The sequence below is a fragment of the Micromonospora sp. L31 genome, assembly GCF_052068075.1.
Taxonomy (GTDB): Bacteria; Actinomycetota; Actinomycetes; order Mycobacteriales; family Micromonosporaceae; genus Micromonospora; species Micromonospora purpureochromogenes.
Genome location: NZ_JBQHDC010000012.1, coordinates 110,461 through 156,328, shown reverse-complemented (window position 1 = coordinate 156,328; position 45,868 = coordinate 110,461). Strand labels below are relative to the sequence as shown.

39 protein-coding genes (1 of these 39 cut by a window edge) are annotated in these 45,868 nt (G+C 72.1%); 20 read left to right on the top strand and 19 right to left on the bottom strand.

The genetic code is table 11. The annotated features are described in order from the left end of the window. Positions 1-97 precede the first annotated feature (97 nt). Positions 98-1,840, bottom strand: coding sequence for a murein biosynthesis integral membrane protein MurJ (gene murJ, locus ACTMS9_RS26620; protein WP_441166277.1), 1,743 nt, complete (start codon positions 1,838-1,840; stop codon positions 98-100). 129 nt (positions 1,841-1,969) lie between these two features. On the opposite strand from murJ, the gene ACTMS9_RS26615 reads away from it, so the two are divergent. Beyond that, complete coding sequence (locus ACTMS9_RS26615) at positions 1,970-3,424, top strand: CCA tRNA nucleotidyltransferase (RefSeq protein ID WP_441166276.1); 1,455 nt, start codon at positions 1,970-1,972, stop codon at positions 3,422-3,424. A 43-nt stretch (positions 3,425-3,467) separates the two neighbouring features. Here the strand turns inward: ACTMS9_RS26615 and ACTMS9_RS26610 are convergent, their stop codons facing one another. Then, positions 3,468-4,997 carry a flotillin family protein gene (locus ACTMS9_RS26610; RefSeq protein ID WP_441143705.1) on the bottom strand — a complete coding sequence of 510 codons (1,530 nt, stop codon included), beginning with the start codon at positions 4,995-4,997 and terminating at the stop codon, positions 3,468-3,470. Positions 4,998-5,038: 41 nt separating this feature from the next. Beyond that, positions 5,039-5,581 carry a hypothetical protein gene (locus ACTMS9_RS26605; RefSeq protein ID WP_280838858.1) on the bottom strand — a complete coding sequence of 181 codons (543 nt, stop codon included), beginning with the start codon at positions 5,579-5,581 and terminating at the stop codon, positions 5,039-5,041. Between the two features lie 142 nt (positions 5,582-5,723). Here ACTMS9_RS26605 and ACTMS9_RS26600 point away from each other — a divergent pair, with 142 nt between their 5' ends. From ACTMS9_RS26600 to ACTMS9_RS26590, 3 genes are all read left to right on the top strand, one after another. Further along, positions 5,724-6,203 (top strand): methylated-DNA--[protein]-cysteine S-methyltransferase, encoded by a 480-nt coding sequence (locus ACTMS9_RS26600; RefSeq protein ID WP_441166275.1) that lies wholly within the window; start codon positions 5,724-5,726, stop codon positions 6,201-6,203. A gap of 125 nt (positions 6,204-6,328) precedes the next feature. After that, the gene (locus tag ACTMS9_RS26595) at positions 6,329-7,249 is read left to right on the top strand and encodes a hypothetical protein (protein ID WP_441166274.1); all 921 of its coding nucleotides are present in this window, start codon (positions 6,329-6,331) and stop codon (positions 7,247-7,249) included. A gap of 120 nt (positions 7,250-7,369) precedes the next feature. Further along, entirely contained in the window at positions 7,370-8,284 is a 915-nt protein-coding gene (locus ACTMS9_RS26590; RefSeq protein WP_441166273.1) for a hypothetical protein, read from the top strand. Between the two features lie 82 nt (positions 8,285-8,366). Here the strand turns inward: ACTMS9_RS26590 and ACTMS9_RS26585 are convergent, their stop codons facing one another. Together ACTMS9_RS26585 and ACTMS9_RS26580 are read right to left on the bottom strand one after the other, a co-directional pair. Beyond that, positions 8,367-9,446 carry an inositol-3-phosphate synthase gene (locus tag ACTMS9_RS26585; RefSeq protein WP_334569959.1) on the bottom strand — a complete coding sequence of 360 codons (1,080 nt, stop codon included), beginning with the start codon at positions 9,444-9,446 and terminating at the stop codon, positions 8,367-8,369. Positions 9,447-9,469: 23 nt separating this feature from the next. Beyond that, positions 9,470-10,108 carry a PadR family transcriptional regulator gene (locus ACTMS9_RS26580; protein WP_441143715.1) on the bottom strand — a complete coding sequence of 213 codons (639 nt, stop codon included), beginning with the start codon at positions 10,106-10,108 and terminating at the stop codon, positions 9,470-9,472. Positions 10,109-10,282: 174 nt separating this feature from the next. Here ACTMS9_RS26580 and ACTMS9_RS26575 point away from each other — a divergent pair, with 174 nt between their 5' ends. The 3 genes from ACTMS9_RS26575 (at position 10,283) to ACTMS9_RS26565 (ending at position 15,363) form a co-directional block, all read left to right on the top strand. Then, the gene (locus tag ACTMS9_RS26575) at positions 10,283-10,741 is read left to right on the top strand and encodes a DUF5318 domain-containing protein (protein WP_441143717.1); all 459 of its coding nucleotides are present in this window, start codon (positions 10,283-10,285) and stop codon (positions 10,739-10,741) included. Positions 10,742-10,938: 197 nt separating this feature from the next. Then, positions 10,939-13,710 carry a transglycosylase domain-containing protein gene (locus tag ACTMS9_RS26570; RefSeq protein WP_441166272.1) on the top strand — a complete coding sequence of 924 codons (2,772 nt, stop codon included), beginning with the start codon at positions 10,939-10,941 and terminating at the stop codon, positions 13,708-13,710. A 144-nt stretch (positions 13,711-13,854) separates the two neighbouring features. Then, a complete protein-coding gene (locus tag ACTMS9_RS26565) occupies positions 13,855-15,363 on the top strand; it encodes a glycosyltransferase family 87 protein (protein WP_441166271.1) in 1,509 nt (502 codons plus the stop codon). 125 nt (positions 15,364-15,488) lie between these two features. Here the strand turns inward: ACTMS9_RS26565 and ACTMS9_RS26560 are convergent, their stop codons facing one another. Together ACTMS9_RS26560 and ACTMS9_RS26555 are read right to left on the bottom strand one after the other, a co-directional pair. After that, positions 15,489-17,786 (bottom strand): hypothetical protein, encoded by a 2,298-nt coding sequence (locus ACTMS9_RS26560; RefSeq protein WP_441143723.1) that lies wholly within the window; start codon positions 17,784-17,786, stop codon positions 15,489-15,491. Between the two features lie 5 nt (positions 17,787-17,791). Continuing rightward, complete coding sequence (locus tag ACTMS9_RS26555) at positions 17,792-18,574, bottom strand: deoxyribonuclease IV (RefSeq protein WP_441143725.1); 783 nt, start codon at positions 18,572-18,574, stop codon at positions 17,792-17,794. A 640-nt stretch (positions 18,575-19,214) separates the two neighbouring features. Between ACTMS9_RS26555 and rpsF the strand changes: the two genes are divergently transcribed. The 4 genes from rpsF to rplI all read left to right on the top strand — a co-directional run bounded on the left by rpsF (position 19,215) and on the right by rplI (position 20,861). Further along, a complete protein-coding gene (rpsF, locus tag ACTMS9_RS26550) occupies positions 19,215-19,505 on the top strand; it encodes a 30S ribosomal protein S6 (protein ID WP_210773971.1) in 291 nt (96 codons plus the stop codon). A gap of 80 nt (positions 19,506-19,585) precedes the next feature. After that, positions 19,586-20,119 (top strand): single-stranded DNA-binding protein, encoded by a 534-nt coding sequence (locus ACTMS9_RS26545; RefSeq protein ID WP_441143727.1) that lies wholly within the window; start codon positions 19,586-19,588, stop codon positions 20,117-20,119. 41 nt (positions 20,120-20,160) lie between these two features. After that, on the top strand, positions 20,161-20,400 hold the full coding sequence (gene rpsR / locus ACTMS9_RS26540; RefSeq protein ID WP_007073789.1) for a 30S ribosomal protein S18: 240 nt from the start codon (positions 20,161-20,163) through the stop codon (positions 20,398-20,400). 14 nt (positions 20,401-20,414) lie between these two features. Further along, on the top strand, positions 20,415-20,861 hold the full coding sequence (rplI, locus tag ACTMS9_RS26535; RefSeq protein ID WP_179802406.1) for a 50S ribosomal protein L9: 447 nt from the start codon (positions 20,415-20,417) through the stop codon (positions 20,859-20,861). A 74-nt stretch (positions 20,862-20,935) separates the two neighbouring features. On the opposite strand, the gene ACTMS9_RS26530 is transcribed toward rplI, so the two are convergent. Next, positions 20,936-22,474, bottom strand: coding sequence for a hypothetical protein (locus ACTMS9_RS26530; RefSeq protein WP_441166270.1), 1,539 nt, complete (start codon positions 22,472-22,474; stop codon positions 20,936-20,938). Between the two features lie 395 nt (positions 22,475-22,869). On the opposite strand from ACTMS9_RS26530, the gene dnaB reads away from it, so the two are divergent. After that, positions 22,870-25,689 (top strand): replicative DNA helicase, encoded by a 2,820-nt coding sequence (dnaB, locus tag ACTMS9_RS26525; RefSeq protein WP_441143736.1) that lies wholly within the window; start codon positions 22,870-22,872, stop codon positions 25,687-25,689. A 107-nt stretch (positions 25,690-25,796) separates the two neighbouring features. On the opposite strand, the gene ACTMS9_RS26520 is transcribed toward dnaB, so the two are convergent. The 5 genes from ACTMS9_RS26520 to ACTMS9_RS26500 all read right to left on the bottom strand — a co-directional run bounded on the left by ACTMS9_RS26520 (position 25,797) and on the right by ACTMS9_RS26500 (position 31,450). Then, on the bottom strand, positions 25,797-26,480 hold the full coding sequence (locus ACTMS9_RS26520) for a maleylpyruvate isomerase N-terminal domain-containing protein (protein ID WP_441143738.1): 684 nt from the start codon (positions 26,478-26,480) through the stop codon (positions 25,797-25,799). A 76-nt stretch (positions 26,481-26,556) separates the two neighbouring features. Further along, positions 26,557-26,964 (bottom strand): zf-TFIIB domain-containing protein, encoded by a 408-nt coding sequence (locus ACTMS9_RS26515; protein ID WP_441143740.1) that lies wholly within the window; start codon positions 26,962-26,964, stop codon positions 26,557-26,559. Positions 26,965-26,993: 29 nt separating this feature from the next. Beyond that, entirely contained in the window at positions 26,994-27,629 is a 636-nt protein-coding gene (locus ACTMS9_RS26510) for a phosphoribosyltransferase (protein ID WP_154941091.1), read from the bottom strand. 9 nt (positions 27,630-27,638) lie between these two features. Continuing rightward, positions 27,639-28,934, bottom strand: coding sequence for a glycosyltransferase 87 family protein (locus tag ACTMS9_RS26505; RefSeq protein ID WP_441166269.1), 1,296 nt, complete (start codon positions 28,932-28,934; stop codon positions 27,639-27,641). Then, the gene (locus ACTMS9_RS26500; protein ID WP_441143744.1) at positions 28,931-31,450 is read right to left on the bottom strand and encodes a putative bifunctional diguanylate cyclase/phosphodiesterase; all 2,520 of its coding nucleotides are present in this window, start codon (positions 31,448-31,450) and stop codon (positions 28,931-28,933) included. The genes ACTMS9_RS26505 and ACTMS9_RS26500 overlap by 4 nt, the downstream gene beginning before the upstream one ends. Positions 31,451-31,973: 523 nt before the next feature. Between ACTMS9_RS26500 and ACTMS9_RS26495 the strand changes: the two genes are divergently transcribed. The 5 genes from ACTMS9_RS26495 to ACTMS9_RS26475 all read left to right on the top strand — a co-directional run bounded on the left by ACTMS9_RS26495 (position 31,974) and on the right by ACTMS9_RS26475 (position 37,963). Beyond that, positions 31,974-34,988: a BTAD domain-containing putative transcriptional regulator gene (locus ACTMS9_RS26495; RefSeq protein WP_441166268.1), complete on the top strand. Its 3,015-nt coding sequence runs from the start codon at positions 31,974-31,976 to the stop codon at positions 34,986-34,988. Between the two features lie 239 nt (positions 34,989-35,227). After that, positions 35,228-35,719, top strand: a complete 492-nt coding sequence (moaC, locus tag ACTMS9_RS26490; RefSeq protein WP_154941095.1) for a cyclic pyranopterin monophosphate synthase MoaC — start codon at positions 35,228-35,230, stop codon at positions 35,717-35,719. Continuing rightward, positions 35,716-36,186, top strand: a complete 471-nt coding sequence (locus tag ACTMS9_RS26485) for a MogA/MoaB family molybdenum cofactor biosynthesis protein (RefSeq protein ID WP_280839102.1) — start codon at positions 35,716-35,718, stop codon at positions 36,184-36,186. Before moaC ends, ACTMS9_RS26485 begins: the two co-directional genes overlap by 4 nt. Before the next feature lie 89 nt (positions 36,187-36,275). Then, positions 36,276-37,535 carry a molybdopterin molybdotransferase MoeA gene (locus ACTMS9_RS26480; protein WP_441143749.1) on the top strand — a complete coding sequence of 420 codons (1,260 nt, stop codon included), beginning with the start codon at positions 36,276-36,278 and terminating at the stop codon, positions 37,533-37,535. Beyond that, on the top strand, positions 37,532-37,963 hold the full coding sequence (locus ACTMS9_RS26475) for a molybdenum cofactor biosynthesis protein MoaE (RefSeq protein WP_088964329.1): 432 nt from the start codon (positions 37,532-37,534) through the stop codon (positions 37,961-37,963). The genes ACTMS9_RS26480 and ACTMS9_RS26475 overlap by 4 nt, the downstream gene beginning before the upstream one ends. A gap of 34 nt (positions 37,964-37,997) precedes the next feature. Here ACTMS9_RS26475 and ACTMS9_RS26470 read toward each other — a convergent pair whose 3' ends face one another. Together ACTMS9_RS26470 and ACTMS9_RS26465 are read right to left on the bottom strand one after the other, a co-directional pair. Then, the gene (locus ACTMS9_RS26470; RefSeq protein ID WP_441143751.1) at positions 37,998-39,440 is read right to left on the bottom strand and encodes a glycosyltransferase 87 family protein; all 1,443 of its coding nucleotides are present in this window, start codon (positions 39,438-39,440) and stop codon (positions 37,998-38,000) included. A gap of 204 nt (positions 39,441-39,644) precedes the next feature. Next, positions 39,645-40,190 carry a DoxX family protein gene (locus ACTMS9_RS26465; RefSeq protein WP_280839098.1) on the bottom strand — a complete coding sequence of 182 codons (546 nt, stop codon included), beginning with the start codon at positions 40,188-40,190 and terminating at the stop codon, positions 39,645-39,647. Between the two features lie 135 nt (positions 40,191-40,325). On the opposite strand from ACTMS9_RS26465, the gene ACTMS9_RS26460 reads away from it, so the two are divergent. After that, entirely contained in the window at positions 40,326-40,871 is a 546-nt protein-coding gene (locus ACTMS9_RS26460) for a GNAT family N-acetyltransferase (protein ID WP_441143754.1), read from the top strand. A 74-nt stretch (positions 40,872-40,945) separates the two neighbouring features. Here ACTMS9_RS26460 and ACTMS9_RS26455 read toward each other — a convergent pair whose 3' ends face one another. From ACTMS9_RS26455 to ACTMS9_RS26445, 3 genes are all read right to left on the bottom strand, one after another. After that, on the bottom strand, positions 40,946-42,187 hold the full coding sequence (locus ACTMS9_RS26455; RefSeq protein WP_154941106.1) for an ATP-binding protein: 1,242 nt from the start codon (positions 42,185-42,187) through the stop codon (positions 40,946-40,948). A gap of 131 nt (positions 42,188-42,318) precedes the next feature. Next, on the bottom strand, positions 42,319-42,729 hold the full coding sequence (locus ACTMS9_RS26450) for an LppU/SCO3897 family protein (protein WP_441166280.1): 411 nt from the start codon (positions 42,727-42,729) through the stop codon (positions 42,319-42,321). A 235-nt stretch (positions 42,730-42,964) separates the two neighbouring features. Continuing rightward, a complete protein-coding gene (locus tag ACTMS9_RS26445; RefSeq protein ID WP_441166267.1) occupies positions 42,965-43,651 on the bottom strand; it encodes an LppU/SCO3897 family protein in 687 nt (228 codons plus the stop codon). Positions 43,652-43,735: 84 nt separating this feature from the next. On the opposite strand from ACTMS9_RS26445, the gene ACTMS9_RS26440 reads away from it, so the two are divergent. Continuing rightward, positions 43,736-44,719, top strand: coding sequence for an EamA family transporter (locus ACTMS9_RS26440; RefSeq protein WP_441166266.1), 984 nt, complete (start codon positions 43,736-43,738; stop codon positions 44,717-44,719). Positions 44,720-44,730: 11 nt separating this feature from the next. Continuing rightward, positions 44,731-45,360, top strand: coding sequence for a prepilin peptidase (locus ACTMS9_RS26435; RefSeq protein ID WP_441143762.1), 630 nt, complete (start codon positions 44,731-44,733; stop codon positions 45,358-45,360). Between the two features lie 33 nt (positions 45,361-45,393). On the opposite strand, the gene ACTMS9_RS26430 is transcribed toward ACTMS9_RS26435, so the two are convergent. Continuing rightward, on the bottom strand, positions 45,394-45,868 hold the end of the coding sequence (locus tag ACTMS9_RS26430; RefSeq protein WP_441166265.1) for a UvrD-helicase domain-containing protein. The gene runs 2,723 nt beyond the window's last position; only the last 475 of its 3,198 coding nucleotides appear in the window; its start codon lies beyond the right edge, outside the window; the stop codon is at positions 45,394-45,396.

Below are 45,868 nucleotides of genomic sequence, written 5' to 3'. Positions count from 1 at the left end.
AAACGCGGGGTTATCCACAGCCACGTCCCCAGGCTGGTCATCCTCGTTCACCCTCCGCACCGGGCGGCCGGCGGCCGGCCGCCGACCGGTCGCCGGCTCAGCGGCCGAGCCGGCGGCGGACCATCCCGACGACCTCGGTGATCTCGCCGATCCGCAGCACCATGGCCAGCCCGAGGTAGGTCGCGCCGATCACCGCGCCGCCGATCACCAGCTGGACCGCCGCCGCGAGCCAGCCCAGGTCGGCCGGGTCGCCGGGGAGCAGGTTGACCACCAGCAGGCCGACCAGCGCCGCACCGAGCGAAGCGACGATCACCTTGCCCATGGTGCGCATGATCCCGCCGAGCCCGATCCGGCCGACCCGCGGCCGCAGCAGCATCGCCGAGATGACCGCCGCCGCGACGTACGAGATCGCGTTGCCGAGCATCATGCCCGCCGCCGCGAAGGCGGGCGAGAAGACGACGAAGAGGCCCACCTGGAGCAGCACCCGCAGCGCCACCACCGGGATGTTGACCAGCGCCGGGGTGCGGGTGTCCGGCAGCGCGTAGAAGGCGAAGGTGAAGAGCTGGCTGACCGCGAAGGGCACGAGGCCCACGGCCGCGACCAGCAGCACGGTGGACGTGGCACGGGCGTTCTCGGCGTCGAAGGCGCCGTACTGGAAGACCACCCGGGAGATCGGGCCGGCCAGGACCGCGTAGCAGACCGCGATCGGGGCGAGCACTGCCGTCACCATCCGGGTGCCCCGGGACAGGTCGGCGGTGACGTCGCGGAAGCGCCCGTCCGCGGCGGCGGCGCTCATCCGCGGCATCAGCGCCGTGATGATCGAGACGGCGATGATGCCGTGCGCCATCATCAGCAGCAGGAAGACGTTGTTGTAGATCAGGATGCCGGCGCTGTCCTCGCCCGCCGCCCGGGTGAGCAGGTTGACCACCACGAAGAGGCCGAGCTGGTTGACCGCGACGTAGCAGAACATCCAGGCGCCGAGCTGGGCCAGCTCACGCAGCCCCAGCTCGCGGAAGTCGAACCGCCACTTCCACCGGAAGCCGACCTTGCGCAGCGCCGGCAGCAGCCCGGCGGCCTGCACCGCCACGCCGAGCAGGGTGCCGCCGCCGACCAGCAGGATCTGGCCCACGCCCAGGTCTCCGGGCTTCAGCGCCTCGGCCCCGTAGACCAGGATGTAGAGGCCGAAGACGCCGATGACCACCAGATTGTTGAGGATCGGCGCCCACATCGGGGCGGCGAAGTGGCCCCGGGTGTTCAGCACCGCGGCGACCAGCGCGCTGACGCCGGTGAAGAACAGCATCGGCAGCATCAGGTACGACAGGTTGGTGACGAGTTCCGTGTAGTCCCGGTCCTTGCCGCTGGCGTAGATGGCGGTCAGCACCGACGCCGACGTCACCGCGATCAGCGCGGCGGCGGCCAGCGTGATCACCGCCAGGCTGAGCAGCCGCTGCGCGTACGCCTCGCCCCGGTCGGCGTCGGTCTTGCTGCGGCGGACCAGCACCGGGATCAGCACGCTGGTGAGCACGCCGCCGAGCAGGAACTCGTACACCTGGTTCGGCAGGAACTGGGCGGTGGTGTACGCGTTGCCGACCAGGTTGCCCAGCGCGGCGCCGATCATCAGGTTGCGGATGAAGCCCGTACCCCGACTGATCAGGCTGCCGACCGCCATCACCGCGCTGTTCGCCGCGGCGCTGGCTTCCCCCACCTGCTCCGGCGGCGGCGCGGTGGCCTCCACCGCCGGCTGGTTCAGCGGCTCGGCGGAGATGAAGGTCGCCTCGTCGGTCGGCGGGATCGCACCGTCCGGCGTGGCGTTCGCGCTGCGGTAGAGCCCGCCGCTCATCTCCTGCCTCCAAGGGGGTACGTCGGAGCCGGACGACCGGCCCGCACGCCCAAGACCTTAGTCAACGCCGCCCTCATACCCGCGCCCGGCGGATCAGATCCCGCCCCGGCCCGATAGGCTGGCGATCCCATGTCCGAAGCTGCCTCCGCACCCCACGCCGCCGACCGCCGCGAGCTCACCGCCGCGCAGCGCAACGCCGTCGCCGAACTGCTCCGCGTGTCCCCGGTCGCCGACGAGCTCGGTCGCCGCTTCGCGCGCGCCGGGCACGAGCTGCACCTGGTGGGCGGTTCCGTCCGCGACGCCCTGCTCGGCCGGCTCGGTGAGGACCTGGACTTCTGCACCGACGCCCATCCCGACCAGACGCTGCGGATCATCAAGGGCTGGGCCGAGTCGATCTGGGAGACCGGCCGCGAGTTCGGCACCATCGGGCTTCAGCGCGACGGGCTCCGGCTGGAAATCACCACCTTCCGCGCCGAGGCGTACGACCAGGTCAGCCGCAACCCGATCGTCGAGTACGGGACCAACCTCAGCGACGACCTGAAGCGGCGGGACTTCACCATCAACGCGATGGCGGTCAGCGTCCCGGACCACCGGTTCACCGACCCGCACGGCGGCTTGGACGACCTCGCGGCCAAGGTGATCCGTACCCCGGGCACGCCCCGGGAGTCCTTCGGCGACGACCCGCTGCGGATGCTGCGGGCGGCCCGCTTCGCCGCGCAGCTGTGCTTCGCCGTGCACCCCGACGTGCACGAGGCGATGACCCGGATGGCCGCCGACCTGGACCGGATCACCGCCGAGCGGATCCGGGACGAGTTCAGCAAGCTGCTCTGCGGCGCCGACCCGATCACCGGGCTGCGGCTGTTGGTCGACACCGGGCTGGCCGAGCGCTTCCTGCCCGAGCTGACCGGGCTCAAGCTGGAGATCGACGAGCACGCCCAGCACAAGGACGTCTACGAGCACACCCTCACCGTGGTCAGCAACGCGGTCTCGTACGAGACCGACGGCTGCGATTTCGTGCTCCGGATGGCCGCGCTCATGCACGACGTGGGCAAGCCGGCCACCAAGTCGGTCGGGCCGGACGGCCGGGTCAGCTTCCACCACCACGAGGTGGTCGGCGCCCGGCTGACCAAGGCCCGGATGAAGGCGCTGCGCTACCCCAAGGACGTCACCGCGCAGGTGGTCGCCCTGGTCGCCCTGCACCTGCGGTTCTACGGGTACGGCCGGGGCGAGTGGACCGACTCGGCGGTGCGCCGGTACGTCACCGACGCCGGTGACCTGCTGCCCCGCCTGCACAAGTTGACCCGCTCGGACTGCACCACCCGCAACCGCCGCAAGGCGGCCCAGCTCGCGGCGGACTACGACGCGCTGGAGGAGCGGATCGCCCGGATCGCCGCCGAGGAGGACCTCGCCCGGGTCCGCCCCGACCTCGACGGCAACGCGATCATGGAGCTGCTCGGCGTACCGCCGGGGCCGGTGGTCGGGCGGGCCTGGCAGTACCTCAAGGAGCTGCGCCTGGAGCGCGGCCCGCTGGAGCGCGACGAGGCCGAGGCGGAGCTGCTGCGCTGGGCCCGCGACCAGAGCTGACGCCGAGGGCGCCGTCCGGGTGGACGGCGCCCTCGTCAGCTGGTCAGCGGGTCTCGACCGCGCTGCCGTCGACCGCGGCCTTGCCGTTGCCCGCCGACGTCGAACCGCCGGCGGACGCCGAGCCGAGCCGGGCGAGCAGGCCGGGCAGGTCGATGCCGGTGAGGTCGGAGCCGAGCTGGAGGCCCTGCGCCACGTTGCCGGCCACCGACTTCGTCAGCGACGACGCGCCGTCGGTGGAGATGACGGTCATCTTGTCGATCGCGCCAATCGGCGCGCTGGCCGCCTCGACCACCTGCGGCAGCACCTTGACCAGCAGGTCCAGCACGGCCGCCTCGCCGTACGCGGCGAACGCCTCCGCCTTGCGGGCCATCGCGTCGGCCTCGGCCTGCCCCCTGGCCAGGATGGCCGCGGCCTCCGCCTGGCCCTCCCGCTCGACCGCCTCGGCGATCGCCGAACGCCGGCGCTGCTCCGCCTCACCCTCCTTGGCACCCTCGATCGCGTTCGCCTCGGCGAGCGCGGCCCGGCGGGCCCGCTCGCCCTCACCGGTCAGCCGGGACTGCTCGGCGGCGGCCTGGGCGGCGGCGATGACGGCCTGCCGCTGCGCGTCGGCGTTGAGCACCGCCGCGTTGCGGGCCGCCTCGGCCTCCTGCTCCACCTTGTAGCGGGCCGCGTCGGCCGGCTTGCGCACCTCGGTGTCGAGCTGGCGCTGCTTCAGCTCGGCGTTGCGCTCGGCCACCTTCTGCTGCTCGGAGAGGATTGCCTGGTCCCGCTCGGCCTGGGCCAGCGGGCCGGCCGCCGCGGACCGGGCCTTGGCCGCGTCGATCTCGGCCTGGATCGCGGCCTGCTTGAGCGACAGGTTCCGGTTGGCCTCGGCAATCGCCTCCTCGGCGAGTAGCCGCTCCTGCTCGGCCTGCTGCCGGGCGCGCGCCTCGGCGATGGCCGCGTCCTTGAGCACCCGGGCGGCCTCCGGCCGGCCCAGGTCCTGCAGGTAGGAACCCTCGGCGAGGATGTCCTGAAGCTGGAAGGTGTCCAGCACCAGACCCTGGTTGGTCATCGAGTGCTCGGCCTCCTCGGCCACCGCGCTGGCGAACGCCGCCCGGTCCCGGATGACCTCCTCGACGGTGAGCCGGCCGACGATCGAGCGCAGCGCGCCGGCCAGCACCTCGCGGGTGAAGTTGTCGATCTCGTCCTGCTGGTGCAGGAAGCGCTGGGCGGCGGCGCGGATGGCGTCCTCGGTGCCGCCGACCTTGACGATCGCCACACCGTGCAGGTCGGTGCGGATGCCCTGCTTGCTCACCGCGCCCCGGATGCCCACGTCGATGCGGCGGCTGGACAGGTCGAGCGACTGGAGCTTCTGCACCACCGGCAGCACAAAGACCGAGGCGCCGAGGACGACCTTCTGGCCGGACATGTCGGTGGAGCGGCCACCGTCGGCGGTCTGCGTGGTCCGGCCCTTGCGGCCGGTGACGATGAACGCCTCGTTGGGGCCGGCGACCTTGATCCGGGAGAGCACGAAGAGCACCAGGACGAGCGCCAGCAGGACCGCGCCGCCGACGGCGATGACAAGGGGCATGGGCAGTTCCGTCTCTGCGAAGGGGGGTGAGGAGGGGGTGGTCAGTAGGTCTCGACGTGGACGCTGGTTTCGCTCAGCGCCTGCACCACGAAGATCTGCGCGCCTACCGGGATCGGGTGGTCGGCACGGGCGTTGAGCTTCACCGGCTGGCCGGCGACGCGTACCCGGACCTCGCCGTAACCGACGGCGGGCACCGGGGTGACCACCAGGCCGAGCGCGCCGACCAGGTCGTCCCGGGTCGGGGTGGGGTCGGTCCGCATGTCCCGCGCCGCCCGGCTCAGCCGGGCCGCGAGCCAGGCGGTGGGCACGGCGGCGAGCGCGCCACCGGCCGCCGCCGCCGCGACCATCCCCGGGGTACGTCCGCCGACCAGCTCGTTGACGATCGCGGCGCCGAAGCCGAACGCGCCGAGGAAACCGGCGACCGCCTCGACCGAGACCGGGCCGTCGACATCGGCGTGACCGAAGTGGAGCAACTCGGCGCCGAGCAGGGAGAGTGCCAGCACGGCGACACCCGCCCCACCGATGATCAGAAAGATGAAGGTCCCCGTGGCCACGACCTGCACGGTATCGACGTCGTGCAACATTCCCGCCTGATTATTGCGGGGCCACGGAGACGTCCCGGTCGACCAGTTCCGGGGGCCGACGGCGGCTTCGTCTGCTCTCCCCAGAGTTGTCGCGACGAAGGCTGGTCGCCCGGCCGTCGTACCGGCGGGGAAGAATGGCGGCATGCGCTGGACCGTGCTCGACTCGCCGATCGGGGAGTTCTCCGTGGCCACCGACGACGAGGCGGTGTGCGGCGCGCACTTCGGCCGGGTGGAGTCGGCGGTCGACGAGCCCGGTGACGAGCTGGCCCGGCGGGCGGTGACGGAGCTGCGGGCGTACTTCGCCGGGGAGCTGACCGACTTCGGAGTGCCGGTGGCGGCGCGGCGCGGCTCCGAGTTCGAGCGGGCGGTCTGGCGGGAGATGACCCGCATCCCGTACGGGGAGACGCTCACCTACGGCGAGGTGGCCCGGCTGGTCGGCGACCCCGGCGCCGCCCGGGCGGTCGGGGTGGCCTGCAACCGCAACCCGGTCCCGGTGCTCGTGCCGTGCCACCGGATCGTCGGCGCGGGCGGCAAGCTGGTCGGCTTCGGTGGTGGGTTGCCGCGCAAGGTGCGGCTGTTGGAGCTGGAGGCCGGGGTCGCCCTGCGCCGCGCCTGGTCCTGAGCCTGAAAGATTGCGGCGCCCGACTGCAACCTGATCGTCCGATCAGGCGTTCCCCCGGCATAAGGCATCTCGATCACCGGTACGACCGAGGCGTCATCCACCACCACCACACGGGGGACACAGTCGTGAACAAGGACCAGGACAGCGCCATCGGCCGCCGCCATCTGCTGCGTCGGGCGGGCACTGTCGCCGCCGGCCTCGCCGGCACCGCCGCGGTGGGCGCGGCCGCCGCCGGCCCGGCCCAGGCCGCCCCGGGTCAACCGGTGCTCCAGGGGCGGGTCAACGAGGCGGGCACGCCCACCACCGTGCGCGGCGGCTCGGCCACCTCCGCCACCCTCCGCCTGGAGAACCCCACCATCACCGACATGGAGGGGGTCCAGGTCGCCAGCCCGGCCCTGCGGCTGACCCCGAACGGGGAGAGCATCAACCAGAAGTCCGAGATGGGCTCGATCGCGATGGATCGTTCCGGGACGATCTGGGCGGTCACCGGCGAGGGCCTGCCGCCCGAGGAGGGCAACTTCGTCGAGTACATCCGGACGGAGACGAACACCAACCAGCTGGTGCCGGTCGTGCCGCAGCGGGTGATCGACACCCGGACCGCCGCCGGTCGGGCCCGCATCGTGAACCCGGCCGGCAACCTGGACAGCTCGGGCCGGCTGCTGCGCGGCCGCACGATCCAGGTCAACCTGGATGAATTCGTCTACTCCGGTCAGGCCGTGTACGGCAACGTGACCGTCACCGGCGCGCTCGCCGCCGGGTTCCTGCAGCTTTACCCGCACTCGGCTCAGCGTCCGCCGGCGTTCTCGACGATCAACTTTCAGGCCGGCCAGACGCTGTCGAACTTCTTCCTGACCGGGATCAGCCCGGTGATCGACTACATCTCCGTGCACGCGCAGCAGACCACCCACGTGATCCTCGACGTGGTGGCGTTCGTCGTCGCGGCCGGCCGGGTCAACCCGGCGATCCTGCCCACCGACGACCAACTGGCGGCGGAGGACGGGCGGACGCAGCTGGCCCGGCGGACCAAGCCGTCCTGGGCCAAGTAGCCACCCCCGTACGCGACGAGGGCCGGGTCCGCGTGGACCCGGCCCTCGGCTGTTGTCAACGAGAGTCCGATTTGGAAGGATCGCCTGGCCATTCCTTCCTACCGATACGGGGATCTCGGTATGTCAGAAGCGCAGCACGAGCAGGACAGCATCGGCCGTCGGGGGCTGCTCCGCCGGGCCAGCACGGTCGCCGCCGGGGTGGCCGGCGTGGGCGTGGTGGGTGCCGCCGGCGCCACCCCGGCCCAGGCCGCCGCCGGGGACCCGGTGCTCCAGGGTGCGACCAACGTGGTCGACGCCGCCACCACCCTGCGGAACACCGGTGCCAGGGCGACCCTTCGGCTGCAGAACGTCCGGACCTACGACAGTGGCCCCGGCGGTGAGGTGTGGGCCGAACCGGCCCTGCAACTCATGCCGAGCGGGACCACCCTCTCCAACCTCGCCGAGGCCGGCTCGATCGGCATGGACGTCGAGGGCAACATCTGGATCGTCACCAGGTCCGGGAACGGCAGCAACGATCGGCACGTCGTCCACACCACCGCCAACAGCAACCGGATCGTGCCGCTCGTGCCGCAACGGGTGCTCGACACCCGGTACGCCAGCTCCCGCGGGCTGGTCCGCGAAACCGGATACCTCGACGCCAGCGGCCGGTTGCTGGCCGGTCGGTCGATCAGCCTCCGGTTGACCGATCACCTGTACTGCGCGGACGCGGTCTTCGGGACGCTGACCGTGGTGCAGCCGACGCTCGGCGGCTTCGCTCAGGTCTATCCATTCGGAACCACCCGGCCGACCGACTTCTCGTCGATCAACTTCGCCCCGAACCAGATCGTCTCCAACGCGTTCGTCTGCGGAATCGGTAGCGACCCGGAGGCGCGCAATGCCAGCGATCTGATCAGCATCTACACCAACCGGACCACGCACGTCATCCTCGACATCACCGCGGCTGTCGTCGGCGCGGGCCGGGTCAACCCCCGCTCCGCCCTGCCGGTCCGCGCGAATCGCATCGACGTCGGCGGCAAGGCGGCGTGGGAGAGCTGACGGTCGGCGGGTAGTGCGTTCGGAACACACCGAGGGCCGGGTCCGTTCGGACCCGGCCCTCGCCGTGTTGCTGGTCAGCGCGTCAGCGCTCGACCTCGCCCTTGATGAAGGACTCGACGGCGGCGTGCGCGTCGTGGTCGGCGTACTGCACCGGCGGGGACTTCATGAAGTACGACGAGGCGGACAGGATCGGGCCGCCGATCTTGCGGTCCAGGGCGATCTTCGCGGCGCGAACGGCGTCGATGATCACACCGGCGGAGTTCGGCGAGTCCCACACCTCGAGCTTGAGCTCGGCGTTGAGCGGCGTGTCACCGAAGGAGCGGCCCTCCAGGCGGATGTAGGCCCACTTACGGTCGTCGAGCCACGGCACGTGGTCCGACGGGCCGATGTGCACGTCGCTCTTGCTCATCTCGTGCGGGATCTGGGAGGTCACCGACTGGGTCTTCGAGATCTTCTTCGAGACCAGGCGGTTGCGCTCCAGCATGTTCATGAAGTCCATGTTCCCGCCGAAGTTGAGCTGGTACGTGCGCAGCAGCTCCACCCCGCGGTCCTCGAAGAGCTTCGCCAGCGCGCGGTGCACGATGGTGGCGCCGACCTGGCTCTTGATGTCGTCACCGACGATCGGCAGGCCCGCGTCCTCGAACTTCTTGGCCCACTCGGGGTCGGAGGCGATGAAGACCGGCAGGGCGTTGACGAACGCGCAACCGGCGTCGATCGCGGCCTGGGCGTAGAACTTGTCGGCCTGCTCCGAGCCCACCGGCAGGTAGGAGACGACCACGTCGACCTGCGCGTCCCGCAGCGCCTTGGCCACGTCGACCGGCTCGGCGTCGGACTCCTCGACGATCTCGCGGTAGTACTGGCCCAGGCCGTCGAAGGTCGGGCCGCGCTGCACGGTGACGCCGGTCGGCGGCACGTCGCACAGCTTGATGGTGTTGTTCTCGCTGGCCACAATCGCCTCGGCGAGGTCCATGCCCACCTTCTTGGCGTCCACGTCGAACGCCGCGACAAACTCCACGTCCGAGACGTGGTAGTCGCCGAAGGTGACGTGCATGAGACCCGGGACGCGGTCGTTCGGGTCGGCGTTCCGGTAGTACTCCACGCCCTGTACGAGGGACGAGGCGCAGTTACCCACACCGACGATGGCGACGCGGACGGAGCCCATAGCGTCTGCCTCCTTCTTCTTCATCACGGCCGCTCTTTCCTGGACTCTCCAGGCGGGGGCGGGCTGTTGTTGTCTCGTCGGCCGCCGGCCGTCCCGGGTTTCGGGACCGTCGGGGCACGGCCGGAGCGCTCGTTGGCGATGAGCTCCTCCAGCCAGCGGACCTCGCGCTCACAGGCGTCGAGCCCATGGCGTTGCAGTTCCAGGGTGTACGCGTCGAGGCGCTCGGCCGCCCGGCCCAGCACGTCACGAAGACCCTCGCGACGCTCCTCGATCGTGCGTCGGCGACCCTCCAGAATCCGGAGTCGGGTCGCCTGGTCGGTCCGGGCGAAGAACGCGAAGTGCACACCGAAGCCCGTGTCGTCGTAGGTCTCGGGCCCGGCCTGCGCGATCAGCTGGGCGAAGCGTTCCTTGCCCTCCGCGGTGATTTTGTAGACCACCCGACCTCGTCGGCTGGTCAGCGCGGGAACCTCCTCGGCGGACGCGGGTGTCTCGGCGGCCTCGGTGATCCAGCCCGCCGCCTGCAGCCGGCGCAGGGTCGGGTAGAGCGAGCCGTAGCTGATCGCCGCCCGGATGGCACCCAGCTTGGCGGTGAGCTCCTTGCGGAGCTCGTAGCCGTGCATCGGTGACTCCTGCAGGAGGCCGAGGATGGCGAGCTCGAGCACGGGCCATCCTTCCTACCCCGGGTGCAGGGACGTTAACCGCCTCGATGTATCGGACCGATACATCGCACGTTAGTACCTCACCAGCGATCAGGGCAAACCCCCGCTCCGGGATGTTTCTGTCACTCATCGTGACGGCGGTCGCCTCACCCGGCCGGACCGCGTACCCTTCACCGCATGCGTACGGCACGCCAGGTGGTGGACTACTCGCTCCAGAAGCGGGCGGTCCTGCGTGAGCTCCTCGCGGGCCGGGTCGGCACGTACGACGTCTGCGACGCCTCGCCGTACCTGAAGAACGCCGCCCGGTTCCACGGCGAGCCCACCGAGGAGCGCTGCCCGATCTGCCGGAGCGAGAACCTCACCCACGTCCACTACATTTACGGGGACGAACTCAAGCACTCCGCCGGCCAGGCGCGCACGTTGGCCGAGTTGCCCGCGCTGGCGATGACGCTGCGTGAGTTCCAGGTCTTCGTGGTGGAGGTGTGCCTCGGCTGTGACTGGAACCATCTCGTCGAGCAGTTCCTGCTCGGCCGGGACGGGCTGGCCGAGGGCGGGTCGGAGTCGGGTGCGGTGGGCGGCGTGACCGCCCCCGGGGCCATGTCGGCCCAGGAGCGAAGGCGAGAGGCGCAACGGTGAAGCTGGCTGGACCGGTCGCTACCGGTGCCGTCGACGACGGTCCCCCCGCCCGGCAGCTACCTGGCCCGATAGGTCCGAATAGTACGTATAAGACGGTCCCGCTCCGGTCCCACCAAGAGCGGGCGTCACGTGTGTCAACTCACGGCAACCCGGTGGTGGCGCCCCCGCGCCCCACCGCGACCGGCAGGGTGTGAGGAATGAACTCGTACGGCGATCCCAGTTCCCCGCGTGCGCGGGCCCAGGTACCGGGCTCGAACGGTGACCCCGGCGTGGCTCCGGCCGGCCGGGCCTCGCTCGGCGGCGCGCCCGCCGGTCGGGCCTCGGCGTCGGTGCCACCCCGCGCGACGGGAGCGTCCGGCGCGGCCTCGGTGGGCCGCGCGGGCGCGGGACGGGCCTCCGTGCCGGTCTCCCCGGCGCCCGGCGGGCGACCCGGCGCCGGACGCGCGTCCGTCCCGGTCTCCCCGGCGCCCGGCTCGGCCGGCCGCGCGTCGGTGGGCGTGGGCTCCGCCGGGCGGGCCAGCGTCGGAGCGGCGGCGGTCGGCGGTCGGGCGGCGGTGGCCCGCGCGGGCGTGGCGCCCGTCTCCGGCGGTGGCCCCGGCGGCCCGGGTGGTCCCCACGGCCCGGGACGCGGCGGCAGCGGCGGCGGACGCGGGCCCAGCGACCCGGACGCGGTGGCCCGGGCGAAGAAGCGCCGACGGATCAACATGCTGATCGCGGGCTTCGCGGTCTTCATCATGCTGGCCGGCATCGGCGTGATCGGGTTCACCTACTACTCGACCAGCGTGGTGCTGCCCAACCAGATCAACCTGCCGCTGGCCACCACGATCTACGCCAGCGACAACAAGACCCCCATCGCCAAGGTGGGCGAGCAGAACCGCACCTTCGTCTCGATCGGCCAGATCCCGCCGCACGTGCGGGACGCGGTCGCGGCGGCCGAGGACAAGAACTTCTACCGCCACTCCGGTGTGGACTACAAGGGCATCGCCCGGGCCGCCTGGAACAACCTCAGCGGCGGTGACAAGCAGGGCGCGTCGACGATCACCCAGCAGTACGCCCGCAACGCCTACGAGAACCTCCAGGACGACTCGTACGCCCGGAAGGTGAAGGAGGCGATCGTCGCCTCCAAGCTCAATGATCAGTTCACCAAGGAACAGATCATGGAGCACTACCTGAACACCATCTACTTCGGCCGCAACGCGTACGGCATCGAGGCGGCGGCGCAGGCCTACTTCGGCAAGTCCGTGTCGAGGGTCGACGTGGCCGAGGCCGCGGTGCTGGCGGCGCTGATCAAGCAGCCGGAGCCCACCGCGACCCACAAGGGGTACGACCCGGCCGTCAACCTGCCGGACGCCAAGGCTCGCTGGGACTACGTCATCGCCAACATGGTCAGCGAGGGCTGGGTCGACTCGCCGAACCACCCGCCGCGCCCCACCGCGTATCCCAGCAAGACGCTCCAGACGCCGAAGGAGTCGAGGGCCGGCCAGAAGTTCGGGGTCAACAACCCGATCGGCAACGTCGTCAACTACCTCGTGCCGGAGATGCGGGAGAAGAAGCTCTGCACCGACAACGAGGCCGAGGCGACGGATCGCAAGCCGCTCTGCTCGCTCATGCTGAAGCAGGGCGGGTACCGGATCCGGACCACCATCGACATGAAGGTGCAGAGGGCGATCATCGGCGCGGCCCAGCGCAGCACCAAGGGCTCGGAGCTGGAAGGCACCAAGAAGAACCTGATGGCGGCCGCGGTGTCGATCGACCCGCGCAACGGCCGGGTGCTCGGCTACTACGGCGGTGACGACGGCACGGGCACCGACTACGCCGGCAAGAACACCGACGCGAACGGCAACGTCACCGGTGGCCACTCGCCGGGGTCGAGCTTCAAGATCTACACCTTGGCCGCGGCGATCGACGCGGGCAAGGCCATCGACTCGCGCTGGAAGGGCAAGGCCTTCACCCCCGACGGCGTGAAGTTCCGGGTCAGCAACGCCGGCACCGACAACCCCAGCTGCGGTGACTCCTGCACCCTGCGGGAATCGACCTTGAAGTCGCTGAACGTGCCCTTCTACCACGTCAGCCTCGACATCGGGGCGGACAAGATCGTCGACATGGCCAAGCGGGCCGGCGTCAGCATGATGTGGCAGACCAACACCAGCCCGCCGAAGGGTCACGACCTCACCAAGGCGGACGCCAAGGAGCTGGCGCCCGACCCCTTCTACCACGTGGTCGCCTACGGTCAGTACCCGATCACCGTGCTCGACCACGCCAACGGCATCGCCACCTTCGCCAACAAGGGCGTCTACAACAAGGCCCACTTCCTGCTCTCCGCCGAGAAGCAGAACAAGGGCACCGGCAAGTGGGAGAAGCTCGGGGGCGAGCAGCTCAAGCCCCAGAAGCGGATCAACCCCGACGTGGTCGCCGACGTCACCAACGTGCTGGAGGACTACCCGGCCAAGGTCAACCACGTGCTGGACGGTGGCCGGAAGGCGACCGCCAAGACCGGTACGTGGGAGCTGAAGGAGGGCACCGACGAGAACGGTGACGCCTGGATGGTCGGCTACACCCCGCAGCTCGCCACCGCCGTCTGGGTGGGCAACAAGGGCAAGCGGGAAGCCATCAAGATGAAGGACGGCCGCAACATCAGCGGCTCCCTCATGCCCGGTGACATCTGGGAGCGGGTGATGGACGACTCGCTCAAGGGCGAGGAGAAGCTGGACTTCCCGCCGGCGGCGAACTTCGGCGACAAGGAAGCGGGCAACGGCACCCCGCCCCCGCCGCCGCCCCCCGTACCCGGGCAGCAGCCGCAGGACTGCGGTCCGCTCGGCCTGTTCTGCCCGCAGAACCCCAACGGCGGCGGCAACCAGAACCCGAACGATCCACGCGGACCGGGCGGCGACGGCGACGGCGACAACGACGGCAACGACGGCGGTGGCGGTGGCGGCATCCTGCCGACCCTGTCACCCCGCCGGGAGTAACCACCCGTGACACCGCCGACGGCGGCCGGACCTCAGGGTCCGGCCGCCGTCGCCGTTCGGCGGCGCGGCCGCGCGTCGATTTTCTTCAACGTCGCGCCACGGGAGGAGGACGAAGCCCCGGGGTGTACGGCAGGATGCCTCTTCATGAGCACCCAGTCGACGGCCGGCCTCGACGACGCCGGGACCAGCGACCACCCGTCCCGGTCGGACGGTTTCGTCCGTGGCGTCTCCGAGGTGATCGGCGGCCCGCTCGGCGACCACGCGGTCGCGCTGGACCGGCCCGCCGGTCGGGAACGACGCTTCTGGACCGCCACCCGGATCGTCCTCGCGCTGGCCTGCCTCACCCTGGCGCTGCACTGGGTGCAGAAGTCGCCCTGCCAGGACGGCGCCTGGCAGAACAACGTGCAGTACACCCGGCTCTGCTACACCGACGTGCTCGCCCTCTACTACGCCGAGGGGCTCAACGAGGGCAAGGTGCCCTACCGGGACCACCCGGTCGAGTACCCGGTGCTCACCGGCTACTTCATGGGCGCGCTCGGCCTGCCGGTGCACAGCCTCGGCGCCGACGATCCGCAGCTCAACCAGGGCCAGTGGTTCTACAACCTGAACGCGCTGACGCTCAGCGCGCTCGCGGTCGCCACCGTCGCGGTGATCCTCGCCCTGCGCCGCCGACGACCCTGGGACGCCGCGCTCTTCGCGCTGGCCCCGGCGCTGCTGCTCACCGCCACGGTCAACTGGGACTTCCTCGCCATCGGGCTGGCCGCCTTCGGCCTGGCCGCGTGGGCCCGGCGCCGACCGGCGCTCGCCGGGCTGCTGCTCGGCCTCGGCGGCGCCGCCAAGCTGTGGCCGCTGTTCCTGTTCTGGCCCATCCTGCTGCTCGCGCTGCGGGCCGCCCGGGTGCGCGCCGCGCTGACCGCCATCGGCACCGCGGCGGCGGCGCTGGTCGTGGTCAACCTGCCGGCCGCGATCCCGTACCACGACAACTGGAACCGCTTCTTCGAGCTGAACAGCACCCGACCCATCGACTGGGGCACGCTCTGGTACATCGGGCGGTACTTCGACGGCAAGGTGAACACCGGCGTGGCCGGCGACCAGGGGCCGTTCCAGTGGTTGAACACCCACATCCCGACGCTCAACACCCTGTCGTACGCCCTGTTCATCCTGGCCTGCCTGGGCGTGGCCGCGCTGGCGCTGCTGGCCCCCCGCCGGCCCCGACTGGCCCAGCTCGCCTTCCTGGTGGTCGCCGCGTTCCTGATCTTCAGCAAGGTCTGGTCGCAGCAGTTCGTGCTCTGGCTGCTGCCGCTGGCGGTGCTGGCCCGCCCCCGCTGGGGTGCCTTCCTCGCCTGGCAGCTCGCCGAGGTCTGCTACTTCGCCGCCTTCTACGGCGAGCTGCTCGGCGCGGCGACCAGCCGGCCGGTCTTCCCCGAGGGCGTGTTCGTGCTGGCCTCGACGCTCCGGCTGGGCACGGTCGTGCTGCTCTGCGTGCTGGTGATCCGGGACATCCTGCACCCCGAACGCGACGCGGTGCGGCGCACCTACGCCGACGATCCGGACGGCGGCCTCCTCGACGGCGCCCCCGACGCCCCCTGGCTGGCCGACCGCCACACCGCCGCCCGATCTCCGCAGCCTTCTTCGACCACCGTCCCCACCTGACGACGCGCAAGTCCAGGACGGCCTCGGTTAGTCAGGTTTTGCGGGGGAGCCCGACCGGCGCAGGGATCAAGCCTGACCGCCCGGAGCCGGTCGGGCTCCCCCGCAAAACCCCACCCGAGCCGCGCTCAGAGACGGAACACCACGGCGTCGCCGACCTCCTCGCGGGTGATGCCGAGCTGGTCGACCGGCGCGTTGACGGTGACCTCCCACGGGGTGCCGACGATCTGGTCGCGCAGCAGCACCACGTTTCGGACGCCGAGCGTGCGCAGGTAGTCGACGCTCGTCTGGTCGGGGAAGGCCAGCGTCACCCGGCGCACGTCGTCGAGCTGGGTGGGAGTGAAGCCACTGCCCCCGTTGACCAGGTCCGGGAAGGTGCTGGTGGACCAGAGCATCACCGGCTGGTCGAGGTTCTGGCTGCTCGGCAGCACCAGCATCGGGCCGTCCACGGTCCGCATCGCCACCGGCTGCTCCGGGACCACCGGGTGCGGAGTGACGTTCAACCCCTCCAGCAGGACCAGCAGCACCGGTACCACCGCGGCCACCCGCAGCCACGGCGACGGCCGGTACGGGGCACGCTCCGCGGCGATCTCGCCGACCCGGTCGGCGAAGGCGCTCACCGCGCCGGCCGCGAGCAGGCCGAGCAGCAGCGTCGTCCAGAGCATCATCCGCCCCGGGGTGCGCAGCCCGTTCCAGCCCGGGAGGTGCTCGAAGAGCAGGCCGTAGGTGAAGGTGCCGTCGAAGAACCGCGTGCCCATGGCCAGCACCATGGTGACCAGCACCCCGGCGAGCAGCAGCAGCCGCTGCCGCAGCTTCCAGACCGAGAAGAACAGGCCCCCCGCGGCCAGCGCGTAGAGCACGAAGCCGGGCAGCAGCGTCATCTCGGGGTGCCAGGGCAGCGTCGCGCGCGCCGCCTCGTGCAGCTCGCCCCAGACCCGGGACTCCGCCGGAGCGGTGAAGAAGCCCAGCGCCGGCGGCGAGTAGATCCCGATGTCGCCGAGCGTGCGGGCCGCGTTGGGGTGCAGCTCCGCGACCTTGAAGTAGGGGATGGCCAGCAGCGCGCCCACGCCGGCGAAGATCAGCCCGCCGACCAGGTCCGCGACGAACAGTCGGGTGCCGAACGGACGCTTCGCCGGCCGGAGGACCCAGCGCCGTAGGAACCAGGTCGTGGCCGCGACCAGCACGATGCCGGCCAGGACGTACGCGAACGGCAGGCCGATCCCGAAGCCCAGGCTGAGCTGCCAGGCCGCCACCAGCCACCCGGTGTACGTCCAGCCCTCGTGCCGCCGTTCCGGGCGGTAGCCGTACCGTAGCGACCAGCCGTGACCCCGGGCCAGCATGGCCAGCGCCAGCGGAATACCGCCGTTGGAGACGATGTGCAGGTGCCCCGCCTGGGCGAGCAGCCACGGGGCGTACGTGTAGCTGACCCCGGCCACCGCGGCCCCCGCGCGGCCCGCTCCCAGCTGCCGGGCCAGCGCGTACGCCCCGAGCGTGGCCAGCGCGTGGGCCAGCACGAACATGATGTTGTAGCGCAGCACGGCCGCCTCGGGACCGGTGCCGATCATGCCGGCCGGGGCGTAGCCGAGCAGCATGTCGGAGAAGGCGAAGCTCCACTGCTCCGGGAAGAACGTGTTGGAGTGGAACAACTGGGCCGGCTCGGTCCGCAGGGCGTGCCCCGACCAGGCCATCTGCCAGGCCTGCAGGCTCGGGTCCCAGTAGTCCTGCGGCAGCGTGTAGAGCGGGTAGCGCAGCGTCGGCCAGGTCATGCCGACGGCGAGGGCCAGCGCGGCCAGGGTGGCCAGCGTCCACTCGTGGACCAGGAGCCGACCGACAGTGCGTGCCGCGCGGCGGGAACGCCCCGGCACCGGGTCGGGCGCCGGAGCGAACGCCGACCAGCGGTCCCGCGGCTCTCCCTCGCCGTCCTTCTGCTCGTCGCCGTCGCTCCCCGCCTTGGCGTCGGTGGCGTCGCTCTTCCCGGCGTCGCCGGTGGTGGCCTTCGCGGTGTCCGTGGTCGCGGCCTTGGCGTCGGTGGCGCCGTCTTTTCCGCCGTTGTCGGTGGTGGCCTTGGCGGTGTCCGTGGTCGCGGGCTTCCCGTCGGTGGGGTCGTCCTTGTCGGTGTCGCCGGTGATGGTCTTCGCGGTGTCCGTGGTCGTGCGTTCCGCGTGGGCGGGGCCGCCCGTCCCTGAGGTTTTCGCGTCCGTGGTTGTCGACTCCGCGTCGGTGGCGTCGCCCGTTCCCGAGTTCTTCGCGGTGTCCGTGGTCGTGGACTTCGCGTCGGTGGCGTCGCCCGTACCCGGGGTCTTCGTGGTGGCCGTCGCGTCGGTGGCGCCGCCTTCACCAGTGGCGCCCGGGGGCGTGCTGCCCTGCTCGTCGGGCCGGTCGGTCTGCCCGGTCGGCTGGGCGCCGCCGGTCGCGTTCGTGGTCATCCGGGTCAGGCCCCCGTGCCGAGCTTGTCCCGCAGGAAGGCGATGTCCGCGCCCTGACCCGCGGCCCCGCCGGGCGTCTCCACGATCACCGGCGCGCCGGCGGCGCGGATCACCGCGACCACCAGGTCCGGGTCGATGGTGCCGCCGTCGAGGTTGTCGTGTCGGTCCTGCCCGGAGTTGAAGCCGCCCTTGGAGTTGTTGGCGTGGACCAGGTCGATCCGGCCGGTGATCGCCTTGACCCGGTCGACCAGGTCGAGCAGTTCCTCGCCGCCCGCGTACGCGTGGCAGGTGTCCAGGCAGAAGCCGACCTCGTGGTCGCCGATGGCGTCCCAGAGCCGGGCCAGCGCGTCGAGCCGTCGGGCGCAGGCGTTGTCGCCGCCGGCGGTGTTCTCGATCAGCACCGGCACCGGGAAGCCACCGGAGTCCGCCGCGTACGCGAAGGTCTTGCGCCAGTTGTCGAAGCCGACGGCGAGGTCGTCGCCGGCGTTGACGTGCCCGCCGTGCACGATCAGCCCCTTGGCGCCGATCTCCGCCGCCGCGGCCGCGTGCCCGAGCAGCAGCTTGCGGCTGGGAATCCGGATCCGGTTGTTCAGGGTGGCCACGTTGATCACGTACGGGGCGTGGACGTAGAGGTCCACCTCGGCGGCGCGCAGCCGGGCTGCGTCCTCGCGGGGTTTCGGGGCCTTCCAACCCTGCGGGTCGGAGAGGAAGAACTGCACCGCCTCGGCGGAACGGGCGGCCGCCTCCGCCAACGGGTCGGCCTGGTCGACGTGGGCTCCGATACGCATGCAGGCGAGCCTACGTCGCATCCCCGACGCCCGGGGTGACGGAGGCGGGGAGTCGGGGCACCGGATGCCGCCCGTTCGCGTCACCGTCGGGGCGGGCGTTCGTTTACCCGGGTGGGATCGATGCCGGGCTCTTCCGGCCCGTAGGGCCAGGCGCACCGCGGTCGATCCCGGTGCGGGGTCACCCCCGTCGTGCGGCCCGGCACGCCGGGGGCGGGACCCGCCCGACCCGGTCCACCGACCACCGACAGGAATCTCGGACTAATAGTTGCATTTCCACCAACTAGTGACGAGAGCCGTTGTACCGTCGGATAACAACAGGAAAGAGCTCCGCGGGGCGTCCTCGATCCAACCTCATCGGTGTGGTCGTTCCTCCCCAGGTCCCACCCAAGGAATGCGGACGGGACGCCCCGCGGTCCATGTGGACAGGGGTCCGCCACCGGCCTTCGGGCGTCGGGGCGGGCCCCTGTCGCCACGCCCGGCCGCCGGGTCCGACCTGCCCGGGCATGATCGTCCCGACCGGGTATCCTGGTCCGGTTGTCCGCGTCCGGCCGGGTTCCCCCGATCCCGGAAGCGGCAGCGACGCACGACCTCCTGCCACGGAAGGACCGTGGCCGCATAGCCCACAGGAGGTGAGCACGTCTTGCGTCATTACGAAGTCATGGTGATCCTCGACCCCAGCCTCGAGGAGCGCACCGTCGCCCCGTCGCTCGACACGTACCTGAACGTGATCCGGACCGCGGGTGGCTCGGTGGAGAAGACCGACGTGTGGGGCCGCCGGCGCCTCGCGTACGAGATCAACAAGAAGCCCGAGGGCATCTACGCCGTCATCGACCTCCAGGCGACGCCTGAGGCGGTGGCTGAGCTGGACCGTCAGCTGCGGCTCAACGAGTCCGTGCTGCGCACCAAGGTCATCCGGCCGGAGATGCGCTAAGCATTCAATCCCGGTTCGCCCGGATCAGCCTCATCGGCGCTGTCAGAGGGCTCTGAGAGCCTGTACGGCAGAGCAGATGAGTGCGCGAGGAGATGGTCATGGCAGGAGACACCACCATCACGGTCATCGGCAACCTGACCGATGACCCCGAGTTGCGGTTCACCCCGTCCGGTGCGGCGGTCGCCAAGTTCCGGGTCGCTTCGACGCCCCGGTTCATGGACAAGGCCTCCGGCGAGTGGAAGGACGGCGAGCCGCTCTTCCTGGCCTGCACCGTGTGGCGGCAGGCGGCGGAGCACGTCGCCGAGTCGCTCCAGCGGGGCGCCCGCGTGATCGTCTCGGGTCGGCTGCGTCAGCGGTCGTACGAGACCCGCGAGGGTGAGAAGCGCACCGTCATCGAGCTCGAGGTCGACGAGATCGGCCCGTCGCTGCGCTACGCCACGGCGAAGGTGCAGAAGATGTCGCGCTCGGGTGGCGGCGGCGGTGGCTTCGGTTCTGGTGGCGGTGGTGGCCAGGGTGGCGGCGGAGGCAACTTCGACGACCCCTGGGCTTCGGCCGCGCCGTCTCCGTCGCGCTCCGGTTCGGGCGGCAACTTCGACGAGGAGCCCCCGTTCTAATGGCGCCGAGCGCCCGCGATCGCAAACCAGGAGCACGAGCAATGGCCAAGGCTGCGGCACTTCGCAAGCCGAAGAAGAAGGTGAACCCGCTCGACAAGGACGGGATCACCTACATCGACTACAAGGACACCGCGCTGCTGCGGAAGTTCATCTCCGACCGCGGCAAGATCCGCGCTCGGCGGGTGACCGGCGTGACCTCGCAGCAGCAGCGGCAGATCGCCCGTGCGGTCAAGAACGCCCGTGAGATGGCGCTCCTGCCGTACACCGCCACGGCCCGCTGAGAGGAGGCACCGACATGAAGATCATCCTGACCCAGGAAGTTTCCGGTCTCGGTGCCCCCGGCGACATCGTCGAGGTCAAGAACGGCTACGGCCGTAACTACCTGCTGCCGCAGGGCTTCGCGATCAGCTGGACCAAGGGTGCGGAGAAGCAGGTCACGGTCATCAAGCGGGCCCGCTCGGCTCGCGAGATCCGCGACCTCGGCCACGCCAACGAGGTCAAGGACCAGCTCGAGGGTCTGAAGGTCAACCTGAAGGCCCGCGCCGGTGACGGCGGTCGGCTCTTCGGCTCGGTCACCCCGGCCGAGATCGTCGACGCCGTCAAGGCGGCCGGCGGCCCGACCCTCGACCGTCGTCGGCTGGAGCTGCCCGGTCACATCAAGTCGACCGGCTCCTACCCGGTGCGGATCAAGCTGCACCCCGAGGTGACCGCCAAGTTCGACCTCAACGTCGTTCAGGGCTGACACCCACCGCACGACGAAAGGGCCCACACCGGACTCCGGTGCGGGCCCTTTCGCATGTCCTCGAAACGGCGGGCTCAGCCGATCGGCTGACCGGTCACCGCGCTGATCATGACGGTCGACAGGCCCCCACCGACCACCGCTGCGGCCAGCGCCACCGTCGCCGACCGCCAGGTCGTGCCCACCCGGCGCAGCAGCCCCGCGACGACGAGGCTGCTCACCAGCGCCAGCCCGAAGCGCGGCGCCCCGGCCACCAGCGACGCGAAAGCGTGCGCCCGCGGCGAATCGCAGCCGCCGCCGCTGATGTCCGTCACGCACCCCGCCGGCGCCTGGCCGTCCAGGGTCAGCAGCCACCCGAAGACCAGCGCCGCCGGCGCCAGATAGCAGGCGGCGGTGTAGAGCAGCGGACGCAGCGGACCACCCGGATCCGGGTCCAGCAGGTCGTCCTCCAGTCGGCGGTTCCACACCCCGCCGCCGACCGAATCGATCCGGTCACGCCACGACGGCGCGGCGGCCGGCGCGGCCGGCGCCAGGCGACGACGGGGAGACGGGCGCGGCCTAGGTGCGGTGTAGGCGACCGCCGGCGACCGGGGCGCCGACGACGGTGGATCCATCCACCGCGGATCGTCCCCGGCCAGCCGCGTGCCCGACCAGAACCCGTCCGGCTGCTCCGGCCACGACCAACCCTCACCGGTCACCGGCTCCGCCGACCGCGGCGGCTCGGTACGGTCCCAGCGGCTGACGTCGGTGCGGTCCTCCCACCGGCTCGACTCCGCGTACCGGTCCCGCCGGGCCAGGTCGCCACGGTCCCACTGGCCGGTGTCGGTGAACCGGTCCCACTGGCCGGTGCTGTCACCCTGATCCCACCGGGTGGCCCCACCGGCGGCCTCCCAGCGGTCCTCGGGGCCCGAGCGCTGCCAGGCGTGCACCCCGGAGGCGTCCCACGGGTCCACCGCCGGCCGGTACTCCGGTTCCGGCTCCGCCGCCGGCTCGGTACGGCTCCACGGGTCGACCGCCGGGCGGGACCAGGCGTCGGCCGAGGCACGCCGGCTGCGCCGGGTCGGCCACTCCACCTCCCGCGCGGCCGGCTCCTCGTCGGACTCCTCGACACCCGACCAGATCACCTGGGGACGGCGCGAGGCCGACCGGCGCGGACGGGGCGTCGGCGCGGCACCGGAGACCGGCTCGTCCTCCATGGAGTCGGCGCGCCGGCTGCCGACGTACCCCTGCTCCTGCGGACGGTCGAAGGTCCACTCCCGGGTGTGGTCGGACTCCGCCGCGGCGCCGATCGCCCGGGGCTCGCCCCAGCTGCGCTCGCTGCGCCGCCCGCCCCCGGAGATCGGGCGGTCGTCGTACTCGTCGTCGTCCGGCGCGGCGTGCCGGCCCCGGCCGTCGGCGTGCGCGATGCCCGACTCCACGGCCCAGCGCGGCAGGTAGGCGTCGACCGGCTCCTGCTGGCCGCGCTCGACGGCCCGCCGTCGGCTGGGGGTGCGGTAGCCCTCGGCCGCGTACCGGTAGGGATCGGCCGGGACAGCATCGCCGAAGTCGTCCCACGGGGCGACCGGCTGACGCTCGCGCGGGCTGCCCTCCCCGCGCTCCCAGTCCCGGTAACTCACGGCCGGAGCGTGACCCTTCTCAACCGAAAGCGCAATCCGCTGTCCAGGTGTAGCCGTTCCCAGCAGATAGTACGGGAAATCCGAACCCAAAGCCTTACCGGAAAATACCCGTCCACAGGGTGGGGATGATGTTTCCGCAGGTCAGCGCCGATCGGCCCAGAATTCCCCACCGGTTTTCCACAACCTGTGCACACGCTGCGCACACGCTCGTCCACTCCATCCACAGGTTGTCCCGAGGCTCGTCCACCGGCCTGGTTGGGGTCTGACCTCGGGTTCCGTATCGTGGGGCACCGACCGGTCGCGCGATCGCCCCCGATCGACCGGCCGGGTCGATCGGAAGTTGTCGCACCCGGCCGGTAGAGCTGGTATCGACCCGACGCAGTGGAGGGGGATCCGTGTCGGTCACCGACGACATGCGGGCGGAGCCCCGAGCCGGCGGGCAGGCGTCCGCACCGGCGCAGCGCGACGGGCAGTTCGACAAGACCCCACCCCAGGACGTCGCCGCGGAGCAGTGCGTCATCGGCGGCATGCTGCTCTCCAAGGACGCCATCGCCGACGTCGTGGAGATCCTAAAGTCGAGCGACTTCTACCGGCCGGTGCACGCCACCATCTTCGACGCCATCCTGGACATTTACGGCCGGGGTGAGCCGGCCGACGGGATCACCGTCGCTGCCGCCCTGGCCGACTCCGGCGATCTCGCCCGGATCGGCGGCGCCCCCTATCTGCACACCTGCATGGCCGCAGTGCCGACAGCAGCGAACGCCGCGTACTACGCCCGGATCGTCGGCGAGCGCGCGGTGCTTCGTCGGCTGGTCGAGGCCGGCACGCGGATCGTGCAGCTCGGCTACGGCACCGCTGCTGGCGGTAGCCGAGACGTCGACGACGTGGTCGACCTCGCGCAGCAGGCGGTCTACGAGATCACCGAGCGCCGGGTCAGCGAGGACTTCGCGGTGCTGGCCGACATGCTCCAGCCGACGCTCGATGAGATCGAGGCGGTCGGGGCGCAGGGCGGGGTGATGACCGGCGTGCCGACCGGCTTCACCGACCTGGACCGGCTGCTCAACGGCCTGCACCCGGGGCAGCTCATCATCGTGGCCGGCCGGCCCGGTCTGGGCAAGGCGCTCGCTCTGGACACCCCGCTGCCGACCCCGGACGGCTGGACCACCATGGGCGAGGTCCAGGTCGGCGACCAGCTGATCGCCGCCGACGGGCGGCCGACCACGATCACCGCCGCCTTCGACGTCCGGTACGACCGTCCCTGCTACGAGGTCGAGTTCTCCGACGGCAGCGTCATCGTGGCCGACGCCGAGCACCTGTGGAAGACCACCACCCGGGCCAGCCGCCGTCAGCCCGAGCCGCGACTCCGGTCGCACTGGCCGCAGTCGTCCCTGGCGAAGGTCCATGCGGTGGAGGTGGCCGCCGGTGCCGAGCCTCGGCGACTGGTCACCCTCGCGCAGACCCTCGAACTCGTCGGCCCCGAGTTCAAGAACGTGCTGCACACCGTCGCGCGTGAGGTCGGCGTCAACGGCCGGGTCAGCCGACCGGTCACCCGGGCGGGCGACACACGGAACTGGACGGCTCCGGGCTACCCGGCCGGCCCGCTTTTGACCAGGCTGCGGGAGCGCGCCGAACGCCCAGTCAACGCCGGTGCCCGGGTCCGGCACGACGGTGTCGTCACCACCGCCGAGATCGCGGCGACGTTGCGTACCGGCGGGGACGGCCGGCTCAACCATGCCGTCGAGAACGCCGCTCCGTTGCAACTGCCGGAGCGGGAGCTGCCGATCCCGCCGTACACGCTCGGGGTCTGGCTGGGGGACGGGCACTCCGACGCGAGCCGCTTCACCACCGCCGATCCCGAAATGGTCGAGCACGTCGTGCGGGACGGCTTCGCGGTGCGCCCGAGCGGCCCGCTGGTCTACACCATCGTGCTCCCCGAGGTGCCCGCTCCGGCCGACCGGCGTTGCGTCGACTGCGGCTCGTCCACCCGGGCGCTGCGGGAGAATCCGTCGACGCGGCGGTGCGCCGAGTGCCACGGCCGGCACGGATCGTTCCGCGCGCTGCTCCGGGCTCTCGGGGTGTCGCCGGAGAAGCACATCCCGCAGGAATACCTGCGGGCGTCGGAGGCCCAGCGACGCGCCCTGCTCGCCGGCCTGATGGACACCGACGGGACGGTCGCCCCCAACGGCAACCTGCAGTACACCTCGACGTCGAAGCGGCTGGCGGAGGGCGTCCGCGAGCTGATCGTGAGCCTCGGATACCGCTGCACGGTCAACGAGAAACCGGTACGCGGCCGCAGCGCCGCGTCGTTCATCGGGTACACGCTGAACTTCTCCACGCCCGACACGGTCTTCCGGTTGGAGCGGAAGCGGTCCGCCCACGCCGCACGGCGCCGGACAGCGTCCGACGTCCGGACCACCTCCCGTTACATCGTGGACGTGCGGCCGGTGCCCAGCGTGCCGGTCCGCTGCGTGACGGTGGACAACCCGGAGCATCTGTACCTGGCGGGCAGGGCGATGATCCCGACGCACAACAGCACCGCCAGCATGGACTTCGCCCGAAACGCGGCCATCCGCGCCAACCAGGCGGCGGCGATCTTCTCGCTGGAAATGAGCAAGGTCGAGATCGTCATGCGACTGCTCTCGGCCGAGGCTCGGGTTCCGCTGCACGTGCTCCGCAGCGGCCAACTTTCCGACGACGACTGGACCAAGCTGGCCCGCTGCATGGGCGAGATCAGCGAGGCACCGCTCTTCGTCGACGACACGCCGAGCATGAACCTGATGGAGATCCGGGCGAAGGCGCGCCGGCTCAAGCAGAAGCACGACCTCAAGATGATCGTGGTCGACTATCTCCAGCTGATGACCTCACCGAAGCGGACCGAGAGCCGCCAGCAGGAGGTCGCGGACCTCTCCCGTGGCCTGAAGCTGTTGGCCAAGGAGGTCGAGTGCCCGGTGATCGCGGTGAGCCAGCTAAACCGTGGCCCCGAGCAGCGGACCGACAAACGACCCCAATTGTCTGATTTGCGCGAATCTGGGTCAATTGAGCAAGATGCGGACGTTGTCATCCTGCTGCACCGCGACGACTACTACGACAAGGAGTCGCCCCGCGCCGGCGAGGCGGACTTTATCGTCGCCAAGCACCGAAATGGGCCTACCGACAGCATCACCGTCGCCGCCCAGCTGCACCTCTCCCGCTTCGTCGACATGGCGATCGTCTGAGCGTCGCCCGACGACGACCGTCCGGCCAGCAGCCCGTCGAGTTCCTGCCCGCGAGCGGGCGAGCGGCCCGGTGACAACGCCCGCGCCGATACCGGGCTGGCGGCGGTTCAGCCGAGCAGCGGGAACCACCCGGCGGCCTCGCCCAGCTCTGCGCGGTCCCGGTTCGTGAGCGGCTCGCGGCCGGCGGCCTTGAGCAGGTACGCGGCGTCGTCCCAGTCGCTCGGGCGGACCGCGTCGTCGCTGAGCAGCCCGTCCACCGTGGTCACCGCGACGCGGCAGGCGAGCGGCCCGGGCGGCGGCGCGTCGGGCAGGTCGAGCACCAGGTCCAGGTGGTGGATGACGGCCTCGGTGGTCAGCGTGGCCAGGAAGTCGGGTACGCGCAGCACGTGCCCCTGGGTGCTGACGCAGCCGGCCGGGTCGGCGGCGGTGGCGGCGCGCACGGCGGCGGGGGCGGTGTCGGACCAGAGCCGGACCACCCCGCTGGGGCGGTCGAAGGCGGCGGCGGAGCGGCGGGCCCACCAGGCGTGCCGGGCGGCGGCGTCGCCGTCCCCGCCGGGCGGGAAGGAACGCCAGTAGCTGACGTCGTCCACGTCGGGCGGCCCGTCGGCGGGGCTGGCCAGGGCGACCAGGGCGCGCTGGGCGTCGCAGAGCAGGTGGAAGAGCAGGTCGGCGACGAGCCAGCCCCGGCAGCGGGTGGGTCGTTGCAGGTCGGCGTCGTCCCGCCCGGCGACCACGGCGGTGATCCCCTCGTACGCCTGAGCGAGCGCCTCGTGCTGCGCGATCGACGTCATGAGGGGGAGCCTGCCACGGGCCACCCGGATCGGCAGGGCGGAAGGGCCGGGGCGGGTGCCCCGGCCCCGGTGCCGGTCAGCCGAACATCTCGTCGAGGAAGCTCTTGTGCTTCTTGCGCTTGTAGTGCCCGTGGTAGCCGTGGTGCTGCTGCTGGTGCCCGCTGTGGCCGTACGCCGGCTGCGGCGGGTAGGCCGGCGCGTGCGGCGGCGGCGCGGCCGGGTAGCCCGGCTGGTGCGGGGGCGGCGGCGGAGGCGGGGCGTACCCGCCGGCGACGTGGCCGGGCTGAGCCGGGCCGTGGCCCGCGGGCTGCCCGGGTGCCGGGGCGGCGTGCTGCTGGTTCCAGTTCGCCTCGGCCTCGAACAGCTTCTCGAGTTCACCGCGGTCGAGGAAGATCCCCCGGCACTCGGTGCACTGGTCGATGACGACTCCGCTGCGCTCGTACTGGCGCATGTCTCCGTGACACTTGGGACAGGTGAGCTGCATCGCTCGACCGTACCCCGTCGGCGCGAGGTTCAGGCGGTGGCGATCAGCGCCTCGTTGACCTCGTCGTCGGAGACCTCGTGGAAGTCCTCGTAGTAGGCGCCGACCGCGCCGAACTCCGGCGGGCGCTGGGCGCAGATCACCTGGTCGGCCTCGGCGGCCAGCATCTCGTACGCCTCCTGGGAGCCGACCGGCACCGCGACGACGACCCGGCGGGCGCCGAGATGGCGGGCGACCTGGACGGCGGCCCGGGCCGTCGCGCCGGTGGCCAGCCCGTCGTCGACGATCACGGCGGTCCGGCCGGTGAGGTCCAGCGGTGGCCGGCCGGCTCGGTACCGGGCCTCCCGGCGTTCCAGTTCGGCCTGTTCCCGGCGCTGCACGTCGGCGACGTCGTCGGGGCCGAGCCGGGCGGCGACCACGTCGTTGAGCACCCGGACCCCGCCGGGGCCGAGTGCGCCGAAGGCGACCTCGGGCGCCCAGGGCATGCCGAGCTTGCGGACCACCAGGACGTCCAGGGGCGCGCCGAGCCGGTCGGCGATCACCCGGGCCACCGGCACACCGCCCCGGACCAGCCCCAGCACGATGACGTCGGGTTCTCCGACCAGGCCGGTCAGCCGTTCGGCGAGCTGTCGGCCGGCATCCTCACGATCGCGGTAGGTGCTGCTCATGTCTCAGGTCTACGCCCTGGGGAGGGCCGGTGTCGGCGACTCCGGCGAAACGGTGGTCGGCTGTCCGGCCAGCGCGGGTGCCCAGACGAGCAGGGCGAGCGGGTAGAGCAGGTAGCCGAAGCGGGTGGTGGGCATCAGCAGGATGGCCACCAGCAGGCCGTATCCGCAGATCAGCGCGGTGGCGGTGGCGGTGCCGGGTGGGCGGCGCAGCAGTCGGAAGGCGATCGCCACGCCGGCGGCGACGAGCAGCGTCGCGGCGATCACCCGGCCGCCGGGCAGCCCGGTCGCGATCAGGTGCCCGGGGAAGGGGGACTGGGCGGGGCTGGTCACCAGCCCGTGGCCGAGCGGGAACCGCAGCACGTTCTCCACCAGCGCGTCCCGGTCGACCAGTACCGCCGGCACCAGGGCGAGCACCGGCAGGCCGAGCGCGCCGACGGCGACCCGGAGCCCGGCCCGCCGGGTGGCGCCCCAGAAGATCAGGACCAGGGCGACCGGCCAGGCGAAGAGCTTCAACGCGCCGGCGAGCCCGACCGCCACGCCGGCCGCGCCGGGCCGGCCGGCGGCGGCGCACGCCAGCGCCAGCAGGCAGAGCGCGAGTACGGGCAGGTCGTCGCCGCCGGTGGCGAGGGTGAGGGCGCAGATCGGCAGCACGGTCGCGGCCTGTACGCCGCGCAGCACCGCCACCGGGTGGGGGCGGCCCGCCGAGGGGCGGCCGGCGGCGCGCAGCGCGACCACCGCGATGGCCAGCGCCAGCGCGGTGACCAGCGCGAACCACACCCGGGAGTCGGTCCACCAGGCGTCCACGCCGGCCCGGGGCAGCCCGAACAGCGCCATCCCCGGCTGGTACGGCGTGTAGCCGAGCAGCCGTTCGTCGGCGGGGAGCGCGGCGATCGCGTCGGGCCCCAGGTAGGGGGTGCCGTGCTCGGCGAGCCGGATGCCGGCGTGCTCGACGACCACCACCTCCTCCTGAGCCCGGTCGGTACGCCCCGACGCCCGCTGGATGCTCTGGATCACCAGCGGCAGCAGGGCGGTGGTCGCCCAGGTCAGCGCGGTGACCGCCGAGCGCGCCGGCACCCCGGCCAGCTCGGGGCGGCGGCCTCGGAGCAGGAGCTGACCGGCGACCAGCAGCGCGGCGAGCAGGTAGCCGACGGCGGCGACGCTCCCCCAGGCCCGGTGCGGTGACAGGGTGGAGGTGGCGGCGGTGACCGCGGCGAAGGCGGCGGAGACCGTGTAGAGGCCGAGGTCGAGGGCGAGGCCGCCGGCGGTGGAGTCCAGGGCGCGCCAGGTGCGGGAGGCGGCGGTCACGCCGGCAAGTGTGGCAGACCCGTCGGGCGGCTCCGGCCGGGCTGGCGGCGGCCGGGGGCGAGGCGGATGACCGCGCCGGTGTCGTGCAGCGGCGGGACCAGGGTGCCGGGCCGGCCGCCCGAGCCGCGTTGCAGGGCGGCGAGGAGACTGCCGGACGGCAGCGGACGGGCGAAGAGGTGGCCCTGGCCGGCGGCGCAGCCCAGCTCCCAGAGCGCCCGGCGCTGCGGCTCGCTCTCCACTCCCTCGGCGACCACGGTGAGGTCGAGGCTGCGGCCGAGGTCGAGGGTCGAGCGGATGACCGCGGCGGCCTCCGCCGAGCCCTCCATCGCGGTGACGAAGCTGCGGTCGATCTTCAGCTCGTGCACCGGGATGCGGGAGAGCAGGGAGAGCGAGGAGTAGCCGGTGCCGAAGTCGTCCAGCGCCAGCCGGACGCCGGAGTCGCGCAGCCGGCTGAGCACCCGGTCGACCACGTCGAGCTGGCTCAGTGTCAGCGTCTCGGTCAGCTCCAGGACCAGCCGGTCGGGCGGGAGGTCGTGGGCGCGCAGCCGGGCCAGCACCGCGCCGGGGAAGCGGGCGTCGAGCAGGCTGCGTGGGGAGACGTTGACCGAGACCGGCAGGTCGAAGCCGGCCGCCCGCCAGCTCACGGCGGCGAGCAGCGCCTGGTCGAGGATCGCCTCGGCGAACGCGGGGAGCAGGCCGGAGCGTTCCACCGCCTCCAGGAAGCGCAGTGGGTCGATCATGCCGTGGGTCGGGTGGTGCCACCGGGCCAGCGCCTCCGCGCCGGTGACCTCACCGCTGGCCAGGTCCACGATGGGCTGGAAGTTGACGGTGAACTCGTGGTCGGCCACCGCCCGGGGCAGCTCGCCGCCGAGGGTGAGCCGGCCGAGGTCGGCGGTGTCGCGGGTCGGCGCGTACGTGGAGACCCGCTGACCGGCCCGCTTGGCCTGGTACATCGCCACGTCTGCGCGGCGCAGCAGCTCCGGCATGCCGCCGCTGGCCGGGGCCACGGCGATGCCCCCGCTGGCCTCGACGCTGATCCGCATGCCGTCGACGTCCAACGGCTGGTGCAGGGCGCCGATCAGCGCCTCCGCCCGGTGCGCGGCGACCGCCGGGGCGGGCAGTCCGCGCAGCAGTACGGCGAACTCGTCGCCGCCGAGGCGGGCCACCAGGTCCTCGGCCTGGGCGGCGGCCCGCAACCGGTCGGCGACCTGCATCAGCACCTGGTCGCCGGCGGCGTGGCCGAGGGTGTCGTTGACCTCCTTGAAGTGGTTGAGGTCGATCAGCACCAGCGCGGTCACCCCCTCGGCGTGCCGGGTGCTGAGCTGCTCGGTGCCGCGCTCCAGCAGTTGCCGCCGGTTGGCCAGACCGGTCAGCGCGTCGTGGGTGGCGGCGTGCGCGTGTTCGGCGGCCACCCGGGCCAGTTCGGCGTACGCCTGGGCGTTGCGGACGGCGGTGCAGAGCGCCGAGGCGAAGGTGCGCAGCGTGTACTGCTCCCGCTCGGAGAGCTGGACCGGTCCCCGGAAGCGCAGCCGCAGCACCCCCACGTCGGCGCTGCCGTCGTGCCCCTCCAACGGTGCGGAGACGGCGGAGCCCTGGACGCTGCTCGGGTTCCCGGCGGGCCCGTCGTAACCGATGCCACCTCTGGTACCCCGGACCGCGCGGGCGCCGTCGCGCAGCTCTATCTCGACCTCGTCCGCGGAGAAGAGTTCGGCGGCCTGGGTGACGGCGGTGGTGAGGACCGTGTCCAGGTCGACGACGTTCAGCGCGTCCGTGGTGCGGGCGAGGCGCTGCCAGGCCTGCTGCTCGGTGCGGGCCTTGACCCGGTTGGAGTACAGCAGGTGGAGGCTGAGCATCAGGGGTGGCACGGCGATGAGTAGGCGGCTGTCGCCGCGCAGGATGAGGAACGTCCCGAGGACCACCACCAGTCGGCCCATCGCAAAGGCGAGCCGGAGTTCCCAATCCTCCCGGAACAGTTCCCGTACCCGTTCACCGGAGGCGATCGCGATGACCGGCAGTGCGACCAGCTCGTCCAGCAGTACGGCGGTCAGATAGGCGACGGACAGCGGCAGGATCGTGGCCAGCACGCTCTCTTCGCCCACCTGCCAGCCGCTCGCGTGCAGCACCGTGCCCGCCGCCGTCGCCACCAGCATGTTCTTTCCGACGCCGAAGGCGGCCCGGATGGCGGGGATTCGAGCGAGGGTGGTCACCAGGACGAGGGCGCAGCCCGTGGCGAGGACCACGGTCGAGGTCGGGGCCACGGTGAGGCCGATGACGATTGCCGTCTCGGTCCACGCGATGTCGTGGTTGTTGGCTCTGATCCGGATACGCACCTTGACGGTGAAGCCGGCGGCGACAAGCGAGATCAGGGCCAGCCAGGTGACGGGGCCGACCCTGGGTTCGTCGTTGGCGAGACGAACGGCCGACACGATGGTGGAGACGGCCGCCAAAAAGACGACGAGACCGACTAGCGGCAGCAGCCGCCGATCGGTCCCATCACTCCGTCGTTGTGGAGTCACCCATCGACCTCATTCAGTAACCGATGGTTATGCGCTCCGCAAGCTTACTGCTCTCGATCTGGTTGCAGGACTTTGCTCAGGTCCATTCGTGCGATGTCATCATGACCCCCAGCGCCGTTGTTCTCGTGCACCAATGGGGGGAGCTTAAGGGACGGTTGGCACTCTCCTGCACTGATGAATGTCGGTATGCGCGATATCAGCGAAGTCGGAGTGATTTGTAACGTTGTGTCCACGAGCTAAATGCGGAGCGCGTACGCCTCGTACGTAGTCTTGCGGCAAATACCCGAGCCTTCGCCGGTCGCTGGCGCAGCACTGCCGTTTGCGAACCACCTTCAGTCTGACCTTGCGCGCTTCCGATTCCATCGACGGATCGGACCAACTCCTGGCTGCTGCAGGGTGACATGGACGGTATGCCGATCATCCGGGCAGGCAATGGGATGTGCAGGACTTGCATCGTCCCACCCGGTCCACTCTCTCGTAGAGTGACCATTCGAGCACGTGGGGAGGAGTCATCGAGGATCTGGTGGAGATTCGAGTCCTGGGTAATCTTGAGGCGCTGATCAAGGGCGACCGAGTAAACCTGGGCACGCCCAAGCAGCGGACCGTACTTGCCCTGCTGGTCATGCGAACCGGGCGACTGGTGACTGTAGAGGATCTGGTCGACGAGTTGTGGCCCGACGGTCCACCCCCATCCGCCGTCGCCAACGTACGCAGTTACGCCGCCAGCCTCCGTCGGGCGTTCCGGGCCGCCGATAACGGAACCGATCTCCTTATCCGAGAGGGCGGTGGCTACAGGTTGGGCGTCGCCCCGGAGCGCATTGACCTCATGCGTGCGTCGACCGAGTTCCACCACGCTCGGGAAGCCGCCCGAGGTGGCGACCCTGATCTGGCGGTGGCAAGTCTCACCCGCGGGCTGGATCGGTGGCGGGGCGAACCATTCGCCGGACTACCGCTCGGTCCGGTGCTCGCCGCACGACGGACACAGGCCGAGGAGGAGCGCCTCGATGCCGTTGAGTTCCTGGCGGAACTGCATCTCGCCTCGGCCCGACCGGAGAGGGCCATCCCGCTGTTGCGTGAACTGGTGAGCATCCATCCGATCCGGGAACAGGCTCAGCTTCTCCTGGTACGGGCGCTACGGCAGTCCGGCGACGTGACCGGCGCCATGTCGGCCTACCTCAACGCCCGGCAGGCCCTGCTGGAGCACCTAGGCATCGAGCCGGGGCCGGAGCTGCAAGAACTCCATCGGGACCTGCGGAAACGGGAGCCGGTAAGTGCGTCGGATGGTTCAGGCGCGGTGCCCGCCGGGGATCGTCCGTCCGTCAGCTGGCTACCACGCGCCGTACCGGACTTCGTCGGTCGGGACGAGATGGTGGTTCGGATCCTGAAGGAGGTACCGCCTCCCGACGGGACCGATCCATCGATCCAGGTGATCGACGGCATGGCGGGCAGCGGCAAGACATCCCTCGCCGTCCACGTGGCTGCCCGGCTCGCGAATCGTTACCCGAACGGACAGCTCTTCACAGATCTGCGCGGGCATGCCGACGATACGCCCGTCACCCCGGCGGCGGCCCTGGTGACGCTGCTCCGTCAGCTCGGGGTGCCCGCCGGGCGGATACCGGCGGAGCTCCCCGAGCGGGTGGAGCTCTGGCGGCGTCAACTGGCCTCTCGGCGGGTCGTCGTAATCCTCGACAACGCCGCTGACAGTCGGCAGGTGGAACCCCTGCTGCCGGTCAGGGGGGACGTTCTCGTCATGATCACGACCCGCCGTAGGCTGCTGGCCTCGGGCGGCCGGCCACCGGTGTCGCTGCCTGTGCTGTCGGAGCAGGAATCCCTCATGCTGCTGACAGCGGTGGTGGGAGCTGAGCGCGTCAAAGCGGATCCCGCCGGGGCGGCGGAAGTCGCCCGACTTTGCGGGCACCTGCCGCTCGCCATTCGACTGGCCGGCACCCGGATGGCGCACCGGCCGTCCTGGCTCATGAAGGACATGGTGCGTCGGCTCACCGAACAGCCCCACCTCCTACCGCAGTTCAAGGCGGAGGACAGCACGGTGGTGGACGCTTTCGCGGCGTCTTACGAACCACTGGACGAGCGCGCAAAGAGGGTTTTCCGGACAATCGGCCTGCACTCCGGGGACCACCTCGATGTGGCGATGACCGCCGCATTGACAGATCTCCCGCTTCAAGAGGCGGCTGACGTGCTGGACGAGTTGGTGGACCGTCACCTGGTGGAGGAGGTCAGGAACGGTCGTTACCGACTCCACGACCTCATGCGCCGGTACTCCGTCCAGCTTGCTCTCCATACCGATCCCACGCCGAGGCGACGGGACGCGGTCGAGGGTCTGGTGGAACATATGGTGCACTCGGTCGCACGGGTGGTCGAGCCACTGGAATCCGGCAGACTGCGCGGTCAGCTCCGCCTCTCCGATCCGTCACGGCCGGACCTACTGTCGGTACGCCGACCGGGCGATCTTGAATGGATCGAGTCGCAGCGTCACAACATCGAGGCGCTGGTGCGCCTGGCCGGACAGCAGGGGCTCGACCACCTGTCATGGCGGTTGGCCCGATCCGGATGGCGGTTCTTCTACCTGCGTGGTTACTTCGATGACATTGCCGCCACTCATGGCGCGGGACTGGCAGCGGCTCGACGGCTGGGTGACCGCGCGGCGGTTGCCCTCATGCACAACTACCTGGCTTCGGCCTGCGTCCGCACGGGTTCCTACCGGGAGGCACGCGGTCACTTGGAGAAGGTCGTGGCGATCCGGGTGAGCCTGGGCGACAGAGACGGCACCAACCAGGCCCGGGTCAACCTCGGTGTGGTCTTCTGGCTGATGGGACACCTCACTGCCGCGCTCGACATCCACCTTGCGCTCCTGCGGGACAGCACGATGGACAGCATGTTCTTCCTGCCCAACGTGGGTCTGATCCTACGCTCACTGGGCAGGTACGACGACGCTATGGCGGTTCACCGGCTCAATCTGCAGATCGCACGACATCGACAAAACTACTTCCACATCTCCAACGCCCTCGGTCACCTGGGCGGGGTGCGGTATCGGCTGGGACAGGACCGGCAGGCTGAGCGGCTGCTGCGGGCGTCTTTGGCGCTGCGGGAGCGCACCGGCAACGGGTATGGCCGTGCCGAGACGTTGAACGATCTGGCTGGCACGTACCGGCACCTCGGCAGGATGGACGAGGCGCTGAGCCACCACGCCGCCGCCCTGGAGACGGCACGCGGTTCGGGCGAGCGTCAGGTGGAGGCCGAGGCACTCAATGAAATGGCGTGCACGCTTGCCGAACTCGGGCGGGTGAAGGAGGCGACCGAGACGCGGCGGCAAGCGCTGGCACTCGCGACCGCCATACGGCATCCGTACGAGCAGGGGCGGGCGCTCGCTGGCCTGGCCGACCATCTCGAGTCGACGAAACCTGCTGAGGCTCGGCGGTACCGGCAGCGGGCGTTGATGATCTTTGACCGGATGGGCGTGCCTGAGCGATTTGAGGTGCGCCGCCTTCTGGATCCCAAGGGCAGTGCGAGCATTGCTTGAGTTGCCCTGTCACTGCTTATCGGTTTCTTGTCGCCGCCCTCGATAACGTCCCGCACGTCGGTGAACGGGGGAGGTGCTGGCCGTGTCAGGACCAGACCGACGATGCCCCCGTGCGTCACGGTTTTCCCAGCGACGGTGACGGACGGGTAGGTGAGGGAGGAGTACGGCCAGGGCACCCGGCTGTGCTCCTCCCGAACTCGTGGTGCGTTCCGGTCGTACCCGGCGGATAGGCTGCGGTCGTGACCGATCCCGCGCAGCTCACCCACGTCGACCCGGCGGGCGCGGCCCGCATGGTCGACGTCTCCGCCAAGCCGGTCAGCGGCCGGCTCGCCGTGGCCGCCGGCCGGTTGCGCACCACCGCCGAGGTGGTCGACCTGCTCCGCCGCGACGGCCTGCCCAAGGGCGACGCGCTGGCGGTCGGTCGGCTCGCCGGCATCATGGGCGCCAAGCGCACCCCCGACCTGATCCCGCTCTGCCATCCGATCGCGCTGCACGGCGTGACGGTCGACCTGCGGCTCACCGGGGACACCGTCGAGATCACCGCCACCGCGCGGACCGCGGACCGGACGGGCGTGGAGATGGAGGCGCTGACCGCCGTGGCGGTGGCCGGGCTGGCCCTGGTCGACATGGTCAAGGCGGTCGACCCGGCCGCCTCCGTCGACGCGGTGCGGGTGCTCCGCAAGGAGGGCGGCAAGACCGGCGAGTGGGTCCGCCCGGAGGATCGGCCGTGATCCGGGCCCGGGTGGTGGTCGCCTCCAACCGGGCCGCCGCCGGCGTCTACGCCGACACCAGCGGCCCCCTGCTCGTCGCGGGCCTGCGTGAGCTGGGCTGCGCCGTCGACGAGCCGGTGGTGGTTCCCGACGGCGAGCCGGTGGGCGAGGCGTTGCGCAGCGCCCTGGCCGACGGGATCGACGTGGTGCTGACCAGCGGGGGCACCGGGATCACCCCCACCGACCGGACGCCCGACGTGACCCGCGCGCTGCTCGACTACGAGATCCCCGGCATCGCCGAGGCGATCCGGGCGCACAGCCGCGACCGGGTCCCCACCTCCGCGCTGTCGAGAGGGCTGGCCGGGGTGGCGGGCCGGATGCTCGTGGTCAACCTGCCCGGGTCGACCGGCGGCGCGCGGGACGGCCTCGCCGTGCTCGGCCCGATCCTCGTCCACGCCGTCGAGCAGCTGCGCGGCGGCGACCACTGACGCCCCGGTCCGGAGTCCACGGCGATAGGCTCGCCCGGTGAGCGCGCGGACGTGACGCGCGCACCGCAGTCGGTGAACGGAGGCCCCCGGTGAGCACGGAAACCGCCGCCGCCGCGGCACAGGTCGCGGCACCGCCGCCGGCCGGTTGGGAGGAGGCTCGCTCCCGGGTGTACGCGGTCGGCCTCGCCGCCGCGCTCCCCGCGGTCCGGCGGCCGCTGGCCGACACCGACGGGCACACCCTCGCCGAGCCGCTGACCACGCGGACCGACCTGCCCGCCTTCCCGACCTCCAGCGTCGACGGCTGGGCGGTGCGTGGCGAGGGCCCCTGGGACGTCGTCGGACGGGTGCTGGCGGGCAACACCCCGCCCCCGCTGACCGCCGACGGCACCACCGTCGAGATCGCCACCGGCGCGATGGTCCCCGAGGGCGCCACCGCCGTGCTCCGGATCGAGGAGTCGAGCCGTACCGCCGACGGACGGGTGACCGGCACGCCCCGGCCCCACCCGGAGTGGCGGGAGCCGGGCGAGGAGGCGTACGCGGGTGAGGAACTGCTCCCCGCCGGCACCCCGGTCGACCCGGCGCTGATCGGCCTGGCCGCCTCCTGCGGCCACGATCAGCTGGCGGTGCGCCGGCAGCCCCGGGCCGCGCTGCTGGTCTTCGGCGACGAGCTGCTGACCGCCGGCCCGCCCGGCGCCGGCCGGGTACGCGACGCGCTCGGCCCGGCCGTGCCGGCCTGGCTGCGCCGGTACGGCTGCCAGGTGCGCTCCTCCGACGTGGTCGGCCCGGTGGCGGACACCCTCCCCGCCCACGTGGCGGCGCTGCGGTCCGCGCTGGCCAACGCCGACCTGGTCTGCACCACCGGCGGGACGATGCACGGTCCGGTCGACCACCTGCATCCCACCCTGGAGGCGCTCGGCGCGGACTACGTGGTCAACACCGTGGCGGTCCGGCCGGGCTTCCCGATGCTGCTGGCCCGGCTCGCCGGCGCCGACGGACGGGTCCGCTTCGTCGCCGGGCTGCCGGGCAACCCGCAGTCCGCGATCGTCGCCCTGGTCTCGCTGGTCGCGCCGCTGCTCGCCGGGCTGACCGGCCGACCGATGCCGGTGCTGCCGCACGCCACGCTCGCCGAGCCGGTGCCCGGTCGGGGCGACTACACGCATCTGGCCCTGGTCCGCCTGGACCGGGCCGCCGGCACCGCCCACCCGGTGCGCCACGTCGGCTCGGCGATGCTGCGCGGGCTGGCCGGCGCCGACGGGTTCGCGGTGATCCGTCCGGGCACCACCGGCGAGGCCGGGGCGCGGGTGCCGGTCGTACCGCTGCCGCTGCTGCCCGGGGAGCGCTCGTGGTGACCGCCGACCCGACGGTGGCCGTCCTCGCGGTCACCGACCAGCCGCTCGACCTCGCCGCGCACGAGGCCGCGGTCGCCGACCGGCGGGCCGGCGCGGTGGTCTCCTTCCAGGGCGTGGTCCGCGACCACGACCACGGCCGTCGGGTCACCCTGCTGGAGTACGAGGGCCACCCGAGCGCCGCCGACGTGCTGCGCGAGGTCGCCGCCGAGATCGCCGCCGAACCCGAGGTGTACGCGGTCGCGGTGTCGCACCGGGTCGGCCGGCTGGAGATCGGCGACGTGGCACTGGTCGCCGCGGTCAGCACCGCGCACCGCGCTGCGGCCTTCGAGGCCTGCGCCCGTCTGGTCGACGAGGTCAAGGCGCGCCTGCCGATCTGGAAACGCCAGGTCTTCACCGACGGCACCGAGGAATGGGTCAACTGCCCCTGACCGCTCCGGCCCTCATGATCCGGGCCGGTGGCGGTCAGCGGCGGGCGGTGGTGGCGGTGCGGGCCAGGCGGTCGGTGTAGAAGGCCGGCTCGGCGCCGGGGCGCCAGGGCAGCGCGGCGACCAGCACGATCAGCGCCAGCGCGAGGGAGTTCTCCATCAGCGCGCCGAAGAGCCCGTCCTGGTAGTGCGACACCTCGGGAAGCTGGTGCTCGTACGGCCAGATGGGCGAGACGAGGAAGAGCAGGTAGAGCCCCGCCGCCGCGACGGCGTGCCGCAGGCCGGTCAGCGTCGGGTACCAGATCGGCGGGCGCAGCCCGTTAACCCCGGGCGGCCCCCCGTACGACGACGCCTGGCCGGCGCGCGCCGCCAGGCCCCGGCTCGCCTCGCGACGGCGTACGGCGGCGTCGGCGAGCACGACGATTGCCGGGATGACCCAGACCAGGTGGTGCGTCCAAGAGATCGGGCTGATCACGTTGGCGGTCAGCCCGACCAGGGTGAACGCGGTCAACTCGTCGCCGTCGGCCCGGGCGGTGGCGGCGCGGGAGAGCCCCACGGCCAGGATCAGCACCGAGAACGACAGCCAGAGCAGGCCGGGCGTCTCGATCGAGTCGTAGAGCCGGGCGAGCAGGCCGGCCAGCGACTGGTTGGGGGTCATGTCGGCCGCGCCGACCCGCTCGGTCTGCCAGAGCACGCCGCCGAAGTAGGCCCGTGACTCCGTACCGACCAGCGCGAACGTCCCCAGCGTCACGCCGATGGTGGTGCCGACGGCGGTGGCCGCCGTCCGCCACTGCCGGGTGATCAGCAGGTAGACGATGAAGAGCGCTGGGGTCAGCTTGACGGCGGTGGCCAGGCCGATGCCCATTCCGGCCCACGCCCCGCTGTAGAGGAAGCGCACGAACGGGCCGTCGGCCGGGCGGCCGTGGGTGCCCCGCCGGGACCGCCAGCGCAGCCCGATCAGGTCGGCCATGATCAGCCCGAAGAGCAGCACGTTGACCTGGCCGTACCCGAGGGTCTCCCGGACCGGTTCGATGGCGACGGACATCGACGTCGCGATGCCCACGGTGAACCAGAGCGGCCAGCCGAGCCGGTCCACGATCGGGCGCAGCAGCGCGGCCAGCACGAGAGCGAGGGCGGCGATGCTGCCCGCCGCGTTGATCCAGCCCGCCGCCTCGACCGGCAGGCGCGCCATCGGCAGCATCATCAGGCCGGCGAAGGGCGGGTAGGTGAAACCGAGGGTGGTGGTCGGCGCGATGAACTCGTACAGCTCGTGACCGCTCGCCCACCACACCACCGCGCCGTGGTAGATCTTCATGTCGAAGAAGTTGTACGGCCGCCCGAATGCACCGATGGCGAGCCATGCGGCATAGGCGACGGCGGCCACGATGCCGGTCCGTACGACTGTCCTACGATCGATCCCACGCGTTGCGCGACGGACTGGGGCGAGGCGGTCCAGCCGTCTACCGACGATCGCCGGCATGGCGTGGCCACCCCCGTACCAAGGTCGTCCTACCCGTCCAGGTCCGGTACGGAGCCTAGAACGGCGCCTCACGTTGATGCCTCCCGCGTTATGCGACCGTGTCCGATCCCACACATGTTTTTGACATTTCCACCGCGTTAACGGCAGTGGGGTGGTTCAGGTAATTCGCGGCCTTGCGGGGGGTGATGGCCGTATTGACGCAGGTCAGCCCGGAAGTCGCCGGGCCGTGGACGCGGAGAGGGCGGCGATCCGCGCTTCCCGACGGGCGGTACGCACCGCGCGGGTCACGGAACGTCGAGAGTGACCGATGCGATGACCGGCCCGCCAGCGCAGACCCGGCTTTCCCTCGGTGTCGGCGGCGGCGAGCAGCAGGCCGCCGAAGAGCCCGAGGTTCTTCAGGAAGTGGACCTGGTTGTTGTTGCGCGTCGCCGGGTCGTCGTTCTTCCAGAAGGGATGTCCGGCGATGGTGACCGGCACCAGCGTGCCGGCGAGCACGAGCGCGGCCGGCCGGGTGAACCTCCCGGTGGCCAGCATCAGGCCGGCGGCGAGCTGAACCGCCGAATTGGCGCGGACCAGTGTGGTGGTGTCGGTGGGAAGCTGCGGCGCGACGTTGGAGATCAACGGAGCGACCCGGTCGGTGAGCGGCTGGGCGGCCGGCACGAGGCGCTCGGGGTGCTGGAAGTTGCGGACCCCGCTGATCACGAAGATTCCGCTCAACATGACGCGGGCGAGGGAGCGCACGGGTTTCATGGATCAGTCATACCCCGTCGGGGCGTCCGCTACCCCGGCAACGGCCGATCCGGGACCTTCCGACATGGACGTGACGCCACGCCGATTCGAGCGACCGTTGCTGATGGACGTGCTCCGACCGGTAACGTCGCGCGGGTGACGACCCTGCGGCTGCGCCCCGAGGACCCGGCGGACATCGCCCCGGTCCGCATGGTGCTGGCCGCCGCCTTCGCCCGCCCGGACGCGGCGGTCCCCGGCGAGGTGGCGCTCGTCGACGAGTTGCGCGACAGCGACGCGTGGATCCCGGAGCTGGCGATGGTGGCCGAGTACGGCGGCGAGGTGGTCGGCTACGCCCTGCTCAGCCGGGTCTTCGTACAGTCCGACGACGTCCGCGCTCCGGCGTTGGCGCTCGGGCCGGTCGCGGTGGCCCCGCACCGGCAGCGGGTCGGGCACGGCACGGCGGCGGTGCAGGCCGGGCTGGACGCCGCGACCGAGCTGGGTGAGCGCCTGGTGGTGGTGCTCGGCGACCCCGCGTACTACCGGCGCTTCGGGTTCGTCCGGGCGGACCGAATGGGACTGACCAGCCCGTGGTCCGGTCTGGGGGAGCCGTGGCAGGCGCTGGCGCTGCCGCCGAGCACCAGCGGCGAGGGACCACCGCCGCGCGGTGAGGTGGTGTTCCCGGCCCCCTGGTCCCGCGTCTGACCGCCACCGGCGCCCGTCGACGTGACCGGTGGTGCGCCGGGTGCCGCCGCAGAAGCCGGCCCGGCCGGCGGTGGTCAGGCGGGTTGGGTGCGCAGGTAGCGGCCGAAGTGCGGGACGGTGAAGGCGACCGTGCCCCGCTCGCCGGAGTAGATCAGGCCCTTCTTGATCAGCGCGTCCCGGGCCGGGGAGAGGCTCGCCGGCTTGCGCCCGAGCGCCCGGGCGATCTCCGCGGTCGGCACGGCCGCGTCCATGTCGTCCCGGCCGCCGCCGTCGGCCTCCCCTTCCACCAGGGACAGCGTCGCCATCGCGCGCATGTACTCGCGCTCGGCCGGGGTGGCCCGCTCGAACCGGGAGCCGAAGAAGCCGACCGCCAGTTCGGCCTCCGCCTCGGGGGCGGCCACCCGCACGTCCGCCGCGGTGATCGGCGAGCGGGGCGCGTGGTCCCAGGTCGCCTTTCCGTACGCCTGGACGAAGTAGGGATAGCCGCCGGACTTCTCGTAGAGCAGGTCGAGGGCCTTCTGCTCGTACTCGACCTCCTCCCGCTCGGCCGGCGCGCAGAGCGCCTGGTCGGCGGCGATCCGGTCGAGCCGGTCGATCCGCTGGTAGCGGAACAGCCGTTCGGAGTAGGACTTGGCCGCGCTGAGCACGGCCGGCAGGTGCGGCAGGCCGGCGCCCACCACGATCAGCGGGGCGCCGAGCTGGGACAGCTCGTGGCAGGCGGCGCAGAGCGCGGAGACGTCCTCCGGGCCGAGGTCCTGCATCTCGTCGATGAAGACGGCGATCCCGGTGCCCACGTCGGCGGCCACCCCGGCCGCGTCGCTGAGCAGCTCGACCAGGTCGATCTCGATGTCGCCGGAGTCGGCCCGGCCGCTGCTCGCCGGCACGTCGATGCCGGGCTGCCAGCGGTCGCGCAGCTTGGGGGCGGCGGCACCGCGCCCGGCGGGTGCGGAGCGCTGGGCGAACGCCTTGAGCACGCCGAGGAAGGCGTCGATCCGGTCCGGGGCCCGGTGCCGGGGGGCCAGCTCACGGACGGCCATGTGCAGCGCGGCGGCCACCGGCCGGCGCAGTGACTGGTCCGGCCGGGCCTCGATCTTGCCGGTGCCCCAGAGATGGTTGATCGCCTGCGAGCGGAGGGTGTTCAGCAGCACCGTCTTGCCGACGCCGCGCAGCCCGGTGAGCATCAGGCTGCGCTCGGGGCGGCCCCGGGCGATGCGTTCCAGGACCACGTCGAAGACGTCCAGCTCCCGGCCCCGGCCGGCGAGCTCGGGCGGACGCTGGCCGGCGCCGGGGGCGTACGGGTTGCGGACCGGATCCACGCATCGCAGAGTATCGGGCCGTCTAGCCGGGGGACTAGAGATGCATAGACGGCGCTACCGGCGTGTCTGCGCGCCTCGACAGCAATCTTGCCCTGTCTAGCATGGACGCTAGACAGGGCAAGATTGACCTACTAGGAGTGTTTCCGCAGGCAGAGCACGTAGTCGAAGAGGTCGACCGGGTTGTCGTGCACGTAGTTGACCGTCGACCTCGGCGAGAGGGTTCGGCACCGCTGCCCGTCCGTGGTCGCCGGGATTCGCAGCAGCACCTCGAACGTGTCCGGGCCGCAGGGCACCTCGCGCAGCTCGGCCTCCTCGTCCGTGCCGTCGTTGACCACGCAGTCGCCCACCGCCACGTCGATCCCCTCCGCGGACTCGGCGGTGCTCGGGTCGGTGCCCGGCTCCTCCGGCGCCGCCGCCGACGGTTCCGCCGAGGTGACCACCGTCGGCGACGGCTCGTCGGCGCTGGTCGCCCGCCACACCGCGAAGCCGGTCAGCCCGAGGCAGGGGCAGAGCAGCAGGACCGCGACCAGCCCGATGACCAGGGCGATCCGGCCGCCGTTGCGCCGGGGCGGGGGCGCCGGCGGCAGCGCGTACCCCGCGGGTGGTGGCGCGTGGAACTGCGGGACGGGCCCGGCCGGCGGGAACGGCCCCGGCGGGGGGTACCCGCCGCCCGGGGCGGGGGGTGGCGGTCCGACAGGGCCGGAGGTGGGTCGCTGGTACGGGTCGTCCGGCTGACCGGGTGGTCCGAAGGATGCCATGTCTTCCCCAGGGGTGGGATCAGCGCTGCTTCAGGCAGAGGACGAAGTCGAGGGTGTCCAGTTCGCTGTCGAAGAAGTACCAGTTGGTGTAGCCGGTGACGTTGGCGCACTTGGCCTCGGCGTCCTTCTCACCGCTGGTCTCGCCGTCGAAACGCCGCAGCACCTCGTACGTCTTCGGGGCGCAGTCGCTGATCAGCAGCTTGGGCTTGCCGCCCGCCGGACCCTCGTTGCGCACGCACTGCCCCGCCTTCACGAAGCGCGGATCGGCGGACGAGGCCGGCGCGGGGGTGGTCGGCGCCGGTTCGCCCGGGCCGGGCAGCGCCGCGCTCGGCGCCGTGGAGGCGGTGGGCGCGGCGTTCGACGCCGGTTCGTCGTCCCGGCCGGCCAGGTACCACAGCGTGGCGGCACCGGCGAGGACGAGCACCGCCAGCACGGCCAGCACCGCGATCAGCGGACCCCGACCCCGCTTCGGCTGCGGCGGCGTCGGATCGCCGAGGTACGCGCTGGGGCCGGCCGACCGGTACGGCCCGGTGGACGGGTGGACCTCGGTGGCCGCCCACCCGGGCTGCGGGTACGGCTGCTGGGCGTGCGGCTCGCCCCACGCGGGCGGGCCGTGCGGATCCGGTGCGGCGCCGTACGCGTCGTCCGGGCGTCGCCCGCCCCAAGGCTCCGGGGCGCCGCCACCCGGTGGCCCATAGTTCGCCATGCACGCCTCCTGCGTACTCGCTGCTGAGAGGCCGGACACCCGTGCGGGACACCGACGCCGTGGTCACCGTAGCGTGGCCCACCGATGAGCTCACCTCCCGCGATTGCGACACCCACCCGGCCCGGCCTGATCTGGACGGCGCTGCTGCTGGTCTACGTCCTGTGGGGCTCCACCTACCTCGGCATCCGGATCGCCGTGGAGTCCATGCCGCCGCTCGCCTCGGCCGCCCTCCGGTTCGCCACCGCCGGGCTGGTGCTCGCCGTCGTCCTGCGGGTGCGACGCGGCCCGGGGGCGTTGCGGGTCGACCGGCGTCAGCTCGCCTCCGCCGCCCTGGTCGGGGTGCTGCTGCTGGCCGGCGGCAACGGCCTGGTGGTGCTCGCCGAGGCGGGTCCGCCCGGGGTGGCCGTGCCGTCGGGCATCGCCGCGCTGCTGGTGGCCACCGTCCCGCTGCTGGTGGTGCTGCTGCGCACCGCCACCGGCGACCGACCGCGCGGCTGGACCTTCGCCGGAGTGACGCTCGGCTTCCTCGGCCTGGTGCTGCTGGTGCTGCCCACCGGCGGCACGGGCGCGGTGCCGCTGGCCGGCGCGCTCACCGTGGTCGCCGCGGCCACCTCCTGGTCGGTCGGCTCGTTCCTGTCCGGTCGGCTGGCCATGCCCGGCGACCCGTTCGTCGCCACCGTGTACGAGATGTTCGCCGGCGCGGCGGCGCTCGCCGTGGTCGCCCTGGCCCGGGGCGAGCTGCATGACTTCTCGCCGAGCGAGGTGACGGGCCGGTCCTGGGCGGCGCTGGCGTACCTGATGGTGGCCGGCTCGCTGGTGGCCTTCACCGCGTACGTCTGGCTGCTGCACCACGCGCCCATCTCACTGGTCGCCACGTACGCCTACGTCAACCCGGCCGTCGCGGTCGGGCTCGGCGCGCTGCTGGTCGCCGAGCCGATCACCGCGCAGGTGCTGCTGGGCGGCGCGGTGATCGTGGCCGGCGTGGCGCTGGTGGTGAGCACGGAGCGACCCCGGCGGCCGGCGGCGGAGCCCGCCGACGGGGCAGCCGCGGAACCGGCGCACCGGTAACGTCCCGGCCCGTGTCCGTCGGGCTGCTGACCGTCGCCGCGCTCTGCGGCGGCCTCGTCGGTGCGGCGGCGCCGACGTTCGCCGGCTGGTTCACCACGGACCGGTCCGCCACCGGCCGGTGGACGGTCGGCTGGGCGGTCGTCGGTGCGCTGGTGTTCGCCGGGCTGGCCGCCGCGCTCGGGCCGGACCCGGCGCTGCCGGCGTACCTGTTGGTGGCGGCCTTCGGTGTGGTGCTGGCGGTGGTCGACCTGGCCTGCCTGCGGCTGCCCGATCCGCTGGTCGGCGCGGCCGCCCTCGGCGGCGGCGCCGGCCTCGGGGTGGCCGCGCTCGCCGCCGGCACGCCGGGCCGCCTGGCGGTCGCCCTCGCCGGGGCCGCACTCTCCTTCTCCGGGTACGTCCTGCTGGCGCTGCTGCCCGGTGCCCGGCTCGGCTTCGGCGACGTCAAGCTCGCCGCCGCCCTCGGCCTGCCGCTGGGCTGGCTGGGCTGGCCGACCCTGGGCTACGGGCTGCTCCTGCCGCACCTGCTGAACGGCGTGCTGGTGCTGGCCCTGCTGGCCGCCCGCCGGGTGCGCCGGGACACCGCCCTGCCGTTCGGCCCGGCGCTGCTCGCCGGGGCCTGGCTGGCCGTGCTCCTCGCCTGACCCGGCCGCCCTGCTCGCCGGCCCGGCGGGCAGTCAGATCAGGCGGAGCTGGCGGTCCTTCGGTCGGCGGGGCTCGGTCTCGCCGAAGCGCTCGAAGAGCCCGGCGTCGATCACGTCGAGGAACGGCGACGGCCGGCACTCCCGCTCCGACCCGTGCCGGACCCGGCGGGCGGCGTGGCTGACGTAGAGCCGGTCCTGGGCGCGGGTCAGGCCGACGAAGAAGAGCCGCCGCTCCTCGGCGACCGCGTCGTCGTCCGGCTCGGTGCCGGGCCAGCGCAGCGGCAGCAGCCCGTCCTCGGCCCCGACCAGGAAGACCACCGGGAACTCCAGCCCCTTGGCGGCGTGCAGGGTGAGCAGGGTGACCGCCTCGGCGCGCGGGTCGAGCGCGTCCACCTCCGCGCCGGTGGCGAGCTGGGACAGGAACAGCCCGAGGTCGTCGCCGCAGCGGCGGGCCAGCGGGGTGAGCAGGTCGACCGCCGTACGGACGTCCTCGGGGCGCACCGCGGCG

Bases quoted from the DNA above. Each gene is read 5' to 3' on its own strand.
- murJ (WP_441166277.1), bottom strand. From the start codon at position 1,840: ATGAGCGGCGGGCTCTACCGCAGCGCGAACGCCACGCCGGACGGTGCG.
- ACTMS9_RS26615 (WP_441166276.1), top strand. From the start codon at position 1,970: ATGTCCGAAGCTGCCTCCGCACCCCACGCCGCCGACCGCCGCGAGCTC.
- ACTMS9_RS26610 (WP_441143705.1), bottom strand. From the start codon at position 4,997: ATGCCCCTTGTCATCGCCGTCGGCGGCGCGGTCCTGCTGGCGCTCGTC.
- ACTMS9_RS26605 (WP_280838858.1), bottom strand. From the start codon at position 5,581: ATGTTGCACGACGTCGATACCGTGCAGGTCGTGGCCACGGGGACCTTC.
- ACTMS9_RS26600 (WP_441166275.1), top strand. From the start codon at position 5,724: ATGCGCTGGACCGTGCTCGACTCGCCGATCGGGGAGTTCTCCGTGGCC.
- ACTMS9_RS26590 (WP_441166273.1), top strand. From the start codon at position 7,370: ATGTCAGAAGCGCAGCACGAGCAGGACAGCATCGGCCGTCGGGGGCTG.
- ACTMS9_RS26585 (WP_334569959.1), bottom strand. From the start codon at position 9,446: ATGGGCTCCGTCCGCGTCGCCATCGTCGGTGTGGGTAACTGCGCCTCG.
- ACTMS9_RS26575 (WP_441143717.1), top strand. From the start codon at position 10,283: ATGCGTACGGCACGCCAGGTGGTGGACTACTCGCTCCAGAAGCGGGCG.
- ACTMS9_RS26570 (WP_441166272.1), top strand. From the start codon at position 10,939: ATGAACTCGTACGGCGATCCCAGTTCCCCGCGTGCGCGGGCCCAGGTA.
- ACTMS9_RS26565 (WP_441166271.1), top strand. From the start codon at position 13,855: ATGAGCACCCAGTCGACGGCCGGCCTCGACGACGCCGGGACCAGCGAC.
- ACTMS9_RS26560 (WP_441143723.1), bottom strand. From the start codon at position 17,786: ATGACCACGAACGCGACCGGCGGCGCCCAGCCGACCGGGCAGACCGAC.
- ACTMS9_RS26555 (WP_441143725.1), bottom strand. From the start codon at position 18,574: ATGCGTATCGGAGCCCACGTCGACCAGGCCGACCCGTTGGCGGAGGCG.
- rpsR (WP_007073789.1), top strand. From the start codon at position 20,161: ATGGCCAAGGCTGCGGCACTTCGCAAGCCGAAGAAGAAGGTGAACCCG.
- rplI (WP_179802406.1), top strand. From the start codon at position 20,415: ATGAAGATCATCCTGACCCAGGAAGTTTCCGGTCTCGGTGCCCCCGGC.
- ACTMS9_RS26520 (WP_441143738.1), bottom strand. From the start codon at position 26,480: ATGACGTCGATCGCGCAGCACGAGGCGCTCGCTCAGGCGTACGAGGGG.
- ACTMS9_RS26515 (WP_441143740.1), bottom strand. From the start codon at position 26,964: ATGCAGCTCACCTGTCCCAAGTGTCACGGAGACATGCGCCAGTACGAG.
- ACTMS9_RS26510 (WP_154941091.1), bottom strand. From the start codon at position 27,629: ATGAGCAGCACCTACCGCGATCGTGAGGATGCCGGCCGACAGCTCGCC.
- ACTMS9_RS26470 (WP_441143751.1), bottom strand. From the start codon at position 39,440: ATGCCGGCGATCGTCGGTAGACGGCTGGACCGCCTCGCCCCAGTCCGT.
- ACTMS9_RS26465 (WP_280839098.1), bottom strand. From the start codon at position 40,190: ATGAAACCCGTGCGCTCCCTCGCCCGCGTCATGTTGAGCGGAATCTTC.
- ACTMS9_RS26445 (WP_441166267.1), bottom strand. From the start codon at position 43,651: ATGGCGAACTATGGGCCACCGGGTGGCGGCGCCCCGGAGCCTTGGGGC.
- ACTMS9_RS26440 (WP_441166266.1), top strand. From the start codon at position 43,736: ATGAGCTCACCTCCCGCGATTGCGACACCCACCCGGCCCGGCCTGATC.